The organism is Vibrio sp. 9-16B-A1 (genome assembly GCF_056726165.1).
Map to the genome: position 1 here is coordinate 115,344 of NZ_JBSDZD010000005.1, position 57,671 is coordinate 173,014.

The 57,671-nt window shown below is 52.8% G+C and carries 50 protein-coding genes (2 of these 50 cut by a window edge); 30 read left to right on the forward strand and 20 right to left on the reverse strand.

The features are described 5' to 3' along the window. The 3 genes from ACVB80_RS10115 to ACVB80_RS10125 all read left to right on the forward strand — a co-directional run. Nucleotides 1–844: the end of a Na/Pi cotransporter family protein gene (locus ACVB80_RS10115; RefSeq protein ID WP_481081164.1), read on the forward strand. Its footprint begins 971 nt before the window's first position; only the last 844 of its 1,815 coding nucleotides appear in the window; the start codon falls outside the window, past its left edge; the stop codon is at nucleotides 842–844. Nucleotides 845–1,193: 349 nt separating this feature from the next. Continuing rightward, the gene (brnQ, locus tag ACVB80_RS10120; RefSeq protein ID WP_481081165.1) at nucleotides 1,194–2,468 is read left to right on the forward strand and encodes a branched-chain amino acid transport system II carrier protein; all 1,275 of its coding nucleotides are present in this window, start codon (nucleotides 1,194–1,196) and stop codon (nucleotides 2,466–2,468) included. A 355-nt stretch (nucleotides 2,469–2,823) separates the two neighbouring features. Continuing rightward, entirely contained in the window at nucleotides 2,824–3,408 is a 585-nt protein-coding gene (locus ACVB80_RS10125; protein WP_481081166.1) for an outer membrane beta-barrel protein, read from the forward strand. Nucleotides 3,409–3,529: 121 nt separating this feature from the next. Here the strand turns inward: ACVB80_RS10125 and ACVB80_RS10130 are convergent, their stop codons facing one another. From ACVB80_RS10130 to ACVB80_RS10140, 3 genes are all read right to left on the reverse strand, one after another. After that, nucleotides 3,530–4,027, reverse strand: coding sequence for an N-acetyltransferase family protein (locus ACVB80_RS10130; protein ID WP_481081167.1), 498 nt, complete (start codon nucleotides 4,025–4,027; stop codon nucleotides 3,530–3,532). 195 nt (nucleotides 4,028–4,222) lie between these two features. Continuing rightward, entirely contained in the window at nucleotides 4,223–5,560 is a 1,338-nt protein-coding gene (locus ACVB80_RS10135; RefSeq protein WP_481081168.1) for an MFS transporter, read from the reverse strand. 288 nt (nucleotides 5,561–5,848) lie between these two features. Further along, nucleotides 5,849–8,728, reverse strand: a complete 2,880-nt coding sequence (locus tag ACVB80_RS10140) for a Six-hairpin glycosidase-like protein (RefSeq protein WP_481081169.1) — start codon at nucleotides 8,726–8,728, stop codon at nucleotides 5,849–5,851. Between the two features lie 217 nt (nucleotides 8,729–8,945). Between ACVB80_RS10140 and ACVB80_RS10145 the strand changes: the two genes are divergently transcribed. The 5 genes from ACVB80_RS10145 (at nucleotide 8,946) to ACVB80_RS10165 (ending at nucleotide 13,132) form a co-directional block, all read left to right on the forward strand. Next, nucleotides 8,946–9,854, forward strand: a complete 909-nt coding sequence (locus ACVB80_RS10145) for a LysR family transcriptional regulator (RefSeq protein ID WP_481081170.1) — start codon at nucleotides 8,946–8,948, stop codon at nucleotides 9,852–9,854. Between the two features lie 69 nt (nucleotides 9,855–9,923). Further along, nucleotides 9,924–10,931: a low-specificity L-threonine aldolase gene (gene ltaE / locus ACVB80_RS10150; RefSeq protein ID WP_481081171.1), complete on the forward strand. Its 1,008-nt coding sequence runs from the start codon at nucleotides 9,924–9,926 to the stop codon at nucleotides 10,929–10,931. 141 nt (nucleotides 10,932–11,072) lie between these two features. After that, entirely contained in the window at nucleotides 11,073–11,984 is a 912-nt protein-coding gene (locus ACVB80_RS10155) for an FUSC family protein (protein ID WP_481081172.1), read from the forward strand. 70 nt (nucleotides 11,985–12,054) lie between these two features. After that, nucleotides 12,055–12,330, forward strand: a complete 276-nt coding sequence (locus ACVB80_RS10160; protein WP_481081173.1) for a GNAT family N-acetyltransferase — start codon at nucleotides 12,055–12,057, stop codon at nucleotides 12,328–12,330. Between the two features lie 4 nt (nucleotides 12,331–12,334). Beyond that, entirely contained in the window at nucleotides 12,335–13,132 is a 798-nt protein-coding gene (locus ACVB80_RS10165; protein WP_481081174.1) for an ATP adenylyltransferase family protein, read from the forward strand. Between the two features lie 73 nt (nucleotides 13,133–13,205). On the opposite strand, the gene ACVB80_RS10170 is transcribed toward ACVB80_RS10165, so the two are convergent. Beyond that, nucleotides 13,206–14,066, reverse strand: coding sequence for a nuclear transport factor 2 family protein (locus ACVB80_RS10170; protein WP_481081175.1), 861 nt, complete (start codon nucleotides 14,064–14,066; stop codon nucleotides 13,206–13,208). A 97-nt stretch (nucleotides 14,067–14,163) separates the two neighbouring features. Further along, nucleotides 14,164–15,042, reverse strand: a complete 879-nt coding sequence (locus ACVB80_RS10175; RefSeq protein WP_481081176.1) for a helix-turn-helix domain-containing protein — start codon at nucleotides 15,040–15,042, stop codon at nucleotides 14,164–14,166. A 277-nt stretch (nucleotides 15,043–15,319) separates the two neighbouring features. Between ACVB80_RS10175 and ACVB80_RS10180 the strand changes: the two genes are divergently transcribed. Further along, complete coding sequence (locus tag ACVB80_RS10180) at nucleotides 15,320–15,886, forward strand: hypothetical protein (RefSeq protein WP_481081177.1); 567 nt, start codon at nucleotides 15,320–15,322, stop codon at nucleotides 15,884–15,886. A 31-nt stretch (nucleotides 15,887–15,917) separates the two neighbouring features. On the opposite strand, the gene ACVB80_RS10185 is transcribed toward ACVB80_RS10180, so the two are convergent. From ACVB80_RS10185 to ACVB80_RS10220, 8 genes are all read right to left on the reverse strand, one after another. Continuing rightward, nucleotides 15,918–17,681 (reverse strand): exo-alpha-sialidase, encoded by a 1,764-nt coding sequence (locus ACVB80_RS10185; protein WP_481081178.1) that lies wholly within the window; start codon nucleotides 17,679–17,681, stop codon nucleotides 15,918–15,920. Nucleotides 17,682–17,818: 137 nt separating this feature from the next. Next, a complete protein-coding gene (locus ACVB80_RS10190) occupies nucleotides 17,819–18,880 on the reverse strand; it encodes a YjhT family mutarotase (RefSeq protein WP_481081179.1) in 1,062 nt (353 codons plus the stop codon). A 12-nt stretch (nucleotides 18,881–18,892) separates the two neighbouring features. After that, entirely contained in the window at nucleotides 18,893–20,080 is a 1,188-nt protein-coding gene (locus ACVB80_RS10195; RefSeq protein WP_481081180.1) for an N-acetylneuraminate epimerase, read from the reverse strand. Between the two features lie 220 nt (nucleotides 20,081–20,300). Beyond that, nucleotides 20,301–21,137, reverse strand: coding sequence for a MurR/RpiR family transcriptional regulator (locus ACVB80_RS10200; RefSeq protein ID WP_481081181.1), 837 nt, complete (start codon nucleotides 21,135–21,137; stop codon nucleotides 20,301–20,303). A gap of 139 nt (nucleotides 21,138–21,276) precedes the next feature. Beyond that, nucleotides 21,277–22,167: a dihydrodipicolinate synthase family protein gene (locus tag ACVB80_RS10205; protein WP_481081182.1), complete on the reverse strand. Its 891-nt coding sequence runs from the start codon at nucleotides 22,165–22,167 to the stop codon at nucleotides 21,277–21,279. A 59-nt stretch (nucleotides 22,168–22,226) separates the two neighbouring features. After that, nucleotides 22,227–23,510 carry a sialic acid TRAP transporter large permease SiaM gene (gene siaM, locus ACVB80_RS10210; RefSeq protein WP_481081183.1) on the reverse strand — a complete coding sequence of 428 codons (1,284 nt, stop codon included), beginning with the start codon at nucleotides 23,508–23,510 and terminating at the stop codon, nucleotides 22,227–22,229. Between the two features lie 9 nt (nucleotides 23,511–23,519). After that, a complete protein-coding gene (locus ACVB80_RS10215) occupies nucleotides 23,520–24,041 on the reverse strand; it encodes a TRAP transporter small permease (RefSeq protein ID WP_481081360.1) in 522 nt (173 codons plus the stop codon). 69 nt (nucleotides 24,042–24,110) lie between these two features. Next, on the reverse strand, nucleotides 24,111–25,076 hold the full coding sequence (locus tag ACVB80_RS10220; protein WP_481081184.1) for a sialic acid TRAP transporter substrate-binding protein SiaP: 966 nt from the start codon (nucleotides 25,074–25,076) through the stop codon (nucleotides 24,111–24,113). Nucleotides 25,077–25,311: 235 nt separating this feature from the next. Here ACVB80_RS10220 and ACVB80_RS10225 point away from each other — a divergent pair, with 235 nt between their 5' ends. The 6 genes from ACVB80_RS10225 to ACVB80_RS10250 all read left to right on the forward strand — a co-directional run bounded on the left by ACVB80_RS10225 (nucleotide 25,312) and on the right by ACVB80_RS10250 (nucleotide 31,319). Next, nucleotides 25,312–26,028 carry a putative N-acetylmannosamine-6-phosphate 2-epimerase gene (locus tag ACVB80_RS10225; RefSeq protein ID WP_481081185.1) on the forward strand — a complete coding sequence of 239 codons (717 nt, stop codon included), beginning with the start codon at nucleotides 25,312–25,314 and terminating at the stop codon, nucleotides 26,026–26,028. After that, on the forward strand, nucleotides 26,009–26,884 hold the full coding sequence (locus ACVB80_RS10230; protein WP_481081186.1) for an N-acetylmannosamine kinase: 876 nt from the start codon (nucleotides 26,009–26,011) through the stop codon (nucleotides 26,882–26,884). The genes ACVB80_RS10225 and ACVB80_RS10230 overlap by 20 nt, the downstream gene beginning before the upstream one ends. Continuing rightward, on the forward strand, nucleotides 26,881–28,020 hold the full coding sequence (gene nagA, locus ACVB80_RS10235; RefSeq protein WP_481081187.1) for an N-acetylglucosamine-6-phosphate deacetylase: 1,140 nt from the start codon (nucleotides 26,881–26,883) through the stop codon (nucleotides 28,018–28,020). Before ACVB80_RS10230 ends, nagA begins: the two co-directional genes overlap by 4 nt. A gap of 242 nt (nucleotides 28,021–28,262) precedes the next feature. Beyond that, nucleotides 28,263–28,625, forward strand: coding sequence for a hypothetical protein (locus tag ACVB80_RS10240; RefSeq protein ID WP_481081188.1), 363 nt, complete (start codon nucleotides 28,263–28,265; stop codon nucleotides 28,623–28,625). Nucleotides 28,626–28,707: 82 nt separating this feature from the next. Then, nucleotides 28,708–31,056: a fatty acid cis/trans isomerase gene (locus ACVB80_RS10245; protein ID WP_481081189.1), complete on the forward strand. Its 2,349-nt coding sequence runs from the start codon at nucleotides 28,708–28,710 to the stop codon at nucleotides 31,054–31,056. 44 nt (nucleotides 31,057–31,100) lie between these two features. Beyond that, the gene (locus ACVB80_RS10250) at nucleotides 31,101–31,319 is read left to right on the forward strand and encodes a GDCCVxC domain-containing (seleno)protein (RefSeq protein WP_481081190.1); all 219 of its coding nucleotides are present in this window, start codon (nucleotides 31,101–31,103) and stop codon (nucleotides 31,317–31,319) included. A 31-nt stretch (nucleotides 31,320–31,350) separates the two neighbouring features. Here ACVB80_RS10250 and ACVB80_RS10255 read toward each other — a convergent pair whose 3' ends face one another. Further along, on the reverse strand, nucleotides 31,351–31,776 hold the full coding sequence (locus ACVB80_RS10255; RefSeq protein ID WP_481081191.1) for a DUF2703 domain-containing protein: 426 nt from the start codon (nucleotides 31,774–31,776) through the stop codon (nucleotides 31,351–31,353). Nucleotides 31,777–31,799: 23 nt separating this feature from the next. Then, nucleotides 31,800–32,993: an ACR3 family arsenite efflux transporter gene (arsB, locus tag ACVB80_RS10260; RefSeq protein WP_481081192.1), complete on the reverse strand. Its 1,194-nt coding sequence runs from the start codon at nucleotides 32,991–32,993 to the stop codon at nucleotides 31,800–31,802. A gap of 300 nt (nucleotides 32,994–33,293) precedes the next feature. On the opposite strand from arsB, the gene ACVB80_RS10265 reads away from it, so the two are divergent. Next, a complete protein-coding gene (locus tag ACVB80_RS10265; RefSeq protein ID WP_481081193.1) occupies nucleotides 33,294–34,520 on the forward strand; it encodes a M20/M25/M40 family metallo-hydrolase in 1,227 nt (408 codons plus the stop codon). 400 nt (nucleotides 34,521–34,920) lie between these two features. Here the strand turns inward: ACVB80_RS10265 and ACVB80_RS10270 are convergent, their stop codons facing one another. From ACVB80_RS10270 to ACVB80_RS10290, 5 genes are all read right to left on the reverse strand, one after another. Beyond that, nucleotides 34,921–35,448 carry a DEAD/DEAH box helicase family protein gene (locus ACVB80_RS10270; RefSeq protein ID WP_481081194.1) on the reverse strand — a complete coding sequence of 176 codons (528 nt, stop codon included), beginning with the start codon at nucleotides 35,446–35,448 and terminating at the stop codon, nucleotides 34,921–34,923. 95 nt (nucleotides 35,449–35,543) lie between these two features. Further along, nucleotides 35,544–36,383 carry a hypothetical protein gene (locus ACVB80_RS10275; protein WP_481081195.1) on the reverse strand — a complete coding sequence of 280 codons (840 nt, stop codon included), beginning with the start codon at nucleotides 36,381–36,383 and terminating at the stop codon, nucleotides 35,544–35,546. Between the two features lie 394 nt (nucleotides 36,384–36,777). Further along, nucleotides 36,778–37,017, reverse strand: a complete 240-nt coding sequence (locus ACVB80_RS10280) for an HP1242/YdcH family protein (RefSeq protein WP_481081196.1) — start codon at nucleotides 37,015–37,017, stop codon at nucleotides 36,778–36,780. A 153-nt stretch (nucleotides 37,018–37,170) separates the two neighbouring features. Continuing rightward, on the reverse strand, nucleotides 37,171–38,079 hold the full coding sequence (locus ACVB80_RS10285) for a GGDEF domain-containing protein (protein WP_481081197.1): 909 nt from the start codon (nucleotides 38,077–38,079) through the stop codon (nucleotides 37,171–37,173). 245 nt (nucleotides 38,080–38,324) lie between these two features. Continuing rightward, entirely contained in the window at nucleotides 38,325–40,226 is a 1,902-nt protein-coding gene (locus ACVB80_RS10290) for a bifunctional metallophosphatase/5'-nucleotidase (RefSeq protein ID WP_481081198.1), read from the reverse strand. 322 nt (nucleotides 40,227–40,548) lie between these two features. Between ACVB80_RS10290 and ACVB80_RS10295 the strand changes: the two genes are divergently transcribed. The 14 genes from ACVB80_RS10295 to ACVB80_RS10360 form a co-directional block, all read left to right on the forward strand. Continuing rightward, the gene (locus ACVB80_RS10295) at nucleotides 40,549–40,869 is read left to right on the forward strand and encodes an STAS domain-containing protein (protein ID WP_481081199.1); all 321 of its coding nucleotides are present in this window, start codon (nucleotides 40,549–40,551) and stop codon (nucleotides 40,867–40,869) included. A 26-nt stretch (nucleotides 40,870–40,895) separates the two neighbouring features. Further along, nucleotides 40,896–41,702 carry an OmpA family protein gene (locus tag ACVB80_RS10300; protein ID WP_481081200.1) on the forward strand — a complete coding sequence of 269 codons (807 nt, stop codon included), beginning with the start codon at nucleotides 40,896–40,898 and terminating at the stop codon, nucleotides 41,700–41,702. Beyond that, nucleotides 41,689–43,770, forward strand: coding sequence for an SLBB domain-containing protein (locus ACVB80_RS10305; protein WP_481081201.1), 2,082 nt, complete (start codon nucleotides 41,689–41,691; stop codon nucleotides 43,768–43,770). The genes ACVB80_RS10300 and ACVB80_RS10305 overlap by 14 nt, the downstream gene beginning before the upstream one ends. Beyond that, the gene (locus ACVB80_RS10310) at nucleotides 43,770–44,453 is read left to right on the forward strand and encodes a P-loop NTPase family protein (RefSeq protein WP_481081202.1); all 684 of its coding nucleotides are present in this window, start codon (nucleotides 43,770–43,772) and stop codon (nucleotides 44,451–44,453) included. The genes ACVB80_RS10305 and ACVB80_RS10310 overlap by 1 nt, the downstream gene beginning before the upstream one ends. Nucleotides 44,454–44,499: 46 nt before the next feature. Continuing rightward, complete coding sequence (locus ACVB80_RS10315) at nucleotides 44,500–46,845, forward strand: HAMP domain-containing hybrid sensor histidine kinase/response regulator (protein WP_481081203.1); 2,346 nt, start codon at nucleotides 44,500–44,502, stop codon at nucleotides 46,843–46,845. A gap of 116 nt (nucleotides 46,846–46,961) precedes the next feature. Beyond that, nucleotides 46,962–48,410 carry a sigma-54-dependent transcriptional regulator gene (locus tag ACVB80_RS10320; protein ID WP_481081204.1) on the forward strand — a complete coding sequence of 483 codons (1,449 nt, stop codon included), beginning with the start codon at nucleotides 46,962–46,964 and terminating at the stop codon, nucleotides 48,408–48,410. Beyond that, complete coding sequence (locus ACVB80_RS10325; RefSeq protein WP_481081205.1) at nucleotides 48,391–49,470, forward strand: glycosyltransferase family 4 protein; 1,080 nt, start codon at nucleotides 48,391–48,393, stop codon at nucleotides 49,468–49,470. The genes ACVB80_RS10320 and ACVB80_RS10325 overlap by 20 nt, the downstream gene beginning before the upstream one ends. A 129-nt stretch (nucleotides 49,471–49,599) precedes the next feature. Further along, nucleotides 49,600–50,766 carry a glycosyltransferase family 4 protein gene (locus ACVB80_RS10330; RefSeq protein ID WP_481081206.1) on the forward strand — a complete coding sequence of 389 codons (1,167 nt, stop codon included), beginning with the start codon at nucleotides 49,600–49,602 and terminating at the stop codon, nucleotides 50,764–50,766. Beyond that, nucleotides 50,763–51,941: a glycosyltransferase family 4 protein gene (locus tag ACVB80_RS10335; RefSeq protein WP_481081207.1), complete on the forward strand. Its 1,179-nt coding sequence runs from the start codon at nucleotides 50,763–50,765 to the stop codon at nucleotides 51,939–51,941. The genes ACVB80_RS10330 and ACVB80_RS10335 overlap by 4 nt, the downstream gene beginning before the upstream one ends. Then, entirely contained in the window at nucleotides 51,928–53,358 is a 1,431-nt protein-coding gene (locus ACVB80_RS10340; protein WP_481081208.1) for a lipopolysaccharide biosynthesis protein, read from the forward strand. Before ACVB80_RS10335 ends, ACVB80_RS10340 begins: the two co-directional genes overlap by 14 nt. Next, the gene (locus tag ACVB80_RS10345; protein ID WP_481081209.1) at nucleotides 53,355–54,737 is read left to right on the forward strand and encodes an O-antigen ligase family protein; all 1,383 of its coding nucleotides are present in this window, start codon (nucleotides 53,355–53,357) and stop codon (nucleotides 54,735–54,737) included. The genes ACVB80_RS10340 and ACVB80_RS10345 overlap by 4 nt, the downstream gene beginning before the upstream one ends. 70 nt (nucleotides 54,738–54,807) lie before the next feature. Further along, nucleotides 54,808–55,536: an acyltransferase gene (locus ACVB80_RS10350; protein WP_481081210.1), complete on the forward strand. Its 729-nt coding sequence runs from the start codon at nucleotides 54,808–54,810 to the stop codon at nucleotides 55,534–55,536. Further along, nucleotides 55,529–56,644 (forward strand): glycosyltransferase, encoded by a 1,116-nt coding sequence (locus ACVB80_RS10355; RefSeq protein WP_481081211.1) that lies wholly within the window; start codon nucleotides 55,529–55,531, stop codon nucleotides 56,642–56,644. The genes ACVB80_RS10350 and ACVB80_RS10355 overlap by 8 nt, the downstream gene beginning before the upstream one ends. Further along, nucleotides 56,641–57,671, forward strand: partial view of a GumC family protein gene (locus tag ACVB80_RS10360; protein ID WP_481081212.1) — the 5' portion only. The gene runs 391 nt beyond the window's last position; only the first 1,031 of its 1,422 coding nucleotides appear in the window; it begins with the start codon at nucleotides 56,641–56,643; its stop codon lies beyond the right edge, outside the window. The genes ACVB80_RS10355 and ACVB80_RS10360 overlap by 4 nt, the downstream gene beginning before the upstream one ends.

A 57,671-nucleotide genomic window follows, 5' to 3' on the forward strand; every position in this document is an offset into this window, starting at 1 on the left:
GATAGCAAATGCCAATACTCTGTTCAACGTGCTAAACACCATGATTATGCTGCCGTTTGCAGGTGTGTTTGTCTGGGTAGTACGCAAGCTTCTGCCATACAAACCATCAGTTAAGCCCGAGAAAAAACTCATTCAGACCAAATACATCAAGAAAGCGTTTCTCCCCACTCCTGATATCGCGCTGGACCAGGCTCAGCTTGAGCTGGGCCGGGTTGGCCGACGGGTAGTCAATATGCTCAATATTCTTCCGCCCCTGGCCCCCGAATGCAAAGGCGAAGAAGAGACAGCGCAGATACGCGCCAGGCTGAAAGAGATTGAAGAGATAGAGGAAGAAGTCGACCAGTTACACGCCTCCATCCTGAGATATCTGGGACAGCTGAGAATGGAACCTCTGTCCGATAAACAGAGCGCCCTGCAGATCAAACTGATCAGTATTACCGACCAGTTGGAAAGTGTTGCCGACCTGGTGGTGGACTCACTTCTGCCACTCGCTTACAAAGCCCTGAATGATGACATTGTCGTCAGTGCTGAAATGCGGAAAACGCTGGATCAGGTACAGGATAAGGTCAACCACACCCTGCTCGACTGCGTAAACGCGATACGCCGTAATGATCCTGCACTGGCAGCTAAAGTACTCAACGCCAAGCGGGAACTGAACTCACTGATTGATGCAGTGCTGGCCCACCAGGCCATGATGCTGGCTCAGCAGCAGTCCAACCGGCTGCGGATCTTCCGTTACGAGATGGAATGGGTAGAATCACTGAAGAGAATCTATACCCTGAGTAAACGCATGGCGAAACTTCAGCTTCGCAAACGCACCGTTTCAACCAACAATCATGCCTGATAAGCAGGGCCGGAAGTCGTCGCTTCCGGCCCTGTCACTTTCCGCCTGACACCTTTATAAAATTAAATTCCGCAATCCTGTTTACAAACAGTTTGAAAGTTTATATGTTGAATGGGTTGCCGATTTAACCCTAAGGATTTTCCCATGAAAACAGCCAAAACTGCTCCATCGCTGGTTAGCGCTGTTTTGCGTGCAACTCAAGTCGTCGTCTCAGTCATTATGGTGATTATTATTCGCTAGGCTGACGACTACCTGCCGTCAGCCGAAGCTGACGGAGGTATACCTTCTTCGATCACCCCTCTCTCAGCTTCACTGATGGTCCGGATAAAAACAATACAGGACAATTACAGTGAAAAAACACGACCTTTTAGCTACCGGTTTAATGACTTTCGCACTCTTTCTCGGTGCCGGAAACCTGATCTTTCCACCTCTGCTGGGCCAGCAGGCAGGCACTGCGCTTCTGCCCGCGATGGCTGGCTTTCTGATCACCGCCGTTGGCCTGCCAATGCTGACCCTTGTCGTTCTGGGCCGCATTAACAGCAGTAAAAACCTGACCCGCACTCTGCCTGACTGGATGGCAAAAACCTTTTGGGTTCTGCTGTTTGCTACCATAGGTCCGGCATTCGGAATGCCGCGGGCTGTGACTGTTGCCTACGAAATGGGGGTAACGCCTTTCTTCAGTCAGGACTACCTGCTGCCATTCTCACTGGCATTCTGCGCTCTGACCCTGCTGCTGGCGTTCAAACCTGGCAAATTGGTGGACTACATCGGAAAAATCATGACACCCGTGTTGATCCTTATGCTGGTTGCACTGGCGCTGGCCGCCCTCATCAATCCTCTGGACGTACCGCGCATCCCGGTTGGTGAATACCTGACCCAACCGGTAACCAGTGGCCTGATCCAGGGTTACATGACCATGGATGCTATCGCTGCAGTCGGCTTCGGCTGGGTGATCATCCGCACCATCACCAGTAAAGGTGTGACCGAACCAAAACAAATCGCGAAGACTTCATTTCAGGTAGCCGTTATCTATGCCGTGCTGATGTCAGCCTGCTATCTGGCAATGGGATACGTGGGGGCGACTTCAATGTCGGTAGCCGCGGGCGCTTCTCACGGTGGAGAGATCCTGACCCTTTATGTTGCAGGTGAGTTCGGCCCATTCGGTCAGTGGTTACTGGCTGCCATCATAGTAACCGCTTGTCTGACAACAACCGTTGGCCTGACCAACGCGTGTGCAGAATATTACCAGCAAACATTTAATGCTCCGTTTGGTATGACTGCCACCATCGTTGTCCTGCTGACCGGCGTTGTCTCAAACTTCGGCCTGGATCAAATCCTGGCAGCCAGCCTGCCTGTGGTACTGGTACTGTGTCCGGTGGCTATCGCACTGGTTATGTCAGCCCTGTTCGCCAGCTCAAAAACCAGCGTTGCCATGGTAGTCACCGCACTGGTATTTGGTGGTCTGGATGCAGTGGCGATTCTTGGCAAAATGCCAGGGGATCTGGAGCAACTGTTCAGTGCGTCTATGCCGCTCTACTCTGCTCACGCCAGCTGGTTCCTGCCTTGTCTGCTGGTGCTGGGTTCTGCTCAGGTTAAGCGCCGAATGGTACCTGTTACCGCATAACAACCTCAGGGGCTGCTGAAAATGGCAGCCCACTTTTTACACCCCATTAATCAAACCGGCACTAATTAAGACAACCCTGAACAATCACATCTTATAAAAAATATCCTGAATAATATTCCTTTCATATTTTTAAATTTATTGTCATTTTTAAAACCAACCAGACAAAAAAATAAATATCAGAACACGCCATGTAAGCAGTGATTTCAAGATTTCATGACCAAACCAATATTTATATAGAAATCTTGCATATCATCAATCCAATCTATAACATCCCGCAATCCTGAAGACAGGCAACAATAATTATAACTGACTTCACTTTATACATATCAAACACATTTATTATTTTGGGTACTATATGAAACACTCATCACTGGCAGTGGCCATACTTTCATCAATGTTTTCATTCTGCGCTTTGGCACAGGGAGGCACTTATTCACAATTTAACGTGTCCCAGACACAAGTAGAGGTGCCAAACGCTAAAGATCTGGATACCACTGGCTGGGGGATGGAAGGCCTGGCCGGTATCTCTGTCAATGAATGGTTATCACTGGAAGCCAGCACAGGCGTTGGCTTCTATAACCTGTACGATAAAGGCGGTATGAAATCAGAAGCTTCTGTTTTTAGCCTGGGAGCCGGTGCAAAAGCCCACTATGAACTGGCAGAATCATTCAGCGTTTACGCCAAGGCAGGCGCAGGCATCACCATGACGCACTACTCTTTTGAAGTGAAAAGCGCGCATATTTTTGACTATGACAGCAGCTGGGAGCACACCCCTCACCTGAACCTGGAAACAGGAATTGAATACCGTGTTCTGCCTGCGCTTGGCATCAATCTGGCTTACGCAAAATCAATTAACAGCTTCATGATAAAAAATGACGATGACAGCACCACAAAATACACTCAAAACCAAATAAAAGCCGGATTTACCTATTATTATTAATAGTTCAACAGTCCGGAAGAGTGTATATATTACAAATATATAATCTGAGCATTTCCCCGGACAGATATAATAACGACCCGGCAACTCACTATGCCGGGCCGTTTCAAATACTGACTAAAATCTAACCCAGTAATTTCGCCATATACAGCTCATTCACATACCGCCCGTTCACTTTAAGCGAATTACGTTTAAGACCTTCCACCATAAAGCCCTGGCTGACATACAGGCGTTTGGCACGCTCATTGTGTTCCATAACCGTAAGCTCGATTCGGGTAAAACCATGACCCACGGCCCAGCCCTGAAGCTGATCAAGCAGGCGGGCCCCATTGCCTTTACCAATAGCCGACTGACGCATCCCGATAACGCAATACATCGAGTGGCTGGCACGGTTGGCGCTGTTGCCAATCCCTGCGGTATAACCGACAATTTCTCCTTTTTCGACTGCCACCAGCATCACCCTGGAGTCACTCTGGGAGAACATTTCGATGATCCCTTCCTGCTCTTCCACCGTCGTACTGCGCTCACCTGGTTCAAGCATCATGAAATCCGTCTCTTTATCAAGAAGATACATCAAGTCCAGCAGTTTACCGGCGTCTTCTTTGCGCGCTTCTCTGATCATATCTTTCGCACCCTGCAAATTAACTCTGGCCACAATATCAAATCAGGTGCTTAAAAAACGTGCGTCAGATGTAGAAAACAGAGTCAGCCTGTTCAGGCAACTGAAAATCCGGGGGAGTTCAAATCCTGGCAGAAGATAAACCAGAACAGAGAAAAACAGCGGGGCCGGAGAAACCGGCCCCGAAAAGAAGAACTATCAGGCCTCTGCAGGCTTTCGGTTTATCGCCTGGTTTGGCTCGTCCTGGTCCCGGACAATCACCACCAGCAGACCTGCAAACAGCATAGAAACACCACCCAGCGTCAGCGCCATCATTGCATTGCCATCAAACACGTGACGGGTGACATAGCCCAGGATGCCGGCTGCGGTGATCTGAGGCAGTACGATAAAGAAGTTAAACACGCCCATGTAGAAGCCCATTTTGCGTGAAGGCAGCGCACCGGCAAGAATAGCGTAAGGCATACACAGAATGCTTGCCCATGCGATACCGACGCCCACCATGTTCAGCATCAGCATGTTCGGATCGTTAACCAATGCAATGGACGCCAGGCTCAGGCCACCAATCACCAGTGACAGGCTGTGAACAAACTTACGGCTGGTACGCTCAGCCAGCCACGGCAGGGCAAATGCAGCCAGAGCTGATACACCGTTGTATGCTGCGAAACACAGGCCAACCCAGTCCGCGCCTTCGTTATACAGGGCAGAACTTGAATCCGTGGTTCCAAAGATGTGGCTGGTTACCGCTGACGTGGTGTAGATCCACATGGCAAACAGGGCAAACCACGAAAAGAACTGTACTACCGCCAGTTGCAGCATGGTCTTTGGCATGCCTTTGAGGTCATTCAGAATAGTTTTAAACGTTGCCTGCTCTTCCTGCTGAGGCTCCGCCTTACCTTCAAACTTCTCCATCTGCTCAGGCGAGTACTCTTCTGTGCGCATCACAGTCCAGATAATCGATGCCAGAAAAACAACCGCGCCACAGATAAACGACACTTTCACCGAATCAGGGATCTCACCGGCAGGAGCCGTATTGGCAATACCAAACAGGTTAGTCACGATGTATGGCATGGCAGAAGCCACCACCGAACCCACACCGATAAAGAAAGTCTGTACTGCAAAACCTTTGGTGCGCTGCTCAGAAGGCAGGTTATCCGCTACCAGAGCGCGGAAGGGTTCCATCGAGATATTGATCGACGCATCCAGGATCCACAGCATACCTGCTGCCACCCACAGATAAGGTGAGTAAGGCATTACTATCAGTGCGAATGAGGAAGCAAGGGCACCGGCGAGGAAGAAAGGACGACGACGGCCAAGACGGGTCCAGGTACGGTCACTGAAGTAACCAATGATCGGCTGAACAAGCAGACCAGTAAGAGGAGCGGCCAGCCAAAGGATCGGGATCTGATCGATGCTGGCGCCAAGAGTTTCAAAAATCCGGCTGACATTGGCATTTTGCAGGCCAAAACCAAACTGGATCCCCATAAAACCAAAACTCATATTCCAGATTTGCCAAAACGAAAGACGTGGTTTGTTCATTAATTATTATTCCTTTTCTAATACTGTGTTCCGTGATGTGCACAGCAATTTGTTTCTGTGCCGGATACTAAATATCTCCCACCCCTACATTCAGTGATCGGGTTCACGACAAAAGCCAAAACGGCGTAAGAGAGGTCTGAGTGGGCAGTTTTTGCGCCACAATTTTGTGATAAGGATCTCTTTGTTAGGGATGAGTTAGCAGAAGTTTTTCAACATGTAAGGTAAACATAGGCAAACAAAAAAGCCCTGGTCTGAAACAGACCAGGGCTTTTATTGCTCACAAAGAGGTTATTTTCGCGTCACCCGGATATGGGCGATATCTGCTGAGTTCACCGCCCCTTTCATACCACCTGAGTAGATATAAGTGGCATTGGAAGCCAGGTAACTCATATTGAAGTAATCCTCAATGACCAGACTGTAACTCTCACCGGCGGTCAGCTCTGCCTCAACCGGGGTTGAGTAACGCATCCCATTCTCCTCGCCGACGTGACCCATCTGGATGATTCCTGACGCGACTTCTTTATTGTCTTTACCCAGCACTTTAAGACGTTTAACTGCGTTAGTGATGCCAGTGTTGAGCTGGCCCTGGTTATTGCTGTACCAGGCGCTTAGCTGATACGTACCTGTTGTATCGACGCTGAGCCGTTCTTTCGTCGAAACAGCATCTTCGCCTTTCTGCACAGTTACTGTTGTTACTCCCTCTTTCAACTCTTTGCTTTCACCATCCAGAGTCAGCAACACCTCACTGCCGCTGCATACCGGCTGGCTCGGGTTTGATCGGTATGTCTCCCCCACGGCCTCAGCAACATAACAGGCGTATCCGCCCGGTGCATCGACATATTCAGCCTTGCTGATCAGGCTCTGGATGAGTTGATCATTACGGTAGAGATTATATTTTCCTTCCGTTTCCACTTTAACCGTAACTTTGTTGCCACTGGCCGTCAGAGTGACTTTTGGCTCCTCCGGACTAAAGGCTTTCTCACTTTTGGTCGCATACGGTTCAACACCTTTGATCAGAGTCAGCGACTCATCACCAGCAATCAGGCCACCAAGCTCGACGGTAATTGTTTCCCCTTCCGTTTTACTGCTCCGGATATCGTAATAGCCAGTCGCAGACTTATCTGCGGCGGGCAACTTAACAACAACGGTATAACTCTTACCCCTGAAAACAAAGTTTTCCAGCTTGAGCTCATTGCTCTCTTTAAACAACTCGTTACGCATCCAGCTGGTGATAAACGGCTCAGCTTTCAGCTCGCCCGAACTGGTATCAATACCAAAGATGTTCTCCGTCACCATGCTGATATAGCTGCCTACCGACCAAAGCTGACGCTGCGAGTTAATCACCGGGCCATCCAGCGAGTTGTCCCCGCCAAAATCACTGTGAATGAGAAGTGGCTGACCTGAAAGCCACTCAAGGTTTTCCATATTCGAAAGGTTGGTCGCCGTACCCCGGATAAGTGATTTCACCGCGTTATCTGCCGCTGCCGTGTTCCCTGCTACGCGGGCCGCACGCAGGCTGTAGCCGGTCACAAACGGCCAGATGGCGCGGTTATGATAGACAGGTATCCCCGGTTGCTGCGGGAAGTAGACCGGCACACCAAATTCGCTGTGCGGATAGTTCGCCATAATCTCTTTGGCCCGGCTCTCATCGGCAATACCACTGGTTATCGCCAGCGCTTCACCCAACATATCGTATTTGTCTGTCCGGATATCCCCCTGGTTATCGAACAGATAGCTCGCATACATCTTGCGGGAATCGTCCCAGAAGCCTGTATTGATCGCTGTTTTCAGTTGATCTGCCCAGGTTTTGTAACGCTCCGCATTAACTGAATCAAACTCTCCGGCCAGCTTTTGCGCCAGGCGCAGCGCGCGGTAATGGGTGACATTCGTCGAAAGTGACTTGCTGCTGCCGATAGCGTTTACATCATCTTTGCTCCAGGTGGAGTAAGTCTGTTCACGCCAGTCGAGAAATGACTGCTCGCCACGATAAAGACCAGACCCTGTATCAAACGCCGCTTCCCGGTCCGCCTCCAGGGTATTTCTCAGGGCGTTGTAAGCGCGCTCAGCAAACTGCTGGTACTCTTCGCCGCTCAGGGCAGAAAGAAGACGTTCTGCGCCCAGAGCCCAGGAGGTACGGTCAGTGCTGATTGGCCAGCTGCCGCCGGTACCGGTATCCTGGATAATCTGCTCCCCTTTCCTTTTCGTGGAATCACGGAACCCGGAGAGCTTAAACTCAAGGCCGTTTTTCACCCGGACAGGATTTACCAGCGCCAGCGACAGGTCCGCCGCGTAGGCCAAATCCCGCGTCCATACATAGTGCCACTTGGCACCCGTCTCAAAGACTTCTGCCTCGATCGGCTGGTTGTGGTTGTAATTTCCATCACGGATCTCTGAGACCGCCAGTTGGTCAAGCTCCTTCAGGGCCAGGGCAAACAGAGCATCGAACGCCAGGTCACCGGTGGTCACTTTAGGCGCGTTCGCCTGCTCTGTGATAATCATTCCCTGATCCAGGGCATCCCGCAGTTCGGCGGTGGTAGACAAACCGAACTCACGCAGCGCGGCATTTGGCTCTTTGACAGAGACGGTGACCACCTCTTTGCTGCCGTCAAACGTATCAAACTCAACCGCCTGCTGCTGTCCGTGGCCTTTATGGACACTTAACGGGTCAATCACCGAATCCGGATAGTATTTCTCCGCTTCCTGCAGGGTAGCCCTGGTCACCGTCATTTCCGCTGCCGACAGGTCGGTAAAGGCCACGCTGAACTTGTAGTAACCGGTTTCTGCAAACGTCACCTCCGAGTTGCAGTCATTATTCATGCAATCATCGTTGGTTTCAGGTTTGGGAAAGAACTCCTGACTCGTGCCAAATACTACCGGCGTTTGATATTTGGTATATTCAATCTGCCAGCCAGGGTCGGCAATCTTGAACTGACCAGAGCCACGGCCAACTTTCAGTACAGTCTCATAACGGTTATTACCCAGATAAGTCAGCCTGGCGTGTGGCGCAGTTCCCCACTCGCCATTCAGCCCGCGAAGATACAGCTCACTGCTGATAAGGGGTTGCTCTGCTTTATCTGTTGTTTTATCTGCTGTAGCAGTCCCGTCTGACTGGCATCCTGCCAACCCAAAAGCAGCAGCCACTGCAAGCGCAAGAACACTCGGTTTCATGATGTTTTCCTTATATTGTTTTGCGCCAGTTTATAAAGACAGAAACGACAGCCAAAATAGATAACCACCTGCCACCTATAGAAAATTTCAATACCATCATAACCAGACGTGAGAATACTCAAGCTTTTCAGGTATCAAAGCGCAATATCAATTTGCCACTCTGTGAACAGCCACATGAAGAGGGCAGAATAAGCCTTTTGGATACGGGCTCATAAAGATGGATAAAACCCTGCAACAATTTCTTCTGGTCGCGAGACTGCAAAGTGTCAGCGCTGCTGCCAGAGTCAGCCAACTGAGCCAGCCCACCATTACCGCCAACATTAAGAAGCTGGAAAAAGAGCTCGGAGTTACCCTGTTTGAGCGCCGGGCTGAAGGCATGCTTTTAACCGAGTACGGTAACATCCTCTGTAAACACACCAGCGCGATGCAGCACGAGTACCATCAGATGCTGCAGAAAGTGGAGCAGCGCAAGCAGTGTCAGTCAGGGAAAATTCGCCTGGGGACCGGTGATGCCTGGTGGAGCCTGTTTGTCAGCCAGGCGCTGAAAGAGCACAGAAAAGCGATGCCGGCGAGTTCAATACACGTTGAGTTTGGTAACCACCTGGCTCTGATGGACTCTCTGATCAATGAACAGATTGAACTGTTTGTTGGTCATGAGATTGGTGGCCTGTCCGGTAAATGCGACGTAACTTTTATTCCGCTGCTTAAAACTCAGGATGCGCTGTTTGTCAGCCCCTCCCATCCACTTTGCGGAAATCAGGTCAGTGAGGCAGAGGTGAGTGAGTACCCGCTTATAGCTGTTACCTATGACTCGGAGAAGTACGCCCATTTACTCGACACCCCCGAACCCAAGCTGAATGAAAGACGCAAACAGAAACTAGATGAAAGGATCACCTATGAAGTCGACTCGCTTCTGGCCAGTATCGAGCTTGCCAGGGAGAGCAACGCGATTATGCCCTATCCCCACCACCTTAAGGCCTATCTCGAAAGTTTTGGCCTGACTACGCTGGAAACCGTTCAGCAGTACCCGCGCGGAATCGTGGGAATCTATACCCATCGCCGGGAAACCTCTGAGAGTCATCTCGCCCTGACAGATATAATGCAGCAGCTCTCTCAGAGTTTATGATGTAAAGAATTTACTATTCACACCGCACTTTTCATGTCAGGCTAATGCGGCACAACACAAGGAGGAAGCATGATAGATTTTCGTTCCGACACTGTTACCCGGCCTGATAACAAGATGCGTGAGGCTATGGCGAAAGCGCCGGTAGGGGATGACGTATACGGTGATGACCCAACGGTCAATGAACTGGAACTGTGGGCGGCTGAGCGCCACGGATTTGAAGCCGCGCTGTTTACCACCTCCGGCACCCAGGCGAACCTGCTGGGCCTGATGAGTCATTGTGAACGTGGTGACGAGTACCTGTGCGGCCAGCAGGCACACAACTATAAGTTTGAAGCCGGTGGCGCAGCCGTGCTGGGCTCCATTCAGCCTCAGCCGGTTGAAAATGAAAAAGATGGCTCACTCTGTTTTAAAAAGCTGAAAGCTGCGATCAAGCCAGACGATTTTCACTTTGCCCGCACTAAACTGCTGAGCCTGGAAAACACCATCAATGGTAAAGTCCTGCCTCTGGAGTATCTGGCAGAAGCGAGAAAGTTTGCCGATGATAACGGCCTGCAACTTCACCTTGATGGTGCAAGGGTATATAACGCGGCTGCGGCGCTGGATGTCGATATTACCGAGATCTCACGTCACTTCGACTCAATGACCATCTGTCTGTCAAAAGGCCTCGGCGCTCCGGTGGGCTCACTGCTGCTGGGCACCGCTGAGTTTATTCAAAAAGCGCGCCGTATTCGTAAAATGCTGGGTGGCGGTATGCGCCAGGCTGGCATTCTGGCAGCGGCAGGCAAGATTGCCCTGACCGAAAACACCGCCAGACTGAGCGAAGACCACGCCAATGCCCGCTACCTGGCAGAAAAACTGACAGAGCTCCGGGGCTTTGAGGTCAATACCGCTCACATACAGACCAACATTGTGTTCGCCCGTGTGGATGAGAGCATCGATGTACAGGCACTTTGCTCCCACCTTAAAGAGCAGGGTATACTGGTTTCCCCTTCCCGTCCGATGCGGTTTGTGACCCATCTTGATGTTTCCCGGGAAGATATTGATCAATTAATTGCGGCCATCCGGGCCGAAGTATAAGTAAGTATCAGGGGCCGTAAGGCTCCTTTTTTTGTCGTTATGTTCTTTTCAAAACAACTTTTATCGGATCAGTGGATCATCCGCCACCAGCGCTGGTTTCACCTGTTTAGGGTAGTTCTCGCCTGCGCCATCGCGCTGGCTGTGATCCATCTTTTCAGTATTCCTCATGCCAGTTGGTCACTGATCACCATTATCGTGGTGATGGGGCCAGTGTCTTACCTGGGCTCCGTACTGACCAAAGCCAACCAGCGGCTTATTGGTACCCTGATTGGTGCAGCCATGGGTTTCACCCTTTACCTGCTGCCAATTAACCAGCCGCTGCTGCACGATACCCTACTGCTGGGGCTGATTGCGGCCTGTATGGTATTTGTCGCCGGGCGGCACTCCTACGCAGCCATTCTGGCCGGGATCACCCTGGTGCTGGTTGCCGGTACCGGACCTGGCGACCTGCAGGTAGCAGAATGGCGATTGCTGAACGTGCTGTTGGGCACGCTTATCACCTGGCTGTGCAGCCGGTTGTTTTTCCCCTCCCGGGCCATGGTTCACCTGCAGATGCTGATAGAAGAGTTTCTTCAGCTGAGCAGTGACTACTACCTGCTCCACAGCCATGAACTGGTGCGCTGCCAGGATAAAATCGACTACAACCTCAAACTGCTCAGCCGCAACCTGGCCAAACAACGAAGCCTGACACCACATGCACAAAAAGAGTGGAAAGGCGACGGCCAGATCATCACCGATATCGTGATTTCCGAGCGACGGGTACTGAGCATCATTGAGAATCTGGTCACTACCGAATGGCCTCCCCAGTCTCAGGAAATACTCAATGTCACCGGGCGACTGTTTCACTCCATCAGCCAGCTCAGCCTGCAGGTTGGAAAAGGTCAGGTTCAGCAGTTTCTGGCTCAGGATATGCTGGAGGAAACGACTCCCGATAAGCTGGATAACCTCAGCCAGTGCGGTTACCTGTGGCTGAATCAGCAGCTCAGTCAGCACGTCAGTGCTCTGTCGTTTTGCCTGAGCAGGCTCTACAAAGCGGGTGACTCTCAGACCTAAGCCTATGATCCGCTGGCTGATCCCGTTTTTTTCGTTCACAATGGAAAAGACATAAGTTAAGGAGAGCGTTATGACTGTCATTCACAACAGCGACAATCACGAGTTTCGTATTGAACTGGTTCCGGGCGAATGGGCCCGCATCACATACCGTCTGGAAGACGGAGTTATGGTAGTCGATCACTCTTCTGTACCGGAGAGCCTGCGCGGCCAGGGAAAAGGCTCGGCGATGATGGAAGCCTTCCTCCCGGAAGCCGAAAAACTGGGATACAAAATCATCCCCGAGTGCAGCTACGTTAAGCACTACATGACCAAACACGAAAACTGGCACCACCTGCTGGCGGAGTAATGCAATGTTGTGGAAACAAGCTCAGCTGGTAACAGAGAAAGCACTGCAAAGCGGCGCACTGGCCCCGGTAGCCACCGAAGCCATCAATTTTATCAGCGATGGTATCGACTGCCTCGGGCATGTGGTTTCGCCGAATATGCGCAAAAAACCCATTATGCGCCAGTTCGACAAAAACGCCCCCAAAGCGCCCGCCCGCAATCCGTTTTTGCCATATGAGCCGGAAATGTACGTGGCCGATGTCGGGGACCAGCACGTCTGCCTGCTCAACAAGTTCCCGGTGATCTCTCCCCACCTGCTGATCTGCACCAAAGAGTACGCAGAGCAGACCGCGCCGTTAGAGCTGGCAGACTTGCAGGCCTGGGTGGAAGCGTTTGGTGAAAATCCGGAAGAGGTGTTCGGCTTTTTCAACGGCGGGTTAATGGCCGGAGCCAGCCAGCCCCACCGCCACATGCAGCTGATAAAAAGTGCCCTGCCACTGGAAACAGCCATTTTGTCCGGCGAACTGCCATTTGAACACCGGCTGATAAAGCTGGACGGGCTCAATCCGCAGGAACTGTATCAAACCTACCTGGAGTGGATGACGCAGCTTGGCCTGCTCGGTGAGGAGTGTCAGCCGTACAACCTGCTGCTGACCAGCCGCTGGATGCTACTGGTGCCAAGAGTGACCAATCAGGTGAATCAGGTCTACGCCAACGGGATCAACTTCAGCGGCCGCTTCCTGGTCAAAAAAGTGGAGCAACTGGAGTGGCTGAAGCAGTTTGGTGTGCTGAGATTTTTGGGAGCATGCTGCAGCGCAGACTGACATTCTCAGCAGAACAGATACTAAAAAAAGGGACGATTCAACGTCCCTTTTCCTGTTTTGATATGAGTAACAATCAGAAACCAAACTTACCGTTGTCGTTCTTCCACTCTGAGCGTGCCGGGATCGCTTCAATGGTATCCCAGTGTTCCACCAGCATTCCGTTTTCCACCCGGAACAGGTCGTAAAAGGCAACGTGCTGATTCATAAACTGGCCTTCGCTGATGGACAGAACAAAGTTGCCCTCACCCAGGATCTTATGGTTTTCGGTATACACCATTGGCATGTTCTGATCTGCCAGTGCCTGCAAAGCTTCACCAAGACCACTCAGGCCATCTGCCACTGCAACGTTGTGCTGCAGGTAATCACCGTCTTCCGGGCCGATAAAGCGGCCGATTTGCGACATATCGCCACCCATCAGAATCGTGTTGACGAAATCTTCTACCAGAGCTTTGTTCTGCTCAGTCTTGTCCAGATCGGTAATTTTTGTCGGGCCATCAAGCTGAGTTCGGCCACTTGGGTTCTTACCGCTCAGTTCCTGAAGGTTATCCCAGTGCTCGACAATCTTTCCGTTTTCAAAACGGAACACGTCAAAGCCGGCTTTCGGGCCAAAGAAATCGTATTCAGTGTGGGTAACCACGTACTCGCCATCCTGCAGGGCACGTTTTACCCGCGCTTTTGCGCTGCCTTCTGGCAGGTGAGACATCACTTCACCAAAACCTTCCAGTCCGTCCGCAACGGCCAGGTTGTGCTGGATGTACTTGTCCGGATTAATAAACGAAACCGCTTCGGCATCGCCGGTTTCGATGCTTGAAATCACTGCTACGGCTTTCTCTTTGTTGGTCAGGGAGTCCGGGGACTCAACCGCTGAGCAAGCCGCCAGGCCTGCCACACCAAGGGCTAAAAGGGTACGGGAAAGTGCAGATAGTTTAGTCATTGTTGTGTCCTCATATTGTTTGAGGACAAGTTTATGGAACTGTGCAGGACATGAGCAGAGTGGATTTACGCCGGAAAATGGTAAATATCGAACCGGCTTATAAAACAGTGGTCATGTATTCTTTCTGGAATTGGCCCGGAGTGCAGCCTGTCTGCTTTTTGAAGTACTTAACAAAGTTACTTACGTCTTCAAAACCAAACTCATAGGCCATCTGCTGGGAAGAAGTGTAGTTGACCACCAGCCTGCGCTTCATCTCGACAATGGTATAAGCATCGATCATCTGCTTGGCGGTCTGGCCGGTGGAAAGCTTACAGACCTGATTGAGGGTTTTGTAGGTAGTGCCAAGCTGGCCGGCGTACCAGTTGGCATCCCGGAACTGCTGAAAGCTTTCCTGCATGGCCTCGATAAAGCGGGCCAGTTTGACGCTCTGGGATTCTGATAACTTGTCATGGCGAAGCTCAGGCCGCAGCCGGTGCAGCACCAGCGCGAGTGCCGAAAACAGATACATGACGATCAGCGGGTCAGACTCTTCATGTGCGATCTCGGCGCGCATTTCCTTTATCAGGGTCTGGCAGCGCTGGTCATTTTCACTGTCGAGCTGCAACAGCGGGCTGTGATGTCGGTTCAGGTGGGTCGGTGTGTAGTTAGGCAGACGCATGTTAGCGTGAACCCGGTCCAGAAAAGCCTGGGTAAACAGCATCATCTTCCCCTGGGGCCGGGAAGAAAAATCGAACGAATGCACCTGCTCGCGCTGAATAAACAACATTGAGCCCGGTCCAAACTTATACGGCTTAAAGTCCACCATGTGGATGCCCTCTCCCTGCTCGATAAACAGAAACAGGAAGAATTTCACCCGGTGCGGCTGCTCCGGATCATGGTGTTCCTTGCTCCGTTGCCAAAGCTCGGACAACTCCATGATCTCAAACTCCGCCTGGTTAGTTTTGTTTAAGTTAAAGCCAATATTCGGGAGTTCCATTGCGCGATCCGGGTGCTGATATTTATCATAAGTGTAGTGGAGACAGCGCTTTATTATCAAGCAGTTAAATTGATGACAACCAGTGCGCTCTTCACTGTCAAAGTCTGATGTGTGGTGTCACTCTCAACCGTCTTTATGAATGGTTTTATAAAGTCTGGCAGGGTTTATACTGGCACTTCACTTAAAATCAGCGGGCAAGGATGCTATGGACTCAGAACTGATAAAACTTGATTACCAAAACACTTATCAGCTCTTACTGGAGAGGATCAGAACAGGAATGAGCTTCTGGCTGGGAAGCTGTGTGCTCTATTTCAGTTTTCTGTCAGGAGTAGATATTCTGGCAACAGACGAGATGCCCAAGCTCTACCTGCTGATATATCTGGTGCCCAGCGTTATCTATTCACTGAACTGGTCGATGTTTGAAATGGCCAAACTTCAGGTCTATATCGATGTGGTCCTGACAAGACAGCTGGGCTTCAACCACCGCCAGAGACCCGTTGTCGGCAGCCGGTTGCAAAAAATCGACTCCAGACAAAGACAAATGGTGCCCGTGGTGTACTCACTACCCTCGCTGCCAATCTACCTGTTTGCCCTGTATCTGATTATCACCAATGATCTGATTGGCAGTTTTCAATGGATTAAGCTGGTGCTGATCGCTGTTTCCCTTATCCTCACCGTTCATGCCTGTTGTCGGCTCTACTACAGCTTTTCTAGACGGTACTGGAAGATTCTGGCCAACGATTACAAAGTACTCTATTTTAAACCGGAGACTGCGGTCACCGGCCTGGCTAAAGAAGCCGCAGACGATGCCGCCAAACATGAACTGGCGACATGCGAAAAATAATCAGGGGAGCAAACAGCTCCCCCCGGGTTGGTTAATTTACCTCGTCGATATCTATCACCATAAAGCGAATTTCGGTGCTCGACTCGGCTTCATAAATAACGCCGATATCTTCGTTTCCGGATGAGCCTTTGTGTGGCATCTCTATCAGGTCTGAGTAAGCACTGTAGCCGTCACGGAACTGGGTGCGCTGGGTAAAGTTATAGTTACCCGCCCCATCTTCCACTGCGCTCCATATCGCCAGGTCATTACGGTCTGAACTGACTGCGTTCACTCCCTGCGGCCCGGACATCAGTACCCGGTTATCGCCATAGCGGAGCAGACCAATATCCACCTGGTCCAGTTTGAAGAACAGCGCGCCATTGACCGAGTTGCGGTCCTCGATCACCATCTCCCAGCTCAGCCCTTTATCTTCACTGATAAAGTGATAGCGGTTGAAGTTGCCGGTGCCTGTCACACCATCATTGCGGGCTGACATCAGCAGGCGCCCGTCGCGCAACTCAACCATATCTGCTTCACTTGGCTCGTGCCAGTAAGTCGGTGTCTGCTTACCAGCGTGCCAGGTAACGCCATGGTCATCGCTGTAAATAGAAACAACCGACAGCTGGCTGAACGCATCCAGAACAATCGCCGGGAAAATCAGGCGGCCGTTAGTCAACTGAATGCCCTGGCCTGGGCCAGCATTAATACTCTTCCAGCCCGGGTCGCCTTTACCACCGTTGGCACTGGTGACTGTCCAGCCCTGCTCTGCCGGATGATTAATCACATCCCCGTTGACCCGCTCCATCAGGCTGGCGTCAAAGCCCGCCTGAGATGCGCCACCTATGGTGAAATCAATTGTATGGTAAGCAGAAGCGCCGGAAGTCGATGAGCAGCCATTACCCCAGGTCACGGTTTTACTGCTGTGTGACTGGCCAGCCCAGTTGCTGGCCACCGGCACACCATCTACATAGAAACTGGCGCTGCTGCCACTGCCAACAATCCGGTAGTCGTGGTAACCGGATACATCATAACCGAGCGGCAATTCCAGGTTGCCGCCGTCTGCATAAAGCACCGCAGTCACAGACTGGTCGCTGTTCACTCTCAGGTCAGCCAGGAAACGTTTGCTGCCATTGCCATAGTACTGAACATTACACGCGCCCTCAGCTACCCGGGAGTTCCAGGCCAGTGCCCAGCCATCGCTGGCCGCGCTGCTGATCTGGCTCTGAGTCGGTGTCACCGACCAGGTTGCCCGGCCATTACTGGTGTTGGTACCGCTAGCCATCCAGTTGACATCTTTCACCTGGCCAAGAACATCAACCGGCGCTGACCAGGTCTGGCCATTGTCGTCACTGGTGCGATAGAGCAACTTATGGTTTGGATCATCAAAAGGAACGCAGCTGCCGTTTTGCGCACAGTCGATATCCCACTTGGTGTAGAAGACAAACAACCGTCCAGTGGTTTTATCCAGGAAAGGACGCGGATCGGAACACGCTTCATCGCTGTTTTCGTGAATCGGCTGATAGTCACTCCAGGTCACGCCATTATCGGTTGAACGGCGGCTCTTGATGCTGGTCGGGTGACCCTGACCCGGGTCTCCGGAGCGGCCGCGCCCTTCAGCAAAAGCGACCAGAGAGCCGTCTGCGGCCACCACAATAGACGGAATACGGTAGTGACTACTTCCACCATCGCCACCTTTAAATACCACTACATCACGGACATTCGGCGCAACGGCGTATGCCGGTGCAGGCAAAGCCAGACTGACAGCAGCGACCAGGCCACACGTCAGGCCAGTCGCGGTTAAGATTGCTTTCTTCACGTTATTCTCCTTGTTGTTTTTCGCACCCCGACAGCAAACTGAAGGTGCAAGCAGGCACCCGTATCAGACAGAGATACGGGGCCTATGTGTATGTATTGGTTAAGTGTTTGGTTTCTATAGGGGGGATGAAACAACACTCATTTCATGACATAACAGCTTGCAAATGCATTACCCTGCTGGTCTTCACCTCCCAGTATGTAGATCTGATTATCCGCGCTGACCGACAGGCCGTACGCCATACCGCAGGGCAGGCTCCCGGCAGGTTGCCAGCCCTGCTCACCACAGCGCCAGATATTGTCGCTGTAGTGTTTGGTCAGCCCCTGGTGGCTGTAGCATTTACCCTCACGGAAACGGGCCTGACTGCCGATGAAATACGCCCCTCCGGCGACCAGATAATCTCCGTCAATCATCCCGGCAAAACCACCGGCGATCCCTTCGTGTTCCGGCTCTGCATCACAGAGAGGCAGCAGCAGGGACGGCTCGATATCGCTCAGGGAGTGAAAGGTAAACTGCTTGGTCTGCAGACTTCTCAGCCCGGGTTTTATCTCACCCTCGACCAACACAACCTTATGTTTGTCCCGGATAAGCGCCGCACCGCAGTTCGGCTCAAACGGGTTGTCCCGCAGCAACTGCCAGCTCAGGGTTTCGGTATCCAGACACCAGATATCCCGGCTCCAGCCGTACTCTCCCGGCCAGCGTGACATAAACTCTGTCAGCACGGCCTGACGTTTCTGCGGGTCATCGCTTACCTCCTGTGCAGAAATCTCAGCGACAAAACTATCGAACGTTTCCTTGCAGTAACCACCGAACAGGGCAATTCTGCCAGGCTGAACTTCGCAGGCACTCGCGCCAAGAAAGCCGACCGGAGGCGCGGTATCGGCCTGGCTCCACTGCCCGGTGGCAGAGTCGAAACACCAGACTTCATTGAGCACCGTCGCGTGAGAATCACCCTCGTTCTGACCTGCGCCGGAGAATACCCAGAGCTTTTGTCCTGCCACCGCAAACGCAGCGTCATTTCTCGCCACCCCGGGAAACTCCGGCGCTTCTTCCCATTGCGGATCAGGCGTGTTCAGGTCGAGAAAAAAGAAACGCTTCCCTGCGCTGCCCAGCCCGGCATAAAGCCGGCTGCCAAGTTTTCCCCCAACTCCGTTTTTAAGCCCGGTCGGTAGTGATGCTAATTTGGTTAACTGCAGTGGCATGACAACTCCCGCTTAATCCTGAATATCGACTGACTGACCGTTCCAGGCCAGCAGATACACTTTCTTACTCGCACTGCGGTCAGCTTTCTCACCACCGGCGATCAGAACACCGTTTTTCGCAGAGAACGAAGCGCCATAGGCCAGACCTTCAGGCAGATTGTTGACCTGGCTCCACAGCCCTTTACGCTGAACGTAAATCTCCGGATTGAATGCCTTACCAAAGCCGTTGTGAGCAAACATATTGCCGCTCTCAAATGCGGACTTCGCGCCATGGAAGTTTGCACCGCCAGCTACAATCAGCGCGCCGTTACTCCAGCCTGCATAGGCGCCCGCGACACCTTCCTGAACCGGGGCGTTCATTGGCGCAGGGAGGGAGTGCAGGCTTTGCCATGGCTGAGGCAGGCCATACTGGTACTGCTTCACCTCCGCAGTTCTCAGGCCCGGTTTTATCTCCCCGCTGACCAGGGTGGCCTGGCGGCCATTAGCAACCAGCGCCGAGCCACAGTTTGGCAGATAAGGAGACAAACCAAGGTCGCTCCACTTGCCGGTTTCAGGCTTAAAGCTCAGCACTCTGCGGTTCCATTTATAATCGAGTGGCGGCATGCCCATGTAGTCATCGACAATCTTCTGCCAGGCTTTTGGCTGGGTCTTCTTGTCGGTAGTATTGATATCTGACAGGTACTTGTCGAAGTAGCCCTTGTTGTAGCCACCAAAGAACAGGATATGCTTCCCGTCCGGCGAATAAGAAGCCGCGCCAAGCAGCCCTGTCGGTGTTTTGGTATTGGCCTGAGACCATCGGTTGGTCTCTGAGTCATAGCGGTACACGCTGTCAAACAGCACCGGCGAGATGTCGCTGGCTTTGGTTTTACCGGAGCCACCAAAAACATAGATATCACCTTCGACGACAGAAGCGGTCGCACCACTGCGGGCCGGGCCGATAAAATCAGCCTGCTTCTGCCAGCCTTTCTGAGGCGCCGAGGTATCGAGCATATAGAACGCGTTACCGGCAGAGCCCAGACCAACATAGATCTTTGAACCAACCTGAGCGCTGATACCACTTTTTACCCCGACCGGAAGATCCGGCCACTGCTGGGCAGCAGAAGCGTTAAAAGAAAGAACCAGAGCGGCAGCAAGCGCTGTTTTTGCAAGCCCATGTTTTACAAGCAAAGGTGCAGAGATATGCGGAGAGCGAGTGTTCATTTTCTTATGTCCTTATACGGGTGGTGTTCCACCCTTATTGTTTAAAATTCGCTCTTATTATTGATCAATGGAGAAATTTATCTTTGATCAAGTTAACAATAAAAATAATTTTTACCTATAAATAAAGAAAAGCCCGCAATATCCATACGGGCTTAAAATTCAAATAGTTACACATCAGGCAAGTCCGCCTGATATGCGAAGTTCAGTTGTAAAACAGCGCTTAGCTGGTCATCAGCGGCATCACGACTTCCGCCGTTTCATGGACAGATTCGGTGTACTCAGGGTAAGCCTCCAGCAGACTGTTGATAAGCACGTCTACCAGCAAAAGGGCCCCCACTTTGGATGCAAAGGCGCCACCGGTCAGCGGCCCTTCCGGCCTTGCCGCCACCAGCATTTCATTAGAGGTGGCGGAAAGCGGGCTGTGATTAATATTGGTCAGCGAGACGACCGGAATACCGCGCTTATATGCCTGATTCGCGGCGTGAATCACCTCTTTGGTCGAACCCGAACTCGACACAGCAAACCACAGATCCCCTTCGCTGCAACGGGAAGCATTCATCGATGCCAGATGCGTATCTTCAAACATGATCGCTTTCTTGCCGATACGGATCAGCCGGTAAGACAAATAACGCCCCACAATGCTCGACGCACCAACGCCAACACAACCGATGAAAGAAGCTTTGTGTACCAGCTCCACTACCCTGCGCAGGGACTTGCGGTCGATAAGCTTGGCGGTATCCTGCAGGCTGTCTACCGCGCTCTGCGCTGAGACGTCACAAATATCGCCTTCAATCTCTGACGCGGTCTGAGCGGAAGTCTGGCTGAGCTCGACAGCCAGCGCCATACGAAAATCGGAATAGCCTTTAAAACCCATATCCCGGCATAAGCGCACCACGGTCGCTTCACTGGTCTGTGTATTGCGGGCAAGGTCGGTAATGGTCTGAAACTGAACGTCATGAGCATTTTCTAAAACATAATCGGCGACCAGTCTCAGTTTTTTACTCAGGGGCTCCATATTCGAGCGCAACCGGACAAGTAGATTTCTTGGTGAACTCACAATGGCCTCTTTTTAATATGATTTGCTGATGTAAAAGTATCAAAATCAGGGAGATTTGGATACTTAAAACGGATCTGCGCCCGTTTGTGAAAGTCAGGGGAGCTGACTCCCCTGAACGCTTTACTACAGGTTTTGCAGCTTACAGAAAGTCGGCATCACGCATCTTAGCCAGCACATCTGCTTTTTGCGCGGCAGTCAGCGGGCGGATAGGAAGACGCGGGTCACCAGCGTCAATGCCGTGAAGCTGCATCGCCGCTTTACCGGCTGCTACGCCGCCATACTCCACCAACACGCGGATGATAGCGATGACTTTATCCATCAGAGCGTTCACTTCTTCGTGCTTGCCCTGGTTAAACGCCTCAATGATCTTCAGGTACAGCGGAGCCGCGTAGTTATAAGTACTGCCTACTGCGCCCACCGCGCCAACAGCAAGGCCGGCTGGCAGAAACTCATCCACACCGAAAGGTACATCAAACTTGCCACCGGAAACACGCACACAACGCTGATACTCATAAAGGTCCATGTTGTTGAACTTGGCACCGGAAAGGTTTGGAATACGCTGCTCACCTTTGATCAGGAACTGCTCCAGATCCAGATTCACACCAGACATGCCAGAGTGGTAGTAGTAAAACCCTTTTGACGGCGCCGCCTCAGCAATCTGAGCGCAGTACTCTACCAGGTCGTCCACGCTGCCCGGCTTAAAGAAGCAAGGGCCGATTGCAGAAGTGGCCAGAATATCGAGTGTCTCAGCGTGACGGGTCAGCTCAAGGGTATCGATGATACTCAGCGCACCGGTGTGCAGGATAAGATCCAGTTTACCATCCGACGCTTTTACCCAGCGCTCAGCAATCGCTTTACGCTCTTCCACCGAACAGTGGATACCTTCGCCGGTCGTACCGCACACATAAGCCCCTTTTACGCCCTGCGCAACAAGCAACTCTGCGATCTGGTCAATCGCTGCAAAGTTAACTTTGTTGTTTGCGTCAAACGGAGTATGCGGCGCAGCAATTAATCCGGTCAGTTTTTTCATCATTTATTACCTGTAGTGTGTTGTTTGTGGCCGGGCTGTGTTGCCCGGCCTGTTAAGTTTTATTGTCCGTAGCCCAGGAAGATCTCCGGCAGAAGCAAAGTGAACTGAGGGAATACAGCAACCAACGCCAGCACGATAAACAGTGGCACCAGCAGCGGGATAACGCCTTTGGTCAGGGTATGGAACGGAATATCACCAACACGGGATACCACGTACAGAGCCATACCCATAGGCGGAGTCAGAATACCGATCATCAGGTTAAGAATAGCCATTACCCCAAAGTGAACCGGGTCGATGCCTACCGCAGACGCAACCGGCACCAGGAACGGAACCAGAAGCAACAGCAGTGCCAGTGACTCAATAAAGGTCCCCAGGAACAGCAGCAGCAGGTTAATAAGTAACAGCAGAACCAGAGGGTTATCACTGATGGTCAGGAAGTAGTCCGCCAGCATCTGAGGCAGTTGCTCACGCGCGACAATCCAGCCAAATACGGTTACACCCATTACCATCAGAGCAACAACAGCGGTGGTGTTAACGGTTTCTTTGAGGATCTCCACAAAGCCTGACAGAGTCAGCTGTTTGTAGACCACGGTGCCCAGGAACAGCGCGTACAGAGAAGAAACTACTGCCGCTTCAGTCGGGGTGAACTTGCCCGAGAAAATCCCGCCGATAATGATCACCGGCGTCAGCAGCGACAAAAACGCTTCTTTAAACGACTTGGCCTGCTCGCGACGGGTTGCTTTTGGCAGCGTCATGTAACCGCGTTTTTTACAGATAAAGTAGCTCATCACCATCAGGGCGACACAACACAGAATGCCCGGAACCGCACCGGCCAGAAACAGCGCACCGATAGAGGTGTTAGACACTACGCCATAAATAACCAGCGGCACCGAAGGCGGCACCAGCGGACCGATAATGCACGATGCCGCAGTCAGGCCACCGGCAAAGTCATCGTGATACTTGGCATCACGCATCGACTTTATCTCAAGCTGGCCAAGACCGCCTGCGTCTGCCAGTGCTGAACCAGACATACCGGAAAACAGCAGACTGGCCATGATATTAACGTGACCAAGGCTGCCGGTAACGTGACCGACCATAGACTTGGCAAAATTAAAGATACGCTCAGTAATACCCGCGCTGTTCATCAGGTGCCCGGTCAGTACGAAAAACGGTACAGCCAGAAGCGTAAAGTTATTGATACCACCCAGCATCTGCTGAGCAGCAAAGTTAATGCCTGTGCTGTTAGTGAGCACCAGAAAAACCAGTGCGACAAAAATCAGCGAAAATCCTACTGGCATGCCGGCGAATAACAGCCCCAGCCAGCCAAAAATTGAACCTGCCATGGTTACTTCCTACCTCTGTGCGACCTGAGTTGAGTGAGCGGACTGCGACTGACCACAGCGGCGAAACTCACCCACTATGCCAATCATTTTTTCAATCTGGCGAACCACCATAAATACGCCGCCCAGCGGCAGGCTGTAGTTCATCCATTTAGCGGAGATCTCAAGGGTGATCAGTTCAAAAAAAGCGGTGCGCTGAACGTGCTGATACCCCAGCCAGATAATGGCAAAAATTGAAACCAGTACCGCCAGCTCAAGAGAGAGTACCAGCAGCAATCTCGCTTTCTCCGGCAACTTGTCAGAGAAAAAGGTAATGTTGACGTGCGTACTGCGTTTAATTGCAATCGCACAGCCAATTAACGACATATACATAAAAAGAACCCTGGCGAGTTCTTCACTCCAAAGGGAAGGATCGTTAAGCAACCAGCGGGTGCCGATCTGCCAGGTCAGTACCCCCAGCAGGATCGCCATCAGCGGCACTGTGATGATCTCTTCAATATTATTAAAAATCTTGCGTAACATGCTCGGCTCCAGGGCTGGCCACAAGTGGCCAGCCAGGTTGGTCTGCTTCAGTTCAAACTAGCGAAAGCTGGACTGAAGTGATTACATCGCTGCCAGTTTTGCGATGATTGGCTGGCCAATCTTCTTCTCGAAGTCTTTGTACAGCGGCTGCATCGCTTCACGGAATGGTGCCAGATCCGGATAGGTCACGTTCACCCCTTCTTTCTCAAAGAAGGCGATAAGCTCAGCTTCCTGCTTTCTTACCAGAGAGTTGTTCGCGTCGCCCGCTTTCGCGACGGCTTTGTTTACGATCTCTTTCTCTGCATCAGACAGTTTCTGCCAGGTTGACTCAGCGATAAGAACCATCTGATCGTTAACGATGTGGTTAGTCATCGCCAGGTTGCCCTGCACTTCATAGAATTTCATGGTCTTGATGGTTGGAAGCGGGTTCTCCTGACCGTCTACCGCATTGGTCTGCAGCGCCAGGTACACTTCTGAGAATGCCATCGGCGTTGGTGACGCACCGGACAGCTTGGCGAAATTCAGGTTCGGCTTGGCATTTGGTACGCGAAGCTTCAGGCCTTTAAAGTCTGTAATAGAGTTAAGCGGACGGTTAGAGGTGGTTTCACGGGTACCGTAGTACCAGGTATCCAGCGCACGCCAGTTAAACTTGGTCAGCATCTCGTCACGGATACCCATACCAAAATCTGACTCAAACATACGGCGCAGATGGTCAAAGTCGCGGGCAACGTAAGGCAGTGTTACCGCCTCAGCGCGTGGGATCCAAAGCCCCATACGGCCAAACTCTGCATAAGTGATATCCAGGTCGCCCATTGAGAGCTGTTGCAGCATTGCGCGGTCATCACCCAACTGAGCGCTTGGATAGAGCGCCAGTTTCAGCTCGCCGTTACTCAGCTCTTCTATGGTGTCCGCCAGTACCTGAGCAGAGGTGTACTCAATCGAACCGACTGAACCCTGCATACCCATTTTAAGTGTCGTTGCCGCCTGTACAGATACAGCACATCCCAGAGTCAGCATAGCGAAGGTAATCTTATTCATGGCTTTCATATTGTTCCCTTTTACGTGTTTCACCACTTTCAAAAAAAGTTTTTATTTCGTTTGAAAAAAATCTTCGTTATGGATTATTATGTCAGCGAAGATTATTTTCAAATCGACGTTTATATAAATGTGATCGTGAGCAAATTATCAGTTACCCGGCCCTTACCCCGGACAAACTGATGAGCTGTAGCAGCAAGCCAAACTGCCACTTCACGGGAACTACTCATAAAGAAAGAGGCCCATTGTGAGAGCTAATAACTTAACTATTGATGAACTGAGATCCTCATTAACCGGCCAGACGGTTGTATCCATTCAGCCTGTTACCGGAAGCCCATTGGAAAAAACCGAATTCATCGTTGCCATGGCGGTCGCCGCCGAACAGGCTGGCGCCAAAGCGCTGAGAATTGAAGGTGTCTCCAACGTAGCCGCCGTGGCCGCTGCAGTTAGTGTACCTATCATAGGTATCGTGAAACGTGACCTGGCGGACAGTCCGGTACGCATTACCCCTTTTGCATCTGACGTGGATGATCTCGCGAATGCAGGCGCCACCATCATCGCTTTTGACGCGACAGACCGTGTCCGCCCGGAAACGCGTGAACGCATTGCCGATGCCATCAAACACTCCGGTTGTTTTGGTATGGCAGACTGCAGTTGCTTTGAAGACGGTGCCTGGGCCAGCAGTCAGGGTATTCAGGTCATTGGTTCTACCCTGTCTGGTTATGTTGGGGGAGAAGAGCCGGTTGAGCCGGATCTGCAACTGGTAAAACAGTTTTCTCAGAAAGGATTCTTTACTATGGCAGAAGGACGTTACAACACCCCGGAACTGGCAGCTCAGGCCATCGAAGCGGGTGCTGTGGCGGTTACCGTCGGCTCCGCCATCACACGCATGGAAGTCGTCACCAACTGGTTTAACTCAGCCACTCAGGCGGCAGGAGTACGCAATGAGCACTTTAGCCATTGATATTGGCGGCACTAAAATTGCCGTTGGCTTAATCAAAAATGACACCATCGCAGAGCGCAGGCAGATGCCAACGCCAACTGCCCGTTCAGCAGGCCATTTTGCCGAAGAGATCCTGGCTCAGTGCAGCGAATGGCTGGATGAAGTGGATCGCATCGGGATCTCCACAACAGGTCTGGTGACCCCGGAGGGGATCAGCGCGATCAACCCCGATACCCTGGCGTTTCCTGCACCTTTCCCGCTCCATCACGCCATCGCTGAGCAGACGGGTAAACCGGTTGAAATGCTTAACGACGCCCAGGCCGCAGCATGGTTCGAATATCTGGCGCTGAGTGATGAATGCAGCAACATGGCCTACCTCACCGTATCGACCGGCGTGGGTGGCGGACTGGTACTTAACGATCAGCTGCATAAAGGCCGCGGAAATCTGGCCGGTCATATCGGCCACACCGTTATCGATATCAATGGCCCGCAATGCGGTTGCGGACAGACCGGCTGCGTGGAAGCCATTGCCTCCGGCACCGCAATAAACAAAGCCGCCCAAAATGAAGTCAAAGATGGAATTTCCAATATCGAACTGTTTGCCAGGGCCGGTCATTGCTCCAAATCAAACGCAGTGATCGAGCGCAGCGCCAAAGCAATTGCAACTTTATGCTGCAACCTGAAAGCCAGCCTGGATCTGGATATCGTGGTACTTGGTGGCGGCGTAGGGCTCGCAGAAGGCTATCTTGAGCGGGTAAGCCGGCATATCAGCGCTGCACCCAAAACATTTCAGGTTACCATTGTTCCGGCCCGGGGTGATTACGATGCCTGCCTGCTCGGCGCGGCATTCCAGTTTAAAGCAGGTGAGGAACGATGAGTTTAAAAGCACTGACCGCTGCGCGGATCTTTGATGGTGAAGCCTTTCATACCGGAAAAGCGCTGGTGTGGGAGAGTGACCGTATCAAAGGGCTGATACCCACAGAATCACTCAGCCCGGAAACAGAGCGCATTGACTATCCCGGCGCGACCATCGTTCCCGGCTTTATTGACCTCCAGGTAAATGGCGGTGGCGGCGTGATGTTTAACCAGCAGACGGATGTTGAAGGTATCGACACTATCTGCAGAGCGCACCGCAAACATGGCACTGCCTGGCTTCTGCCTACGCTTATCAGCGATACTCCGGAGCAGCTGAACAGGGCACTGAACGCCGCTGAAGCTGCGCTGCGCGATAAGATCCCCGGTATCCTGGGCGTTCACCTCGAAGGCCCATGGCTCAACCCGGAGCGAAAAGGCGCTCACAATCCGGAGCTGTTTTACGATCCGTCCCCCGAAGAGCTCAAAACCATGCCATGGCTGACCCTGGGTAAGACCCTGGTTACGCTCGCGCCGGAAACCGTCAGCAGCGCTGCCCTGGAGTGGCTGAATAACAACGGTGTTATCGTCTCCTGCGGCCACAGTAACGCAGAAGCAACCCAGCTTACAGATGCACTGGAGAGGGTAAACGGCTTTACCCACCTCTATAACGCCATGTCTCCCCTTCAGGGACGCGAGCCCGGCGTAGTCGGCACTGCGCTGATGACCGATCACGCCTGGTGCTCGATCATCACAGATGGTATCCACGTGGCACCTCAGAGCGTGCTTCTGGCCCACCGCGCCAAACCAGAAGGCAAACTGATTATCGTCACCGATGCGATGGCGACCGTCGGTTGTGAGAGCGATTCGTTTGTGCTGAACGGCGAGACCATCTCAGTTAAAGACAACAGGCTGGTCAATGCAGCCGGCAGCCTCGCAGGAGCTCATATCGGCATGGATCAGTCTGTCGCAAAAGCGATCGAATGGGGCATTGATGAAGCAGAAGCACTGAAAATGGCCTCTACCTACCCGGCGCTGGCGCTGGGTGAGCATGAACTCGGTCAGCTGAAAACCGGGTTCCGGGCTTCAGCCACCATACTCACACCAGAGTATCGCAGCCTGGGGGTGGTTGTTAACGGACAACTGTTCAATACTCAATAAGCGAATGTGCCAGACAATGATGAAAAGAGGATAAAAACCGGTATTTGTCCTCTTTCAGGTCTGGCTCCTTCATACCAGGAGACAGTCCCCTGCCCCCCTGCATTATACCCGCTTCTGACAGAACACTTTTCACTCAATTAATACAGGCTATTACATAATCGATGAATATTAGTGGTTGCTTGTCCTTCTCAACTCCGGTCTAATACGCCACTTTCCCGAAATTCCTGATAAGAGATCACCAAGTGAAAAAGCTTCTGCCACTGATGCTGGTTGCATTATTATCTGCCTGTTCTGTCACGCCGAACGCGCTGAGAGAATCGGCCCCGAGTCTTGACCTGTCTGCACAAGACAACTCAGAGCATCTGGCAATGTGTATCTCTGAAGGATGGGAGAACCTTTCGACCACCGGCAGCAGCCCGGTGGTTAACTACCGTCCAACCGAAAACGGCCATACGGTCTCGCTGTATATCTCTGGTACCCTGAGCTACCTGGCCGATATTGAAGACATGGACGACGGCAGCCAGGTAAAGGTCTATAATAATACGTTCGGCCTGACCAAAGAGCCGGCTTTCGAAGCTGTCAAAACATGCGCAGGAAATCAATAATCACCAGGTTCTGACTTGGTAAAACCCGGCCCGTCTGCTTTAATTTCAATATAACCAATAATTTATAATAAGAAGAATCATTATGCGTAACCTGATTATCGCGGGGCTGGTTACTCTGTTTGCTGGCTGTGCGACTTATGCCGGACTCAATTACGATCAGCTTTTTGGTACCCCGGAAGTGCGTGAACGCCGGGCACCACTGCATTCTGCCCAGTCTGATTTCTTTATCGATGAGGTGAAACCTGTCATCGATAACCGCTGCGTGGTGTGTCACGCCTGTTACGATGCTCCCTGCCAGCTCAAGCTCTCCTCTGTTGAAGGGATTGACCGTGGCGCCAATCCGGCGCTGGTCTATGAAGGCACCCGCCTGACCGCGACGAATCCAACCCGCCTTTTTGAAGACGCCCAAACCACTCAGGAATGGCGTGATATCGGTTTTCACCCGGTGCTGAATGAACGGGCACAACTGCCTGAAGCCAACCTGGAAGCCGGACTGGTTGCCCGCATGCTGCTGCAAAAAGAGCAGCACCCGCTGCCGGATGACGTTCAGCTGGAGGGTTTTGATTTCTCCATCGACCGGGAACAGCAGTGCCCGACGATTGAAACCTACGCCGAATACGAAGCCGAATACCCGACCTGGGGTATGCCTTACGGAATGCCAAATCTGGACCAGAAAGAATATCAGACCCTGATGCTGTGGCTGGAAAACGGTGCAGTAATGAATGATCCAATCCCGGTTACAAAAGCCCAGCAAGCGAGAATCCACCGCTATGAAGCCCTGCTTAACGGTAACAGCCTGAAAAACCAGCTCGCTGCCCGTTACATCTACGAGCACCTGTTCCTGTCCCATCTCTATTTTGCAGAGCTGCCGGAGAAAACACGCTTCTTTACCCTGGTGCGCTCGGCGACCCCTCCCGGTCAGCCGGTTAAACGCATTGCCACCCGCCGCCCTTATGATGACCCGGGTGTTGAGCGGGTTTACTACCGCCTTATCCCTGAGCAGGCTTCAACCGTCGACAAAACCCACATGCCATACGCGCTGACTGATGCGCGCCTGACACAGTGGCGCAGCTGGTTTATTGATGCGGATTATCAGGTCACTGAGCTGCCCGGCTATAAAGCCGATGTCGCGGCTAATCCAATGAGTGCATTCAGCAGCCTGCCGGTAAAATCGCGTTTCAGCTTTCTGCTCGAAGACGCCCAGAACACCATTATGTCCTTCATCAAAGGCCCGGTATGCCGCGGCCAGCTGGCGTTAAACGTAATAAACGACCGCTTCTGGGTTTTCTTCCTCGACCCGGAAAAAGCAGATATTCCAGAGGTGAATGAGTTTTACCGCAGCCAGGCAGAGAACCTGAAACTGCCGGGCGAACTGGAAAGTAACGTGCTGCCGGTCACCCAGTGGCTGGGCTATTCCCGCCAGCAGGCGCGTTATCAGGAAGCCAAATCAGAGTTCCTTAACCAGTGGTTTAAAAATGGTGAGCACCTGACCACAGATGTCATCTGGACCGGCAACGGCACCAATCCCAATGCGGCCCTGACCGTGTTCCGCCATTTTGACAGTGCATCGGTTGTGCAGGGCCTTGTCGGCAAGCCACCGAAAACCGCCTGGGTGCTGGACTACGCCCTGCTCGAACGCATTCACTACCTGCTGGTGGCAGGTTTTGACGTGTACGGTAACTTCGGCCACCAGCTGATGACCCGAATGTACATGGACTTCCTGCGCCTGGAAGGGGAAAGCAACTTTGTCGCCCTGTTGCCAAAACACATGCGCCATCAGGAGCTTTCCGGCTGGTATCAGGATCAGAGCCCACAGCTGAGCAGTTTCCTGCAGCGCAATGTTAAGCCATTTGATCAGCCGACCGGAGTGCATTATCAGAGTCGCCATTACAAAGCCGAACTGTTTGATATTCTGAAAACCCAGCTGTCTCCGGTGTTGAGCAACCGCTACGCTATTGAACAAACCGGCCTGAAGCCGGAAAACGAAGCTGCACTGCGCTATATCGACAGCATCCGTGGTGAAGGCCTGTTGCCGATCCCGCAAATCGTGATGCTGATGATCGAATCAGAAAGCGGGCAGGATCAGCTGTTTACTCTGCTGCATAATAATTCGCACTCCAACATCTCCAGCCTGTTTGATGAGGAGAGTAACCGGGATCCGGAAAATGATGACCTGACCCTGGTCCGCGGCGTTGTCGGCAGCTACCCGGCGGCTTTCCTGTCCCTGAAAGAAGCGCAGATCCCGGAACTGGTTCAGCGCCTGAGAACCATGGAAGACGAGGATGACTACGTCGAACTGCTCGACCGCTTTGCAGTGCGCCGCAGCTCTCCGGACTTCTGGTCATTCAGTGACCGGGTCCATAAATGGTATCAGCAGGATCAGCCGGTTGAGTATGGCTTACTGGACTATAACCGGTTTGAGAACCGGTAAAGCCAGGCCGAAAAACTTAAATCAAAAGCAGACTGGAAGTGGCCATGAAAGAAATCGTTTCAGAATCGGAACTGACCTGCCCTGAGTGCGGGCACCGGAAAACAGAAATCATGCCCACGGATGCCTGCCTCTGGTTTTATGAGTGTGAAAAGTGTCACAAACTGCTGAAACCCAAACCAGGGGACTGCTGCGTATTTTGTTCTTATGGCAGCGTTCCCTGTCCTCCTGTGCAGAAAGATGGCAAAGGAAGCTGCTGTAGTTAATCTTTGATTTCAGGTCAAAACAAAGTGTGCTCTACCCTGAGCAGCAATCCGATTTAGTTGGTTCACTGGATTCAACCAGCTGTGATGCTGCAATAAGGGCTGCTTTAATGACGAGGTTCGCGGGGACGGCCTCAAATTCACTGGTTCCGATCTTTATCGCCCTGCAATCATTATCTCCACATACTGAACAGCATGGGCTGCCTGTAATCTCTGCTTCAAGCCAGCTTTCCAGCGGCTTACCCGCTATCCAGATCCGGTTAGACTGAGAAGGATCTGCCATGAATGACTCCATGCTCAGTTCTCTGATTTCAAATGCGACGTCAATGTCCAGGGGAAGAAACGCCTCCTGCAGTTTTGCCACTGCAGTTTTTAACTCTTCATACGTGGTGCCACATCGCGGACAGGTCTGCCCATGAAAATCGACCAGGCGTTGCCACAATATAAGTAATGACTTCATCTCTCCTCCTGAATACTCTTTGACTACACAGGCTTTGACTCAAACCAGCCTGAAGTCCGTCTGCAGATGTTCACCAGCATCAGCATCACCGGCACTTCTATCAGCACGCCAACAACCGTCGCCAGTGCCGCTCCGGAAGAGAGACCGAACAACATGACTGAGGTAGCAATCGCGACTTCAAAATGATTGGAAGCCCCAATCATCGCCGCCGGAGCCGCATCTTCATAACTGAGCCTGAAGAACCTGGCAGCAAGATATCCCAGTGCAAAAACCGAAACAGTCTGAATAAAGAGCGGAACTGAGATCCAGAGAATGGTCAGAGGGTTATCCAGAATGATTTCCCCTTTAAAACTGAAAAGCAGTACCAGGGTTAACAGCAGCGAGCAGATGGTAATTGGGGTGAGCACATGGATAAATTTCTCTTTAAACCATTTCTCACCTTTGTGCCGGATAATCCATATCCGGGAGAAGTACCCCGCAATCAGCGGCAGGGCAACGTAGATGACAACAGAAAGCAGCAATGCCTGCCAGGGCACAGGAAGCTGGCCTATCCCGAGCAAAAAACCACCCAAAACACCATACAGGACTAGCATAGTCAGCGAGTTGATGGCCACCATCACCAGTGTCAGACTGTCATTTCCTCTGGCCAGATACCCCCAGACCAGAACCATGGCCGTGCAGGGAGCAATTCCCAGCAAAATACACCCGGCAAAGTAGCTTCGCCAGAGCGGGATCTGCAACATTTTCACTCCGTCATGCAGAACTACAACCCCGTCTCCATAATCAGCTCCAACCGGCAAGTTGAGTCCAAACGGCATTTTGACCAGATCCACCGCCTCATTGCCGATAACCCCCTTAAACAGTACCCCAAGGAAAAACACAGAAATGGCATACATGGTAAAGGGCTTAACACACCAGTTGATAAACAACGTCAGAAATACAGGTTTGCCACTTTTACCGGCTTTGACCACACCGGCAAAATCAATTTTCACCATGATGGGATACATCATAAAAAACAGACACACCGCGATCGGAATGGAAATCACCGGCGCACCGTTAACATGAACCGCCATACCATCGAGTGCCCTCGCGAACTCGGGGGCAACCTTACCCAGCATAATGCCTGCGACAATACACAGCGCGACCCAAAGTGTCAGGTAACGCTCAAACAGGCTGCTCATTTTCCTCTCTGTTACAGGAATCTGTTTACCGTTCATATCATGAGCCTGCAAATCTTCTTTATACACATATATGAGTATAGTTTGACTGGCCACTGTTACGCATTTGTCTCCAGGAGGATGCATCTCATGCCTCACCTGTTATCGGCACTATCAGCAGCAGGCAACTTTCCTGTACACATCGTCAGTTTAAAATGTCACTCTTATGCGACGAACAACCCTGTTTCTTCTTGCACTTACGGCTCACACCCTTTAGCGTATTCACTTTGGCCCGCCTTTGCACAAGGTTGCATGGCCGCACAGAATGTAATCACATCAAGAAATTATAAGAGCTGACACATGAGTACAGAGAACAACAAGGAACAAAAAGCCGCATGGCAAACTGCCATGCCGGAAGGCCAGTTTGAATTTATGAAGAAAGTGCTGGCTTCCCCGTCACCGATCGGCTTTGAAGCAGCGATGAGCTACGGCGTGATCAAGCCTGAGTTTGAATCCTTCATGCCACAAGGCTGGGCAGTGCATCAGTTCAAAGGTAACGCTGGTCTGGTATTCGACTCTCACCCGGGCCGTGATGATCTGGTGAGCGTAATGATCGTTGGTCACGCTGATAAGATCCGCATGCAGGTGCGTAAGATCGATGATGACGGCAAAGTATGGATCAACACTGACTCTTTCCTGCCAACCACGCTGATCGGGCACGAAGTAAAAGTCTTCTGTCAGCACCCGGATGATGTCACCAAATACAAAGTCATCGAAGGCTGCACCGTGGAAGCGCTGGGCGCGATCCACTTCTCTACCCCGGCGCAGCGTAGCGGCGAGCAGGGCATTAAGCCAGAATCTATCTACCTTGAGCTGCACACTCACGGTAAAGACCGCAAAGCACAGGTTGAAGCCCTTGGCCTGCGTGCCGGTGACCCGATCATTCTGGATCGCCCAATCAAACGTGGTGTATCTGAAGATACTTTCTACGGTGCATACCTGGACAACGGTCTGGGTTGTTTCTCTGTCACCGAGGTTGCCCGCCTGGTAGCCAACGAAGGTCTGGATAACGTTCGCGTACTTTACACCATCGCGACCCACGAAGAGATCGGCCGCTTCGGTTCAACTCAGCTTGTGGGTGAACTGAAACCTGATGTACTGATCGCGACCGACGTAAATCACGACTACGAAGCAGCACCAGGCATCGGTGACCGCCGCATGACTCCGCTGAAAATGGGTGATGGCTTCACTATCGGCCGTGGTTCTGTAACCTCTGAGTACCTGGTACAGGCTATCGAAGCGGTGTGCCGCGAGCAGGAGATCCCTTATCAGCTGGACTTCTCAGGCCGCGACATGGGTACTGACGGCATGGCTGCCGCGCTGGCAGGCGTTGACAGCGCATCTATCAGCATCGGTTACCCGATCCGCAACATGCACACCTCTTCTGAGTCTGCTCACACCGGTGACCTGCTGGGTTCAATCCATGGGATCGCAGCTCTGCTGCGTCACTTTAATCAGCTTAACGATGGCAAAGGCATCAGCCGTGATGACCTGAAAAACAGCCATATCCGCCTGGATCATATCTGAGCCTGACTCAGACAGCTCCAATACAAAAGAGGCGCAAGTATGCGCCTCTTTATCATTCCATACCTCTGTTTCCAGGATCTGATCTTATCGTCCGAGTGAGCCTGGTAACAGTCCGTTCTTAGCTAAAACAAACCATGTGGCTTACGCGAGCAATACTGCCTGTACAGCTTATAGACAGAATGGCCAACAGCACACAGCAGCAAAAAAACTGTAAAATATTGCTCATCAGTATACGCGGCATAACCATACAGCGCGGCAAGAATGAACAAACACAACCGGATGTACATATAACGCTCTGAAAACTTCTTATCTCAACACAGCCAGCCATCATAACCAGCCATAAATAAAACCTGAAGCATCAAAATGTCACATATTTGCCACAAAATGTAACCAGCATGCTTTAACCAACATGCCCGGCCACCATGGCCGCTACATCCCTGGCTGGCAGATTGGTGTTATCCACCGACAAAGCGTTGGGGTGCTCAATCCCCACAAACTTCATCTCCTCAAACAGGCCATTCATAGTCTTCGGACAGGAAAGCTTATGCGAATTGATCCTTTCTTCTGACATCAGCCGTTCAAACACCGCTTCTTTGTCCGGACACAAATGAACCGGATAAACCTCAATTCCCTGCTGCTCAAAAAACGCCAGATAACGGTTAATTTCTTCAGCATCACTCTCGTAGCAGGTCATATAGGTCATCACCAGATGGGTAACGCCAAGCTGATGCGCTTTGGCCAGGGTGGTTCGTCGTATCTCGTTGGTAAAATCATGGAAGTCTTTTTCACCAAACTCATCATAGATCGACAGACTGAGATCCACAGCCAGATGATTGTGAAAAAGCTTGTAACCAAAGTGCTTACTGAGTTCTTTGGCAACCGTCAGCTTTCCGGCTGCGGGGGCACCATGTAACCATACTAATTTCATACAACTTTCCCGATTCTGTTTTCCTGTACTCAAACTACCAGGCTAACGGGCAAAAGTGCCCGGGTCAAGTCAGAGGTCTGACGCCCCGGGCCGGATCAGGATTCAGAGCCAGCCTCAGCCACAGATGCAGCTGAAAGCTTCGTCATAAGACCTTCGATATACTCTTCAACACGTCTTTGATTATCTGCATGCAGTGCATTCCCGCACTTTTCAGATCGATACTGAATATCCGGGTCAGAATAGACAGGCACAATCATACTTTCATAACTCATCACGGTTCCGGCATTGGCACATTTATACGCCCGGGCATAAGGCTTAACCAGATGACGGTTTTGCGGGCTTGTATTTCTCTCCAGCTGCCCCTGAAGCAGTGAAAATAGCAGTGTCTCAGAATGATTTGCCCACATCAGATGGCCAAACTCATGCTCCAGAACATGCTCGGAGGCATCTTCAGCAAGCAATATATAGCTGTCACTCAGATCAAAGTCAGTCGCCCCGGTTGTACCGTCTTCAAATACCGGATGATCATACGGAACCACAAACACGTAAAAACTGAGCGGATCATCCCGCAGGGCTCTGACACGATCACCACCTATCGCCACCATGCCCTGTGAATGAATGTCCTCAAAATACTCCAGGCCAGAGAACTTAAAATCAACGTACTCAAATGAAGCTAAGGCCCGGCGCAACTGCAAACAGGAGTTAGCCAGTGTCCGGTTAGCAAACTCCACCTGTTTAGCTGCATTCTTCCCGGTAAAAACATTCTTCAGGGTATAATCAACAAAGAAGTGGACAGAAGTAGTTATAACAGGCTCTGTGACTTCACACGCCGGCAGTATTAACTGCTCTTCATCCCAGGGAGTCCGGTCTGGCCGGTTAAAAAAACATAAAACCACAGCAAAAACCAAAGCGCCTGCAGTCAGAACTTTCTTCATTATTTGTATACCACCTTAAAACGCTCAGGAACCAGCAGAGTATCTTCACGGACTGAATGCCTGGCCCCCAGAACTGAACAAAAAAGCAACTCATTTGCATTTTATAAAACACAATTTTATGTCTGACAGCAGGCAAGCATCCTGGTCCTGGTCATCATTCATGTAAGCCACTGTAAATTAACATATTTATTATTAACAGTGATATTACCTTCAAATACCTGCTTCAGATCGGTTCAGACAGCCCGTCAGGGCTTGCCCGGAGAATCATACGCGTCAGACTGATAAGAGGGAGTCCGGTTTTAATGACCGGGAGCGCATATCGGGAGGACAATGCAGAAAAACAGGAGTGAGACCCAGAAAAGAAAAGGAGGCGATAACCGCCTCCCTGGAAACATTACACAGCGCGCAGGCGATCGTGCAGCCAGTCTTTCAGTTCGGCCCGCTCGTGCTTGAGTTCGGTCATGGCCATGTCGTCGATTGGCGAGCCGTTGAGCTCAAGTTCGCGGATCTGTTTATCCAGTGAATCGTAGCGGCTGGCATCAACGGCAAAACGCTCGTCACTGTTAGTCAGTTGTTGAATGGTGTCTTTGAAGTTTGGAAACTCACTCATTAGTGAATGATCTTCACCCAGCATAATATCCCCCTGTGGAGTTGGTGGCGTATAAGGTGGTTCGCCAACGAGCTTAGACCCCACCAGGGGAGTTCGCCATCTCAGACAGGGGAAAATCTCAGGTCTCAGATCCTGATCGTATTTTGACCAAATTCTGATCAGTGCTTCTCAATACCGCTACAGAACACTGTAACTATTCTTTCCCTGAGACTTGGTCTGATATAACGCCTTATCAGCCCGGCCGTAGATAAAATCCGTGTTCCGGTCCTCTGGGCTGAAATGGCTCACCCCTATGCTGACTGAAGCCTGGCGGCCGTCAAGCACGGTAGTGAGATGATCGCTGATCACGTTGTTCAGTCGCCGGGCCAGTGCAATGGTAAAGTCGGGTGAGCTGTCGCGGCAGAGAATACCAAACTCATCGCCGCCAAGGCGCCCGGTGACATCGCTCTGGCGCAACTCTGTTTTTACTGTAGTCGCCAGCTGACGAATGGCTTTGTCGCCAGTCTGGTGACCGAGCTCATCGTTAATTTGCTTAAAGTCATCAATATCGAGCAACAGAAAACCACTGTTTACGCCACGACGGTTAAAGTCATAAAACGCTTCATTGAGGCACTCAAACAACTTACGGCGGTTATAAACCCGGGAGAGTGCGTCGACTTCCGAGTGGTATTTAAGCTCCTGCTCCAGCAGGTAACGACGGGTAATATTGTGCGCGACCCAAACCACAGCCCGCTCACCATTGCGCAATGAGGGAATGGGATTGATCCGGCCCTCAAACCAGAGCTCACCGCCAGGCCCGGAGCAGGCATCCAGCCCGGTGACATCTTTACCTTCCAGCGAGTATTCGACCAGTATCAGACGATTTTCATCCAGAGTCTGGCGGATCAGTTCCTTAAACCAGGTGGCTTTGTCTTCCGGCATTACATCAGACAGGTTCTTCCCTATCAGGGCACGTCCGTCGTGATAAAGTTCCGGATCCTGCCCTCCGAACACATCAACGTATGTTCCTGACTCCGTAAGGATAAAAACCGGATCGGGAAGAGCAGAGATAACTGCCATCCACTCTGCGCTGCTTGTTATATTCATTTGCCACATCCGTATGCTTAAACGTCGCCCACGCGGCCGCGGGCACCAACTGATCTGAATGCGAATTTTATCGAGTTTTCAAATATTTTGCTTCGCTAATTTAGTCTTTGTAGCATAAGTGAAACAGTTGCAAAAAAAAGCCCCCAGATGGGGGCAAGAGTACACATAATGATGCGCAGTAAAAAAGTAATAAGGAAGGATGAAATGGGGGGAGTCGCTGAGCGCCCCCCCGGTTTATTATTGTATTAGTTCAGCGCGTCAATCAGCACCAGTTCACGCTCAAGCGCGATCTTCTCTGCGCCAGCCGCAGCTTTCAGCTTAGCTTTACGCTCAGCAATGGCATCGGCTTTGGCTTTATCGCTTTCAAACAGCAGGCCTTTAACGTTGATCGAAGCAATGTTGGTGTAACGGCCATCTTCACTTGCCGGTACGTCAATCTTGCCGCTGTTGATCAGCTGCTTAACGATCTCACGCTCTTTCTCAAAACCTTCAAGACCAGACAGCTTCCAGCGGTTCATTGGCTTGCCTTCGTACACGCCTTTCTTCTGCTCAGTCAGGTAACGAATAGTCAGGTTACGGATGGTACCGTCTTCCTCACCGTATTTGGCTTCTGTATCAAACAGAACCGGGAACTGCTGGCCTTCCAGCACGCCACCTTTCTTGGTCAGATGACCCATACGGTAGCTGTTCATACCAATGCGGATTTCCGTGCTGTCAGTCACCGCTTTGCCATCGGCAAACTTAAGGTCGGTAATACGCTCACCGGCAGGTTTGGTCAGATCGATGGTGTAGGTCACACCAGCAAAGAAGTCATTGGTTGAGTACTTGGAAGCGCGGCGCTCCGGGTAGAAGCTGTAGGTAACATCACCTGGTTTAACAGAATTGAAGTAACCAGCGGACCACTCCATGTAAGTCTTCAGCTCTTTACCTGTCATCTTATACACGGTGATCTCACCACCGGCATACTGGTAGTTGTATGCGATGTCTTTGGCTTTGATCGGACCCACATCCAGCTCGGCGTTGTCATTATCGATCTGCAGTGCGATCACGTTCGCCTGTGGTGCGTAGAAGAAGCTCGCTTCCTGGAACAGGGCGCTGATGCCGGTATCCTGAACGTGTACCTGAGGAATGCCGCGAATTTCGTTTTCCGGTACCAGGTCGGTGCCTTTCAGCTCTGCCACTTCACGGTTGGCCATTTCTCGCAGGCGTTTGTGGTAAGGCTGGTACAGCTCTTCCATCTTCTTGTCAGAGTCCACACCTTTGATCTTGTAGGTGAAGCTGTCTTTGTTCACCAGGGTGTACTTTCCGCCACGCTCTTCAAACTGAAGGTCGATACGTGACAGAGCGCGGCCGTATTTATCCGGTTCTGTAATGATCACGCCATTCACTACGGCTTTGTCGATACGGGTATGCATGTGACCGGCAACAATCGCATCCAGTTCAGGGTTACCGTTGGCAATATCTGTTACGCCAGTGTTGGCGATGTCATTTTCATTTTCGATACCCATGTGCGCCACCAGCACAATCGCATCCACATCGTTTTCGATCTCGTCGATGACTTTTTGCACTTCAATGGTCGGGTTGGTAAAGCTCATACCCTCAAGACGATTGGTTCCCTGCGCAAACACTTCAGTCATCGGTGTATCCATACCGATCATGCCGATCTTAATTCCGCCACGCTCCAGAATGGTGTAAGCCGGCAGGAAACGGTTACCATCCGGGCGGCTGATGTTACCCGCCAGTGCTTTACCCTTGAACTGAGTCAGTGAACGGTTAAGCACTTTCAGACCAAAGTCAAACTCATGGTTGCCCAGTACCCAAACGTCGTACTTCATCTCGTTGAAGCCCAGCATCATAGGATCTACCGGTTCATCTTTGAACGTCTCAACGAAGTTACCCTGAATGGTGTCACCGGCATCAACCAGAATGGTGTTTGGCTGGTCTTCACGGATCGACTTCACTTTGGTCGCGATCTGGCTCAGACTGCCGCGCATGTTCAGTTTATCTGCCGCGTAATCCCAGGGCATAAAGTGACCGTGCAGGTCAGAAGTACCCAGAATGGTCACATTATGAATGTCACCATCAGCAGACAGGGCAGGAAAAGCAAGGGTCAGCGCAATCGCGCTGGTAAGCAGTGTTTTTTTCATATTTATTCATATCACTTGAGGGAATCGTGCGCATAGTAATAGATTGCTTATTAAATTAACGTGATGAATATCGGAGATCTGATGTAACAGAACGCCATATTGCAATGATTTACGAGAGATTGTGCAATTTAAACAACCCGGGTAAACATTTACTCCGGCTTTAAGATACGTCAGCAGCCATTTCTCAAATTGACAAATATCCCCTTCTCAATTTGAGATACCGACCCACAACCACTCTATCCGACTGAAAAATAAACAAATAATATCTGGCACGTCTCGTGCAACCTCTCAACCGGACACCAAATGAACCGGAGAGAACACCATGGAACTGAGAAAGATTGAACACAGCCAAATCACCCTGACCCTGATGCTGAATGGCGACTTCGACGCTACCGGCAGCCGTGATGCCCTGCCTCACATCGATGAAGTGATCAAAACCGACACCCACAAAGATGTACGCATTGATTTCAGTGACGTCCGTTTTCTGGACTCTTCCGGCATTGGCGCCATCGTCTACCTCTACAAGCGACTGGCCGAGCGGGAGCGGGAGATGCGAATCGATAATGTTCATGGTCAGCCACTGGAGATCATGCGCCTGCTTCGTATCAGTAACGCCATTCCGGTTAACTCACAAAACGCCTGAGCTCAGGCCCGGACAGGGAGGTCAACATGCTAAGGATCTGGCTGTGCTTTCTAATTCTGATACTGGCAGGGTGCACCAGCTACCCGCCACAGGGCCGGGGCGGGCTGGCGGAACAATACGCCCCCGCTGATTTCAGCCCGGTGATGCCCGATGAACCACTGGGCCCGGAACACGGCCTGCGCTTTGACTGGCAACTGGCCAAACTCCACCTGGACGCACTGATTCAGGAAGGGGCGAAGTGGTGCTTCCCCGCAGCCGTTGTGCAGGCAAAAGAGAAGCAAAACCGCATTGCCCGTGAACTGGAAGGCGGGCTGCTGGTCGACGCCGCCAATGACCTTATCATCCTGCGTAAAAGCCTGACCCAGCTCGAACAGAGACTGGATTACGTGACCGCCCAAAGCCGCTGCCGCCCGCCGGCTGACTCGCAACTTTTACTGACACAACTGGGCATCATCAACCAGCTGTTTGAACTGCTCAATGTGGATAACCAGTTCGCCCATGACTCTGCCGAGATCAACCCAAAATACATGGGCCATCTGGCAGAAGCGGCTAACCTGCTGCGCATCCACACCGACCTGACGCTCAAAGTCACCGGCCACGCCGATGCCACAGGCGGCCCGGAATACAACCAGCAGCTGGCCATGCGCCGGGCAAAACAGGTCAAACGCTACCTGACCATTTTCGGCGTGGCCGCACCGCGTATTGAAACCCTCTCCCTTGGAGCTGAGCTGCCACTGTTTGAAGGAGAGGACGCTGCCACCCGCCTGACTAACCGCCGGGTAAGCATCGAGGTCATTTCACCGGATAAAGGAGACGGTTATGCCATGGATTAAACGCTTATGCCTGCTGCTGGCGCTCTGCTCAAACCTGGCCTGGGCCCAGACGGTTCAGATCGGGGACATGATCCAGGTAAACCTGCCAGGCGAGCCCTCCCTAAACCGCGGCTTTCAGGTCGATAAACGCGGCCGGATTGAACTGCCGGAAATTGGCCCGCTGCTGGTCGCCGGTTACGATGACAGACAGCTTGAGCAGGTGGTGCTGACCGCACTGGCAACCGTGTTTCGCGACCTTTCCAGCGCCCGGGTTTACATTACCGAACGCCAGATCCTGGTTTCCATTCAGGGTTATGTCGAATCACCAGGGGAATACACATTGCCAGATGGTGCCGGTATTCAGATGGCACTGCACGCCGCCGGGGGAGCCCGCGCCGGTGCCCAGCTTAACGCCATGCAGCTTAAAAGAGCGGGCAGCAAAACCGAATTCAACTATAAGAAGTTCCTCGACTCGGGAGATGCCAGCCTGCTGCCGGCACTGAAATCCCTCGACACACTGTTCGTTCCTGCGTCGCCACTGGTCGGCAATATCGAGCAGGAGTTCGACGCCTCCAAACTGGCTAATGCCGGTGACAGCGCCGATTCACGTATGGCGATTAAAGTATTTGGCGAGGTGAATGCACCCGGCTCTTACTCTTATGACCCGCAGACCGACCTGGTGGAAGTACTGATGCGCTCAGGCGGCGTCACCCGCTATGCAGGCGTGGAGCAAATCCGCGTAATAAGCGATAACACCCCCACCCTGTTTAACCTCAAGCGCTACCTCGACAGCGGGGATACTTCACTGCTGCCGGAGCTCAGCCCGGGTACCACCATTTTTGTTCCTCAGGCAGAAGAAGAGATCAAATCCGGGGCCAATACGGTCTACATCATGGGTGAAGTCGCCGCTCCTGGCGCCTATGAAGGCAAACAGGGCGCGACCTTTATGGATATTCTCGCCAACGCTGGTGGCCCTACCCGGTTCGCCGAATCCCGCCAGATCCGGGTACTCAAAGCCAATGGCCGGGTGATTAAGTTTGACCTGACCGCCTATACCGAAGGACTGAGCAGCGCCAAACCACCACAGATCCTGGCCGGTGACGCGATTTTCGTCCCGGAAAAGACCGATATGAATGAAAAGTCCTGGCTGAAAGTAGCGCCGGACCGCGCTGTAAGCGTAATGGGTGAAGTCGTCCGACCGGGCAGGGTGGAATGGTCTGATGAAATGAACCTGATGGATCTGCTGGCCCACGTGGGCGGCCCGACTCTGCGCGCAGACACCAGCAAAATAGAGATAGCGACCGGAAGCCGGATGATTAAGTTTGACCTGGACGAATACATTGTCCAGGGCGCACCGGCAGAAATGCTGCCTGAAATCCGCGCCGGAGCGATTGTCCGGGTGCACGATCTGCCACAGGATCCGGCGGATAACAAATCCCAGTGGGTACGCCAGAGCTCAGATGCCTCTATCTATGTGTTTGGTCAGGTCAACTCCCCGGGCCGCTACCGCTTTACCAAAGAGATGCACTTTCTCGATATTCTGTCGGCGGCAGATGGCCCGGGCAAAGATGCTGATATTCACAACATTCGCGTCACCCACAGAGATAAACCATACGCCAAAGTCAGCAAACTGAACCTGTCGCTCTACTTTGAAACCGGCGATGAGTCCCTGCTGCCCGATGTGAAGCCCGGCGATACCATCTATATCCCGGAGAAAGACCGCAACTGGCTGGATAACTCCAAGGAGAGCACGGTCAGGGTTTTAGGCGCTGTTAATGCGCCGGGCCGCTACACCTTCAATGACAACATGACCATTCTGGATCTGCTGGCTGAAGCCGGTGGCCCGAGCAACTCGGCCTATCTGGAAAAGATCAGCGTGGTGAACATGTCCTGCTGTCAGGGGCAGGCAAGAACCTTTGACCTGATCGCGTTCAGCAAAACTGCCGATATCTATCAGCTGCCGGTGATCCGGGCGGGAGACACCATCTATATCCCGGATCAGAGCGAGAGCTTTATGGAAAAAGCCCGCATGACGCTCAAAGACGTTCTGCAGCTCACCACTACCATTGTACTGCTGGGGGCCCTGTAATGCCGATTCCTGCTACTCACGCTGAAATTGAACAGCTCTACCTGAGCGCCGAGCTGTCACACTGCCGCTCGATGTGTATTACCGCCTGTCAGTCCGGCGATGGCGTCACGGCTTTTGCCGCTGCGCTGACAGAGCGTTACCTTCTGGCCGGACACTCGACCCTTTTGGTGGACCTCAACCTGTTTCGCCCTGCATTCAGCGGGCTGACATTTGAACAGGAAGAAACCTGCTGGATTGAACACAGCGACACCCATCAGGTATTCTCCGGCCTGCCCGCCCCGTCAGACAGAGCAACACAGCTGGCCTATAAAGATCCCACCCAGCTCAAACAGGCGGTCAGCCAGTGGCTGGAAGTGTATGACAGGGTGATCATCGATACCTCTCCCCTGCTGCAGATAAACCAGGGCAACATCCCGGCGCAGAGCGTGGCGGCGGCCTGCGATCAGACCCTGTTGGTCGTGATGGCAGGCAAAACGTCACACAATCAGGTCGAACAGGCCATCAGCCTGCTCAGTTACCCGGACATCACCCTGAGTGGCACCGTGCTTAACCTCAAGAATCAGCCAACCCTTGCTCAGGAGCTTGGTCGGCAGGTGGACCGCCTGCGTTTTTTCCCTGGCCGGTGGCGGGAGAAATTTAAACGCTGGCTGGAAAGCAAAAATCTTCTCAACCAACTGATTTAAGGACTATATTCAATGAGCAGGGAGTAGCAATATGCCGGGAGAGAATATGACCTTACGCGCAAAAACCATTCTGGGTATCGCAGTGATTGAGATAATACTGCTGGTCCTGCTGGTTTTCAGCGCCATGTCATTTCTGGCTGACTCCAACGAAAAACAGCTGATTCAGCGCGCCCATGCCACCAGCTCCATGTTTGCCCACGCCAGTGAAAATGCCCTGCTTGCCATGGATCTCGCCACCCTGGAAGATCTCAGCCAGGAAATTATGAAAATAGAAGATGTGGTCTATGTTCAAATCAAAAAAGAGCGACAGGTACTGGTAGAAAAGGGAAAAGAGATAACCCAAAACCGGATCCTCAATGTAGATAACAGTCTGGAAAGTGTCACTGACGGTATCTTCGATACCCGGAAATACATAGAGCAAAACGGTATCATCTATGGTTCGGTCAACATGGGGTTCAGTACTTCTTCTATCACACTGTTACTCGACCAGGCCCGCAAGCGAATCGTCTCCATCGCCTCACTGGAAGTGATCCTGGTGGCCATCTTCTCCTTTGTACTTGGCACTTACCTGACAAAAAACCTCAGCCGGCTGGCCAACGCCGCGCTCACCGTGAGTAAAAAAGGCCCGGGATATCAGCTCAAACTCAAAAAAAACGACGAACTTGGCGCAGTTGCTGAAGCTTTTGACCAGATGTCACTGAGCCTGAAAGACAGCTATGAAGAACTGCGCAAAGCCCGGGTAGAAGCCGAGCAGGCCAACGAAGCAAAAGGGCGCTTTCTGGCAGCCATGTCCCACGAAGTACGCACCCCGATGAACGGCGTACTGGGGCTGCTCAGCCTGCTGGAAGAAACAAACCTGAATAAGGAACAAAAACAGCTGCTTTCCACTGCTACCGGCTCCGGCCAGTTGCTGCTGTCGATCATTAACGACATTCTCGACTTCTCCCGGATGGAAGCCAATACCCTCAGTCTGGAGCAAACCCCGTTCAGCGTGGCTGACTGCGTCACCAGTGCAGTCAGCTTTTTCACTCCTCAGGCAAATGAGAAGAAACTCGGTCTGCACTGCCAGATTGATAACAGTCTGCCGGAATGGGTTCTGGGCGATCCCAACCGCTTCCGCCAGATCCTGCTTAACCTGCTCAGCAATGCGTTTAAGTTTACCGACCACGGTGAAATCAGCGTAACTGTTGAAGCGCTGCAAAGTGACTCTGCCGATAACGTCTGCATCCTCTGTGAAGTGCGTGACACCGGCGTTGGCATCGACGCCAGTGCCCAGGAGTATCTGTTTGATGAGTTCACCATGGTGGATCAGACCTACTCTCGCGAAAAAGAGGGCTCCGGCCTTGGGCTGGCGATCTGCAAACGGCTGGTGTACATGATGGACGGCGATATCTCGGTAGAGAGTCAGCCAGGAGAGGGGAGCAGGTTCAGCTTCCGGGTCTATCTGCCTGTATGCCAGGACCCGGCTGTCGCAGGCAGTACAGAGCCCGCTGGCCTCCTGCCACCAGCGCTGCAGAACATCCGTATTCTGGTCGCCGAAGACAACCGGGCCAATCAGCTGGTGATATCAAAACTGTTTGAAAATGCCGGCTTAAGTATCGATCTGGCAGATAACGGTATCGAAGCTCTGAAAAAGGTTGCCCGGAATGATTATGACATCGTGTTCATGGATATCTCCATGCCGGAAATGGATGGCATCCAGGCCTGCCAGGCAATCCGGAAACTTGAAGACCAGAACAAAGCCAGCATCCCCATCATTGCCCTGACTGCTCACGCCCTTTCCGGAGACAAAGAACGCTTCATGGAAGCGGGCATGAATGACTATCTTTCCAAACCGGTCAGAAAGAGCCAACTGGTTGAAAGCCTGTCCGGCGTGCTGTTAAAAGCACCGGCCACCAATACCCCGCCAGCCGATTTTGAATCTGCTTCCCCGCAAAGCAATGCACCTGAACCGATAGCACCTGAGCCACCGGAAGAGCGGCTCCCGGCGCAGGAAACGGACATTCCCCCGGTTCTGGTCGATGAAACCATCCTCAAACAGATGATCGCCGATACCAGCGAGGAAGCGCTGCCGATGCTGATTGAGCATTACATCCGCGAGGCGCGGCTCAGGGTCGGGAACATTTGCACTGCCGCCACAGAGCAGGATCCGGAAAAGCTGGAGTTTGAAGCCCATACCCTTGGCAGTTCAGCACTGGCACTGGGCAATCACATCCTGTCTCAGCAGGCGCGAAAAATCGAACATTTGTGCATTGAAGGCAGCCACACTGAAGCCTGTCAACAGACCTGTGGCCTGACTGAACTGGCACAGGCTTCCTTTATCGCTTTGATCCGGCATAACAATCAGACACTTGGGCTGGCACCGCTCAGTGAGGAGCTGGAAAGCTACTGAACCGGCACTTTACAGACAAATATCAAAAAAAATACACCTGATTTCACATCCTTATCTCGCTAATTCGCCAAATTGACTAATATTTAAAGAGATACCTCCATACAGGAAATATGCCTATGCCGTCAAAGGTGTTACTCGTCGAAGACTCCACATCACTGGCAATCCTTTATAAAGAGTACGTCAAAGACGAGCCCTATGACCTTTTTCATGTCGAAACCGGCCGGGAAGCCAAAGCCTTTATCGAACGGCATGCGCCGCAACTGGTGATCCTCGACCTCAAACTGCCGGATATGTCAGGAGAAGAGATCCTGGAGTGGATCAGGGAAAATCAGCTGCCAACCTCAGTGATCATCGCCACAGCTCATGGCTCGGTGAACGTCGCGGTCAGCCTGCTGCAAAAAGGCGCCGATGATTTTCTGGAGAAGCCCATCACCGCAGAGCGACTGAAAGCCTCCGTTACCCTGCACCTCAAAACTGCCAAACTGGAGAACCTGGTAGAGAAACTGGAAGAGAAGTTTGACCGTAACCAGTTCCAGGGCTTCATCGGCTCCAGCCTGCCTATGCAGGAGGTCTACAAAGTCATTGATGCTGTCGCTCCCACGACTGCCAGCGTCTTTATCTGTGGTGAGAGCGGTACGGGTAAAGAGGTGTGCGCCCAGGCGATTCACAATGAAAGCCAGCGTAAAAACAAACCTTTCGTCGCGATTAACTGCGGCGCGATCCCCAAAGATCTGATGGAGAGCGAGATCTTCGGCCATGTTAAAGGCGCCTTTACCGGCGCAACAACAGACAGAACCGGCGCAGCGATGCAGGCCCAGGGCGGGACTCTGTTCCTCGATGAGCTGTGTGAAATGGAACTGGAAATGCAGAAAAAACTGCTGCGTTTCCTTCAGACCGGCGTGTTTACCCCACTCGGCAGCAGCAAAGAACTCAAAGCAGATGTTCGTATTATCTGTGCCACCAACCGCGACCCGCTTGAAGAAGTGGAACAGGGCCGCTTCCGGGAAGACCTTTATTACCGGGTCCACGTTATCCCTATTCAGATGCCGCCGCTGCGTGAACGGGGCAAAGACATCACCGAGCTGGCCAATGCTTTTCTGCGCCAGTATGCCAAACAGGACAGCAAGCAGTTCACCGGGTTTAAACGCGAGGCTGAAAAAGTACTGCTGAGCTATGCCTGGCCTGGTAACGTACGTCAGTTGCAGAACATCGTGAGAAACATCGTGGTGCTGAATGATGGTAAACAGGTCGAAGTCACGCACCTGCCTCCGCCGCTCAATCAACCTGTCACCCCGGTGAAAAAAGAAAAGCCGGTAACGGTACAGGCCGCCGTGCCGCCTCCGCCAGTCACCACCAGTGAGGAAACCATAAGTCAGGCGACAACCGGTGAAACCCCGCAGGAAATAAAGCCTATGTGGCTGGTTGAGCGCGAAACCATTCAGAGAGCCATCGAGTATTGCGACGGAAATGTGCTCAATGCCGCCGTACTGCTCGACCTGAGCCCTTCAACCGTCTATCGCAAGAAACAGGCCTGGGAGTCCGAGCATGGTAGTCAGCAAGCGTGACAGCCACATACCCAAGCCGAATGAAATCTGGCTGTTGCTCGACAGCCGGGTATACGGTGGGATAGAAAGCCATGTGCTGGAACTGGCTGCTGGTCTGCAGCAGTTTCAGCATGCGGTGCGGGTGGTGTTTGTCACCCAGTATGACCAGCCGTCCCCGCTCGTTGGCCGGCTGCAGGCGCATAATGTCCGCTTCTCCTACCTGTATCAGATCTGTGGTTCAACCAAACGACTGAGCCCGCTCAAATCCCTCAAACAGGGGATCAAACGCTATTCCCCTAAACTGGTTCACGCACACGGCTATAAAGCCAGCGTCATCAGCCGCATCGCCATGCTCCAGCTGCGCAAACACAAGGTACCCCAGTTTACGACCTATCACGCCGGTGAGTCCCCGGCCGGAAAAGTTGGCCTTTATGACTGGCTCGACCGCCACACTGCTTTCCTCTCCAGCAAGTGCTTCGCGGTCAGCAAGCTGATCAAAGATAAAGTGCCGGCAGACAGCATGATCCTGAATAATTTTGTTTCCACCCAGGAAATACGCCAGAGCCAGGGTGAGCAAATCGCCTTTGTCGGCAGGCTGAGCCATGAAAAAGCGCCGGACCGCTTTGTTGACCTGGCCTGTCAGTTCCCGTACCTGGAGTTTCATATATACGGCACCGGCCCGATGGAAACCGAACTGCTCGACCGCGGCGAGCCGAATGTGATTTATCACGGCCACCAGAACAACATGACCCGGGTATGGGAGAAAGTGGGCATGCTGGTGATCCCGTCCCGTTTTGAAGGCCTGCCCATGTCCGCGCTGGAAGCCATGGCCCGGGGAATCCCTGTGGTCGCCATGAACGTGGGCGCACTCGATGAACTGATTGAAACCCAGGTCAACGGCTGGCTGGCCAACAGCGAAGGTGAGCTGGCAGCAGGGCTGATGGAGTGGCTGCAAATGACCTCTCATCAGCAAAAAGAGGTCGGCCACAAAGCCCGCTATACCATCAACCTGAACTACTCCGCCCAGGCGATCGTGCCTAAAATCATTCACGCCTATCAAATTGAAAATTCTTCAAAATAAACGACTCTCAATTTGAGAACTCCATACTCAGTATCCTAATAGTCATTATTTTTCAGCGCCTTAATATCACTCATTCGCTGGCATCATCTTTGCTCAATACGTTAAATACTCATAAACAGGGCAAGGGATATGCGAAAGAAAATTCTGTTTGTTCACTACGGCGATGCCTGGCTTCGGGGCAGTGAGCACTGCCTGATAAACCTCATAACTCATCTTGACCGGAGCCGGTTCACTCCGGTTGTCTGGACTAATAATCCCTGTCTGCGCCATGTCATGCTGCGCAACCAGGTTTCCTGCGAACTCGACGATTTTCCCCTGCTGCTCGGCTGGCGTGCACCACGCTGGGATCTTGCCGGCTGGATGAGGCTGGTTAAGAAAGGCACTGAACTGATCCGCTCCCGTGGCGTTGATCTGGTCCACATCAACAGCGGCGCGCCATGCCAGTGGATGAACCTGGCGAGCCGCATCGCCGGAGTGCCATCGGTGACCCAGCTTCACAGTGACTACCTGCTGCGGGATCGCCTCAGCCTCGGCCTGCATCTTTCCCCGCATACCATTACCGTCAGCCAGGCCATCAGTCAGAAGCTGCTTGCAGACAGCTATCCCCCAAACCGGCTGACAGTCGTCCCCAACGGTATTGCCACTGATGAGCTGCTGAACCAGCCAGACGTTAACATCCGTCAGACTCTTGGCCTGTCCCCCCGGACAAAAATACTGATTACCGTTGGCTCACTGATCCACCGTAAAGGCATTGACCGGCTGATCCGTGCTCAGGAGCAACTGCAAGAACAGTTTAACGATCTTCATCTGGTGATCATTGGCGAAGGGGCGGAACGTAAAAACCTTGAGCAGCAGGCCCGGGGGCTCAACGTTCATTTCGCCGGAGAGCAGGAGCAGGTGATGAGCTGGCTTAAATGCGCGTCTCTGTTTGTACTCGGCTCCCGGGAAGAAGCGTTTGGACTGGTATGCGCCGAGGGTTCACTGGCCGGGCTTGCGGTTATTGCGCCGGATACCGGCGGCGTACCTGAGATCGTTGAAAACCGCCGGACCGGCCTGCTTTATCGCAGTGAGGCGCAGTTGGTTCAGCAAATCCGGTTTCTGCTTGATCACCCGAAAGCTGCTTCTCAACTTGGCCAGGCTGGCAGGGAGAAAGTCCTCGCCGGGCACACTCTTGCTGTCAATCAGGCTGCCATTGAAAAGCTCTGGCTGTCACAAATGAAACCCTCTGCTGTGCCTGGCCTTCTCACGGCACTCAGACCTGTCAGACAACTTATCAACCGGAGGGCCGGCGCATGACTAATCACTGTTTTATCTTCGACCCTATCTCCTTTTCCGGCGGCTCCAAAGTGGCGACAGACAGCGCTCTGTCGCTGTGCCGACCGGAGCGCACTGTGTTTACGGTTCTTACCGCTCACCCGGAAAGCTGGGAGAGCGCTCTGCTGAGCGAAAAACACAGCCTGACTCTGTATCGTCTACCTTCCCCGGCATGGCTGGCACAGGCGAGTCAGGGCTGGCTGTTCTGGCTTAAGCAAGGCTGGTTCGCGCTGTTCATTCTGCTTACCCTTGTACGAACATCGGCGCGGACATCAAGAGTTCATACCGCCATTGGCGCATCCGGCCCGGGTATCGATATGGCTCTCTATCTCTGCCGGCCACTGTTCCGTTATAAGCTGGTTCAGCTGATACATGGACCGGTTGCGGTATCCCGCTCAATCGGAGCCTGCCTGACGAAGGCTGACTTTGTCTTCTATCTCACCAGCTCAACAGTGACACTGTCACGCTGCCTGCGAAGCTATCTGGGTCATGATCTGGCCTGGACAGCGCTGCTTCGCCGGGTATCCGGTCACTGGCAGTCATTCGATAACGGCCTCCACCAGCACAGCTGGCCGGCAACATGCCAGACTGAACGCCCGGAAGTGTTCTGGGCTGCCAGCCTGCTGAAATGGAAAGGGCTGGATCTGCTGGTCAGTGCCCTGTCGCCTGTGTCACTGGTGAGCAACATTTGCTTTATCCGCCCGCGCAATACCCGGCTGCCGGTATCTGATGCACCGGTTGTCCTCAGAGGTGCCCGCTGGTATGAAGAGCCCGGAGACCTGGACCGTATCCGGGCCGGAAGCTCCATTTTTATCTCCACCAGCACTAACGAACCATTCGGACTCTCCATTCTGGAAGCCATGGCGGCAGGCATGTGCGTGATCATCCCTTCAGACGGGGCCTACTGGGACCAGGTGCTGACCCACGACTACAACTGCCTGAAATATGAGCCACAGGACGAAGCATCACTGCGAAATGCCATCCTGAAAGCCAGCTCTGATATGTCAGTCGTCAGACATCTTGGCCGGAAAGCACGACTGATGGCATCCAACTACCAGGCTCACAAATGTTATGCAGGGATAGTGTGCTGCCTCGAAGGCAATGAACTGCAACCTGTACAATCCGGCATTCAGGACGGAGAGCATGACCATGCTTAAAGCCATGCTCACAGCCATCCCCAAAAGCCTGCCCAAAACCATACACAGCATGGTGGCTTACGCCGCAGGCATCGCCATAACCAAAGGTCTGGCCCTTATCATGCTGCCAATGATGGCGGGCTACCTGGAGCCGGAGCAGCTCGGAGAGCTGGAGCTGTGGTCCACCATTGCAACCTTCATGGCACTGCTGTCCGGTATGGCGCTTACCGAAGCCCTGTACCGTTTTGCCGGTGAGCTCACCAGCGCCGCCCGTCAGAAAAAACTGGCAGGACAACTGCTGACGCTGAGTCAGTTGACCGCTGTCGCACTGGGACTGCTGGTCTGGCTGCTGTCAATTGCCACAGGTTTCGACAGCTGGCCGCTGCGCCTTATTCTGCTGGGTCTGGTCAGCGACGGCGCGATCGGTATTGCCATGGCCTGGCTGAGAATGCAGGACAAAGCGTTGCCGTTTCTGCTGATTTGCGTATCCACGGCGCTGCTGCAGGCCTTGCTGATCCTTTTGGCACTCAGGCTTAACTATGGTGTCACCGGCATACTGACCGCGAGCGTTACCGCCCATATTGTCCAGCTGGCACTGCTGCTTAACGTTACCCGGCTAAGATACGCCCTGCCCGCCCCGGCACAGACCAGACAGCTTCTCAGCTACAGCCTGCCGCTGATGCTCGCCGCCCTGCTGGGCTTTGGCCTCAACGGCGCCGAGCGATGGCTGATGGCCGCGACCACCTCCCTGCATACCCTGGGGCACTACGCCATCGCAGCCAAATTTGCCCTGGCGATGTGTATTCTGGTGCAGCCATTTGGTATGTGGTGGATGCCAAAACGCTTTCACAGCCTGCAGCACAGGGGAAAACAGGCCACCAGTATCACCGCTCAGTACGGCATCGTCTGGATCTGTCTGGTCACCGTTACCATGGCAGGCGCAGCTCAGCTGTTTATCGTCACCATGCTTCCTGCAAGCTATCTGCCTGCCTGCGACCTTCTGCTCGTCGCCCTTGCCGTCGGCTGGGGTAAAGAGGTAACAGAGCAAACCAACCTGGGCCTGTTATATATGAAGCGTCCCTCGCTGTTGCTGGGCGTAAACCTGTTTACCACGATTGCCGGACTCAGTGGCGCATGGTTTGCCAGCCGCTATGGCGTCTTCGGTATTCTGTATGCCCTGCTGGCGGCACAGCTGCTGAGAACCACACTGATCACGGTGATAAGCCAGAGACTGTATGCGCTTCCCTATCAGTGGATGAGCCTTTCCCTGCTGGCCTTAACTACTTTCGCAGGCCTGCTGCTCGCCCGGCAGATGGACTCAGTTATCAGTCTGCTGCTCTTTACCCTGGCAGCCCCGGTACTTGTTCTGCTGCTCAGTATGCTGACCCGGCTGCTGCCCACAACACCACTTCGCCGCTATGTCCGGAGCCCCCTGTGAGCCGGGCTGCCCAAATTGCCCTGGCGCTTGGCAGCTGCGCAGTGCTGGCTGGCGCGTGGTGGCTGGTACCCAACCCGGCCATCGTGGTGGTACTGGCGCTGATGCCTTTAGGGGCGCTGTTTGTTCTCAGCCAGACCTTCTGGCTGGTAACCCTGTTTGTGCTGTTTTCATTTTTCCGCATCCATGAAGTTATCCCGGTGCTCTACCCGCTCAAAATTCCCCTGATGCTGTCACTCGGGGCTCTGTCCGCCCTGATGTGGCACAGCATCATCAGCCGCGAACTGAAGCCGGACTGGCACCCGAGCCTGAGCTGGATGGCCGCGTTCTGGCTGCTGGTTTTAATTGGCGTAGCAGCGGCCTCTAACCGGCCTATCGCGCTGGATTACTTCAAAAACATGTACTGGAAAGTGATCATTATGACCCTGGCGATCACCTGGCTGGTCAACAATGCTGCTTACCTTGCCCGGATGTCACTGCTGATCACCCTGTCGGGCTTACTGGTCGCCTGCACCGCACTGTATAACTCGGTCAATGGGATCGGGCTGGTCGAAGGCAGCCGCGTCACCATAGGCCGGGAATTCGGCTCTATGCTGGGCGACCCTAATGATCTGGCACTGGTGCTGATGTTTCCCTACGCGTTTGCCATCAGCCTGGCCACCAACCGGGTTCCCACGGCCATTCGCTGGCTCGGTGTCATCACGGGTATCCTTTTGCTGCTCGCCATCATAGCCACCCAAAGCCGCGGAGGCCTGCTGGGCGTAATGGCGGTAACCGGCGTTTATGCCCTTCGCCTGATACGCTCCAAAGCGCTGGTGCTGTCACTGGGCGGGTTTGCGGCTGTTCTGCTCTATGCCGTAGCCGGTATTTCTGACCGGGCATCCGGTGGCGCAGCCGAAGCGGGCGTCGACGCTTCTGCCATGGGCAGGATCTACGCCTGGGAAGCGGCGTTTAAAATGGCCCTCGACCGCCCCCTGACTGGCGTCGGGCTGGATAACTTTTACTACAACTATTTCTATTACAGCTCCCACTGGGACGGGCTCAATCACGCCGTTCACAGCACCTGGTTTGGTGTGCTTGCCGAAACCGGTTTTCTCGGTCTGGCGGTATTTATCGGTATGATCGTCAGCCTGATCAAAACTGCCCGACGGAGCCTGTCCCAAATGAACCATGAGACCCCGCCTTATCTTGCCGCCAGTGCTGCCGCCGTTTATACCGGTCTTATCGGCACCATCGTCTCCGGTACCTTTCTTACCCAGGGATTTAACTGGCCGATCTACATTCTGGCCGCGCTGACCATCGCCGTTGCACGCACTGCGCAAAATGCCTGTCAAATTGAGAAACCCGCTTCTGCCCGTTGTGGAACTAACATAACCACCTGATAAATAGTCAGATTAATTCTGGCATATAAAATGAAACAGTCAGCGTATTACTCAGGAAGAGGACGTTACTATGCTGGCTCTCAATCAGGTCAAAATCTGGCTGAAAACACATCCAAACCCGAAGCATCAGCGCCTGTTTGCTTTTCTGAAAGCGGCGCGTGCTGCCGGGCTCCCCACACCGCGTTTCTACAACAAGCTGTGTTATGCCACGCATCAGCTCACCACTCACCTGTGGGGCTCGGTTTCCCGGATGCTGTACCACACCCCTGCATTTAAAGCCCGGACAGATGCCTGTGGTTCACGTCTGTATCTCTACGGTGGCATCCCCTTTATTTCAGGTCCGCTGAAAATCTCCGTTGGTAATGATTGCCGGATAAGCGGCCAGACCACCTTCAGTGGCCGGAACGCGCCTGTTTCTCCCCGGCTCGACATCGGCAACAACGTGGGAATTGGCTGGCAAACCACCATCGCTGTCGCAGGCCGGGTATCTCTGGGGGACAACGTGCGAATCGCTGGTCAGTGTTTCCTGTTCGGCTATTCCGGACATCCGCTCGATGCCCGTCGCCGTGCCCTGGGGGAGCCTGATGACGAGAGCCAGACCGGTGACATCATTCTTGAGCGTGATGTCTGGCTGGGCTCCAAAGTCTGCGTTAAGAGCGGGGTGACCATAGGTGAAGGCACCGTAGTCGCCGCCGGCAGTGTGGTCACCCGGGATCTGCCCCCTTTTGTTATTGCTGCCGGTAACCCCGCCAGAGTAATACGTCCAATAGCTCAGAAGCAGGGAGAACGTCATGCGTGATCTGATTGTATTTGGTGAAGATTTTGGCGCACTGCCATCGAGCACCCAGCACCTGGTACGCGGCCTCGCAGAGCGCCGCAAAGTGCTTTGGGTCAACTCCATCGGTCTGAGGCAACCCAAACTCAACCTGGCTGATCTGAGCCGGGCGGCATACAAGCTCGCCGGGCGCTCCAAAGCCGATACCATGCCTCTTGGCAGCACAGAGCACCCCAACATTCATATCATCAACCTTCGAACCATTCCGGCACCAGCCAGTCCCCTGACCCGCAGCCTGGCCGCCCAAATGATGAAAAGGCAGCTGCTGCCCAAAATTAAGCAACTGCAGCTCAATCAACCTGTGCTGTGGGCCTCTCTGCCTACCGCTGCCGACCTGTGTGGCTCACTGGGCGAAAGCGCGGTGATCTATTACTGCGGCGATGATTTCGGTTCACTGGCCGGGGTAGATCACCAGACCGTTATCCGTCACGAACAAAAACTGGCCCAAAAAGCCGACCTGATTTTTGCTGCCAGTGAAGCCCTAACCACCAAATTTCCTGCAGGTAAAACCCAGCTTTTGCCTCACGGAGTGGATGTTGAGCTGTTTGGTACGCCCTGCCCCAAGGCTGCGGATATGCCCGATAACGGACGCCCGGTCGCGGGGTTCTATGGCAGCCTGTCCAACTGGCTCGACTATGAGCTTATTGAGCAGGTGATACGGGGACTGCCCGAATGGGACTTTGTGTTTATCGGCCCGAATGAACTGCCGGCGCTGGCGCTGCCTGATGCGCCTAACTGCCACTACCTTGGCCCCAGAGCGCACCACCAGCTGCCCGGCTACAGCCGTCACTGGGACGCTGCGATTCTTCCGTTTCGGGACAATGGCCAGATCCGGGCCTGCAGCCCGCTCAAACTGATGGAGTACCTGGCTGCGGACCGCCCGGTGATCACCACGCCATTCCCGGCGATGGAAAAATTCCGCTCACACGTTTCGCTGGTGCATAACGCCGAGCAGATGATCCACATGCTCAGCCATGTCCGGGGCACCCGCTGCGATACGCACCACCTGGTCAGGGATGACAGCTGGAAACAACGCAGTCAGTGGGTGGAACTCATGCTGGAGCTGCTATGAACAATCTCAAAAAACGTCTGCTGGTTATTCTCAACGCTGCCTGGCGCAGGCGCTATGTCATCCTGCTGCCGTGCCTCATCATGCCGGTGCTTGGGCTGGGTATTGGTATGATGGCTGCGCCCAGGTATGTGGCCCATACCAGCCTGCTGATCCAGGAAACCGCCAAAATGAATCCGTTTCTTGAAGATATAGCGGTATCCACCATGCTCAAAGACCGTCTGAGCGCGATCAAAACCCTGCTCAAGAGCCGTCACGTACTGCTGTCGGTGGCAAGGGAACTGAAGCTGATTGATGACAGTACTTCACCGGCAGAAGCAGAGCGGATCATTAATCAAATTGCTTCCAGCCTGCGGGTTTCCCAGACGGGTAAAGATCTGCTCAGAATCGAGCACGCCGCGCAGCATCCTGATGGGATGAAAGCGCTGCTGGAATCGGTCAGCGAACACTTTATCGAGCAGCTGCTGGCACCGGAGCGCTCCTCCATTCAGGACTCCAGCGAGTTTCTTGCCGTGCACATCAAACGGCGCGCCGATGCGCTGGATATGGCCGAGCTGGCGCTGGCAGAGTTCACCAACCTCAACGCCTCGGTGACCCCGGAGATGCAAAACCAGAGCCTTGGCAGGCTCGCCTCGCTCAAACAGAGCCTGGCGGAAAAAGAAGCCGAACTGGCGGGTGTAGAAAAAAGCCTTGGCAGCCTGGATCAACAGCTGTCCAAAACCAATCCTGTGGTGGGAAAAATCGAAGAACAGATCATCGAAATCCGCAGCGAGCTGACCCTGCTTCGCGCCCGCTACACAGACGGACACAGCCAGGTTCAGGCCAAAATCCGGGAACTGAGCCGCCTGGAACAGGAGCGGGAACTCCTGCTTCGAAACGAGCAGCCGACCATCAGCAGCGAGCAGCTGTGGGACATCGCCAGTAACAACACCGATGCCGCCACCTTTCAGCCCCTGCTGGTCACCCAGCTTCACAGCCTGCAGTCCGAGCGGGCCCGGTTTGAATCCCTCAAAGAAGAGACCAAAAGCCT

Bases quoted from the DNA above. Each gene is read 5' to 3' on its own strand.
- ACVB80_RS10125 (WP_481081166.1), top strand. From the start codon at position 2,824: ATGAAACACTCATCACTGGCAGTGGCCATACTTTCATCAATGTTTTCA.
- ACVB80_RS10130 (WP_481081167.1), bottom strand. From the start codon at position 4,027: ATGATCAGAGAAGCGCGCAAAGAAGACGCCGGTAAACTGCTGGACTTG.
- ACVB80_RS10135 (WP_481081168.1), bottom strand. From the start codon at position 5,560: ATGAACAAACCACGTCTTTCGTTTTGGCAAATCTGGAATATGAGTTTT.
- ACVB80_RS10140 (WP_481081169.1), bottom strand. From the start codon at position 8,728: ATGAAACCGAGTGTTCTTGCGCTTGCAGTGGCTGCTGCTTTTGGGTTG.
- ACVB80_RS10145 (WP_481081170.1), top strand. From the start codon at position 8,946: ATGGATAAAACCCTGCAACAATTTCTTCTGGTCGCGAGACTGCAAAGT.
- ltaE (WP_481081171.1), top strand. From the start codon at position 9,924: ATGATAGATTTTCGTTCCGACACTGTTACCCGGCCTGATAACAAGATG.
- ACVB80_RS10160 (WP_481081173.1), top strand. From the start codon at position 12,055: ATGACTGTCATTCACAACAGCGACAATCACGAGTTTCGTATTGAACTG.
- ACVB80_RS10165 (WP_481081174.1), top strand. From the start codon at position 12,335: ATGTTGTGGAAACAAGCTCAGCTGGTAACAGAGAAAGCACTGCAAAGC.
- ACVB80_RS10170 (WP_481081175.1), bottom strand. From the start codon at position 14,066: ATGACTAAACTATCTGCACTTTCCCGTACCCTTTTAGCCCTTGGTGTG.
- ACVB80_RS10175 (WP_481081176.1), bottom strand. From the start codon at position 15,042: ATGGAACTCCCGAATATTGGCTTTAACTTAAACAAAACTAACCAGGCG.
- ACVB80_RS10180 (WP_481081177.1), top strand. From the start codon at position 15,320: ATGAGCTTCTGGCTGGGAAGCTGTGTGCTCTATTTCAGTTTTCTGTCA.
- ACVB80_RS10190 (WP_481081179.1), bottom strand. From the start codon at position 18,880: ATGCCACTGCAGTTAACCAAATTAGCATCACTACCGACCGGGCTTAAA.
- ACVB80_RS10195 (WP_481081180.1), bottom strand. From the start codon at position 20,080: ATGAACACTCGCTCTCCGCATATCTCTGCACCTTTGCTTGTAAAACAT.
- ACVB80_RS10205 (WP_481081182.1), bottom strand. From the start codon at position 22,167: ATGAAAAAACTGACCGGATTAATTGCTGCGCCGCATACTCCGTTTGAC.
- siaM (WP_481081183.1), bottom strand. From the start codon at position 23,510: ATGGCAGGTTCAATTTTTGGCTGGCTGGGGCTGTTATTCGCCGGCATG.
- ACVB80_RS10220 (WP_481081184.1), bottom strand. From the start codon at position 25,076: ATGAAAGCCATGAATAAGATTACCTTCGCTATGCTGACTCTGGGATGT.
- ACVB80_RS10230 (WP_481081186.1), top strand. From the start codon at position 26,009: ATGAGCACTTTAGCCATTGATATTGGCGGCACTAAAATTGCCGTTGGC.
- nagA (WP_481081187.1), top strand. From the start codon at position 26,881: ATGAGTTTAAAAGCACTGACCGCTGCGCGGATCTTTGATGGTGAAGCC.
- ACVB80_RS10245 (WP_481081189.1), top strand. From the start codon at position 28,708: ATGCGTAACCTGATTATCGCGGGGCTGGTTACTCTGTTTGCTGGCTGT.
- ACVB80_RS10250 (WP_481081190.1), top strand. From the start codon at position 31,101: ATGAAAGAAATCGTTTCAGAATCGGAACTGACCTGCCCTGAGTGCGGG.
- ACVB80_RS10255 (WP_481081191.1), bottom strand. From the start codon at position 31,776: ATGAAGTCATTACTTATATTGTGGCAACGCCTGGTCGATTTTCATGGG.
- arsB (WP_481081192.1), bottom strand. From the start codon at position 32,993: ATGAACGGTAAACAGATTCCTGTAACAGAGAGGAAAATGAGCAGCCTG.
- ACVB80_RS10265 (WP_481081193.1), top strand. From the start codon at position 33,294: ATGAGTACAGAGAACAACAAGGAACAAAAAGCCGCATGGCAAACTGCC.
- ACVB80_RS10270 (WP_481081194.1), bottom strand. From the start codon at position 35,448: ATGAAATTAGTATGGTTACATGGTGCCCCCGCAGCCGGAAAGCTGACG.
- ACVB80_RS10275 (WP_481081195.1), bottom strand. From the start codon at position 36,383: ATGAAGAAAGTTCTGACTGCAGGCGCTTTGGTTTTTGCTGTGGTTTTA.
- ACVB80_RS10280 (WP_481081196.1), bottom strand. From the start codon at position 37,017: ATGCTGGGTGAAGATCATTCACTAATGAGTGAGTTTCCAAACTTCAAA.
- ACVB80_RS10285 (WP_481081197.1), bottom strand. From the start codon at position 38,079: ATGAATATAACAAGCAGCGCAGAGTGGATGGCAGTTATCTCTGCTCTT.
- ACVB80_RS10290 (WP_481081198.1), bottom strand. From the start codon at position 40,226: ATGAAAAAAACACTGCTTACCAGCGCGATTGCGCTGACCCTTGCTTTT.
- ACVB80_RS10295 (WP_481081199.1), top strand. From the start codon at position 40,549: ATGGAACTGAGAAAGATTGAACACAGCCAAATCACCCTGACCCTGATG.
- ACVB80_RS10300 (WP_481081200.1), top strand. From the start codon at position 40,896: ATGCTAAGGATCTGGCTGTGCTTTCTAATTCTGATACTGGCAGGGTGC.
- ACVB80_RS10305 (WP_481081201.1), top strand. From the start codon at position 41,689: ATGCCATGGATTAAACGCTTATGCCTGCTGCTGGCGCTCTGCTCAAAC.
- ACVB80_RS10310 (WP_481081202.1), top strand. From the start codon at position 43,770: ATGCCGATTCCTGCTACTCACGCTGAAATTGAACAGCTCTACCTGAGC.
- ACVB80_RS10315 (WP_481081203.1), top strand. From the start codon at position 44,500: ATGACCTTACGCGCAAAAACCATTCTGGGTATCGCAGTGATTGAGATA.
- ACVB80_RS10320 (WP_481081204.1), top strand. From the start codon at position 46,962: ATGCCGTCAAAGGTGTTACTCGTCGAAGACTCCACATCACTGGCAATC.
- ACVB80_RS10325 (WP_481081205.1), top strand. From the start codon at position 48,391: ATGGTAGTCAGCAAGCGTGACAGCCACATACCCAAGCCGAATGAAATC.
- ACVB80_RS10330 (WP_481081206.1), top strand. From the start codon at position 49,600: ATGCGAAAGAAAATTCTGTTTGTTCACTACGGCGATGCCTGGCTTCGG.
- ACVB80_RS10335 (WP_481081207.1), top strand. From the start codon at position 50,763: ATGACTAATCACTGTTTTATCTTCGACCCTATCTCCTTTTCCGGCGGC.
- ACVB80_RS10340 (WP_481081208.1), top strand. From the start codon at position 51,928: ATGACCATGCTTAAAGCCATGCTCACAGCCATCCCCAAAAGCCTGCCC.
- ACVB80_RS10350 (WP_481081210.1), top strand. From the start codon at position 54,808: ATGCTGGCTCTCAATCAGGTCAAAATCTGGCTGAAAACACATCCAAAC.
- ACVB80_RS10355 (WP_481081211.1), top strand. From the start codon at position 55,529: ATGCGTGATCTGATTGTATTTGGTGAAGATTTTGGCGCACTGCCATCG.